Here is a 54,464-nt window from a genome sequence, read left to right on the forward strand (position 1 = left end):
GCTGATGAGCTGTGCGGTCTGAAAATCCCTCACCCCAAAGAAGGTACGTAGCTGCGCCGATCCGATGAACGACTGAAGTGTCGCGGCATCGAAGTTGCGGATGATCTGGCCGACATCTTGGAACAGAGCGATGGTGCGGACCCCCTCTCCGCGCCCGAACGTGAAAGCCTGTAGAAGGGATTCGAAGCGGCCCATCTGCCCGGCTTCATCCACAATCATCGTCAGTCGCGGCGCTTGCGGGGCGCGGCCCTTATAGAGGCGGCTGACGGTAAAGAGCACTCGCAACAGGGGCGAAAGTATCCCGATATATTCCATCGGCACGAGGGCGAAAAAACTGGTGGTCTGCTGCGCGTCGGTGAGATCGCGGAGCGAGAAGTCCACGCCGTCAAGGCTGGCCATGACGGTCGGGTCGTTGAGGAAGTGCAAGTGCGCCTTGATTGTGCCGAGAATCGCTCCGAACTCGCGCGGCGCGTTCTGCTGCTTCTGCCAGATTTCTCCGGCTGCCACGCGAACGTCGGGGTGGATTGAGCGCTCCATCGCGGACAGCTCTGCGTCCCACGCGACCGGATCGCTCTCGATCATGGCGAGTTGCCGGGCGAGTGCCGGAAAGCTGCAATGCCCCTCGCGCTCGACGTGCGATTTCAGGAGGGCATCGACCCACTGGCGTGCTCGAAGTTCAAAATACTGGCCGTTGGCGCTGCCCGACAGCGGAATTAGCGAGGCGGAAATGAAAGCACAGTCGGCATGCAAGCGCGGATCATTGGATTGCAGAATATCGAGCGGGTTGAGGGAGTGGCTCGCGAGACCATGCAGCCCAAAGGGTTTGAAGCTGTAGACGAAGCTGCGCGCCTTGGCGAAGGCGGGCATGGTGGTTGCGAGCAACTCACCGCGCGGATCGAGCACCCATAACGGGCGGTGCGCCATCCGAATGATGGCCTCCATCCCCCAATCTCTGGCCTTGCCCGATCCCGCCCCGCCGAAAATCAGGCCGGGGGAATCGGATTCCAATGCAAGGCGGCGCTTGCCGCTATAACCGACATGGATGCCGTCGGGTGTGAAAAGCCGCGCATGGGCGATTTCCTCGTCCATGCTCCAGCGAGCCGAGCCGTGGCGATAATACTCCTTGTCAGACATGCGATGGTATTCCTTCGAAAACAAAAAAGGGCGACCCGAAGGCCGCCCTAAAAAGGTGATTGGATTTGTGATTATCCGGCGCACTGAGCGACGATCAGCAGCCCGATGAAGATCACAGCAATGCCGCCGAGGATGTCGGACAGGCTCGTCTTGTTCTGCTTCGGGCCGTAGACCGGAATGTGACCTTTGAGTTCGATTTCGGGATTCTTTTTCGCCATAGCGGCCTCCGTGGTTTGAGGCTGCCCCGCCAACCGGAACAGCCCCAATGGGATGGCACGATTCGAAACTGGTCTTGGGGGGTTAGGCCGTGAGCATCCCGCCGATCAGCACGCCCAGCATGAAGCTGAGAAAGCACACGGTCGGCCAGTCGGGACCGTATGGGCCGAACGGGCCGATCTCGCGTTCCGGGATGCAGGTGTATTTTGGTCTCGACATGAAGGGTCTCCAGCGATTGCGACTGGATGGATCTTGCCAGCGGACACAAATGGGCTTGGGGGGATTGCCTGATTGAATGAAAAAGCAGGTTTGCATCCTGCAAACCTCTGGCTCACGCCGAGTGTGGGGGTAGCAAGGGCAAGGAGGCTCCGAACGAGGGTTCGCAGCCAAAGGCTGTGGAGACGTTTGGATGCCTTGCCCGCGCGAGGGGCGAAGCCCCATAGTAATGCATGAGGGATCGTCACCCGTATGGGCCGAGACGCGTAGCGGCTCGGTGGCGAAGCCATAGAGCCCGCCCGGATGCCATTCCCAGAAAATGCACAACTATTTTTGTGTTCTCGTCAAAATGTGAGAGAATTTCGCAACAGATTCATTGATGAGGATACGATGCGAGAACTGCTGACAAAAACCATGGATTACGCCCTTAAGAATTGGGAGCGTTGGCTCTTCGGGATTGTCGGTCTGGCCTGCCTAGGACTTGCTTTTCGCTCGCTTCTGTCAAGCGAGGTTGCAGCAGGTTCGGCATTGTTCGGTATGGCCTTCTTCAGCTTTTTCTATTCGAATCTCGCGCGATTCAAAAGGTTCAAGGGCTTGGGCTTCGAGGCGGAGTTGTGGGAGGACAAGCAAAAGCAGGCAGCTGATTTGATTGATCGGCTCAAGAGCATTGTGTCCGTCTATACCCGTGAAATCGTCATGAACAATGTGATGCGCGGGCGATGGAGCGATGGAGAAAGCTGGACAAAGCGCTGGGCGCTTTATGACGAGCTAACCGGGCAGCATACAGAATTGGGGCAGGAAATCGATTTTTCGGACCTGAAACACGAGATGGACAGCGTGTTTCTGTTCGACATCTGTCGCCCCCTCGCGTCTTCCTTGAAAAAACAAATTACCATGGGAAGAACAGCGGCCAATGAGCACATACGGCAGAAATACGGATCACCCGTAACCGACTTGGAAGGCCATAATGCCGATCATGCAAAGCTGCGTGAGGTGCAATGCGAATTTGACGATCTTTTTGAGCGCGCAAAAACCGAAAATATCGCGCAAGAAATTTTGAAGGAAGCGTTGTCGGCGAAAGCTCTACTCGCAGCTCATTTCGAGATTGAAGTTGAATTCGATCAGGAAGTTGTCGAGCGCCTTGAGGCGATGACTGGGATCATCGACAAGCGTCCTGTTACCGTAACTCCTAAGCTCATCGAATGGGCGCATTGGCGCGAGGAAGCGAGCTGATCCGCAAATGACCAGTCAGAGCGAGAAAAATGTCGAAGATGTGCGGGCCATATTGGAAGACTGCGTTCGTATGCAGCAACTCGCGCAAACCGACTTCGAAGCCCTAAAAGAAGAAATGGATCCGTGGCTTATGCTGCCCCATCCGTCGGGGAACGGGTCGATGTTCACCAGCAAAGTTTCGTCCGAATGCCTTTGGCGACTGGCTGAAAGGGCGCGTGCATCAAAAGGACTGGAACGGCGCGTAACCCTCGGCAACGTCAAAGACCCTCTCCAAGCTGAGTTGGTCAAGCGTTTCATCAGCCAGGGTCGTGAAATCGATAAGCGAGAGGTAAGCAAGCTCCTGTCGTGGGCTGCAAAAACGGCGCAGCGTGGCTGCAAATCTCGAACCTATTATCTGCCAGTGAGATTTACATTCAACACTGAGCCGGAATTTGTCCGGCTCGGACCTGTGGCCTTAATGACGCGTGAGTATGCAGGAGGGAAGCTCGCCCCGGCCATGCGCGAATATTTGAGGGTTGATCGGTCAAAAATGAGCCAGAAATGGAGCCGGAAACATCTTCGTGAGGGGCTATCCTACTACCAACATTTCAAATGGATCGCCGAGGTCACAATCATTGGGTGCGACGCCGATACTGGTGAGAAGGAGGCGAAAAAGGCTGTCTCGTCAGCCATTGATTTGCTCCACGTCATACTGTCCCGGCGGAACACAGATATGCTGCGCGTCGGCGGGCCAGGACTGAGTTCTGACAAGCAATCGCGATTTGTAGTGGATGGCGAAGGAAATCTATCGGTCTCAACATCTCATGGCGGCTTCGATCAGGTTGGGTTTGCCGATGGTTGGTCGAAGGAATTGGAGCGCGAAGATATTGCTGAGATGTTTCGTCTCGCAGGTATCGCGCTTCAGTGTCGATCGGACATTACGATCAGTCGCCCCATGAGTGAACGCTACCTCGATGCGGCAATGTGGTTCGGCGAAGCAGTGAGGGATGAAACACTCTCATCGCAGGCAGTGAAATATGTGACGGCAATCGAGCGAATTGTTACCGCTGGAAAAACTGAGTCTATCGAACAGACCGTGGCCATTCGGACGGCCGATCTTCTGTTTAATCCAGACGACCCAGAAGGTTGGGAAGAAAATCGCCAAAAGGTCATGCAGGCCTATCAGTTGCGTTCTCAATTGGTTCACGGGTCGATCTCACCGTATGACGAAGGTGTAGCCAGCGGTGTGAGCCTGTGCGGCGATTTGGCGGAAGAACTACTGATAGCTACGCTGCATCGGTTCGGCGACGAAACGCTGGAATTCGATAGAATTTCAAACCGCCAATATGCCGCGTGGTTTGAAAGCGTGCGCGAGTACGTGGGCACCGCATTGCGCCAGTTGCTGCAAGAAGGTGGGGGCTGACCATGCGCTATTGGAACAGCAAGGACGAAGTGACCAACGTCAATCTACGGTATCTGGAGAGCATGTCTCGTTCGTGGTCGGGAATCAACGTCGAGCAATTTATGGATCGCATTCGCGGCGTGATCGGCGTTGAGAGAATGCTGCCCGAAGCCGTTCGGAAGCATTTCGATCTTCCAAATCTCTTTGTTGGCAGCGCCCCCTATGATTGGTCACACGAACGGCTTGAGGAAGAGCACAAAAAACTCTGCGCGGCATTATCTGACGGATTGGCGAACGTCGAAAGCGACCCCAGTCTGAAAAAAGATGGGTCCGCAAGCTTAGATGATCGCCCTGCCTCAAGGGGCGAAGAAGTTTTGGAGGCTGTCGAGGCCTACTCTGATTATCGCGGGTATAATGAACTTACAGCCTTGCGCTATTCAGTAGCGGGAACCCATTTGCAGGCGAAGATGGACAGACTGGATAAGTGGCTTCAGCGCAAGCGGCCATCACCCGGAGGGCAGTCGATCGAATACGAGATCGTCAGTGTGATTGGGGATATTCGACGCCATGCTGACGAGCTTCATCATCAGCCTGCTAGCTATGATTATCAAACCAAGCGTGACAGAAGCCCGAATTGAATATGGTGGCTGTGAAGGACGGAACTTGCTGCATTTATTGTGACGAGCCGCTCGAAGGGGGCGGGTCACTCGAACACATCTGGCCGCAAGGCTTGGGCGGCGCGGCTTGCCCTGATCCGTGGCGCTCAAACGATGTTTGCCGGAAGTGTAACAGCAAGGCAGGCTTGTGGGTGGATGGACCGTTTCTAAAAGGCTCATTCACGTTCCATGAGAAGCGGATATCCAACGAGGCCTTCATAGGAAACTCGGTGATCGATCGCGCCGGATACACTTACATGGGTCAAGAGCGGTCTTTTCCATGTTCGCCCGAAGAGCTTAGTGAGTTCTGGCTCGGCCCGTCCGGCGAAACCTGCCGCTTCGTTCACGCCGATGATGGCGAACGCTGGGCAACCTACGCGGGCGGAAATCCGATGGATCGCAAAAAGCGCGACCCTGGGCGCGTGTATCTGAGCCTTGTCGATAGAGGGCAAGTGCGAGCCCTGATGGCTCTTGCGAGTGTATGTCGCACCTTTCCAAAAGCGAGGGTTCATTGCCTGACACAATTGACGGGCCTCCCGCCGAAACTAGCAGACAGGTTGATTAGGGGTGTCGAGCGTTCCAAGATTGAGGACAGAGAGATTGAGTGGATCAGAAACGACGCACCTCAAGAGGTACAAGTCCGTGCGACCATAAGCACAAATTTTGAGCAACGCTTTCTCGGGAAGCTTGCTCTTGGCGTGGGCGCTAACCTACTTGGCAGGGCTCATCTCTCCACATCATATGCAGCATCACTGCGTGATCTCTTTCATACCGGTAAAGGAAATGAGGTACGCGGAGCCGGGTATTGGCAGGAAGGTCTAGCGGTTCCGTTAGGATTGGAGGGGGCGTGGACACTCTCTCTTTGGGCGATTGGCGATCTTGCGTTGTTCGTTACCAGTCCCAGCGGCAAAAACATGATGATCGTAGTGGCCCCTGCTGACAGCATTACCGATGATCTCCGCAACCGTTTTGGAGACGGACAGTCATGGGTGATTGTGCCAATCCGTAGATTTTGCTCTGAGCCGATCGCACTTCCTGATCTGATCGCGCATAGTCTAAACGGCCTTCCAGTACCGCAACTCGGCAGGCTATCGGAATGGCGTTCCGAAGCAGAGCAATTATGGGCTGCTGAGGAAACGGAACGCGAAAACGCTGGGTAATTACGGCGGACGTTACCATGGTTCGGTGCAGGTGGGGAGGGAAGTCTCCAAGCCCTGCTCGATGGGTCAAGGGTAGCGCAGAATGCTCCCTTGCCGCGCTGGAGGCGGCTGGGTTCCGAGGGGCAGGCACGTCCTTTGGTCGATGGGGGAGAGCCGTGAGGCTCGGTTGGGGAGAGCGAAGTCTCCCCGATGGCACTGACCCGCCCCTGACCCGAAGGTTGGTCATGGGATCGGCGAAGTGCCATTAGGCCGGGAGGGATGGAACGGGAGGCGCGCAGCGGGCCTCCCTTCCCAAGATGTATGGTAATACCATACACATCTTGCCATCAGCACAACATGCACATCTCGCCATCAGCACAACGTGCACATCTCGCATTCATTCAATTGAAGAAACTGTATCGGAATGGTTAGAGAGCTATTCTATAATGAACATGGAGCACATACGCCTTTTCTCGTCCTCTAAAAGTTTGCGAATTTCGCTAGCTGATGCCGGAGGCCTACGTTTCCATTTTTCGTAGCTTTTTGAGATTGCTTGACCTGTCGCGTTACCAATATCATCGATTTCATCTTCATTGGGCTCGCGCCACCTCAGATAATCGCCTGTTGCGGTTTCTTTTAATAATTCCATAATTAATTCGCGCATCAATGCCATACCCATCAAGGGGCAATATTATCTTCAAGCAGCTCAAAGGCCCGTTTTGATCTAAATCGGATAATGAAAATGATATGAGAGATTGTTTCTAAATCTAATGCCGATAGCAATTCTCTTTCTTCTGAAATGTTGTCCATCATTTCACGTATTTCATTAATCTCATTGTCATTGAGTAATAGAAACCTTTCGATTTTCCTTGTAATAATCTCCCAACGCCCCTGCATCCCGGAGATTGTGAAACTTTCTGGGGTTGGCGGTGCGAGTGGCTTTTTATGGTGATCGGATAATTCGTCTAAGTTCTCCAAATAATGATCTTTATATTCAGTCCCATGAATAGGAATGTCATTATCCAAACAGGCGCCCGGAATTGCTCCGATTGCATCTTCAAACGAATGGCCAAAAACAGCCTGATCTACTCTTTGGGCAATTGGCTTCCCTGCATTGGTTAAATGCAAGTAGTAGTATGTAGCCAGCAGCATTCTCTTGCTGCCACCTTGGCGCTTTGCGAGCTTCGGCCAGCTGTTGGTTACTAGATTTGTAAGATATTCATCGCCGGAAGATTCTTTTTTGGTAAATTGCCCTGTGTGATGGCCGACCTTCTTAAATAAGAAGTCAAGGTGGTCTTCAAGGTGCTTGTTAGGATCACCGCACATCGCTTCTGCAAACGCCGGAATTTCGTCCGATAGGATTGCTGCAATCTGCGGTAGCGCCTCTTCGGGAATCCGCGCTTTGAACAGAACGAAATTTTCTGAGTTCACCGCAGACCGCCCCCTTCCCAGCGAGAATGCGGAATAAGAGGCTAGGGTTCAAGCATATCGTGTGCTGGTGGGATATTGGCAGCCAAATCGTCGTCATCGTCGTAGTCGGCGGCGCTCCATACGACCTCGCCAGTTTTTCGGTCACGCGTGATGAGAGCTGGACCATCAAGGCGATGAGGCTTTCCCTTCTCGTGATATTCTTCGCGAAAAATCACTCCTGTTTCCGGGTCTATTTCCTGAAGTGCGGGCTTGCCGTCTTCGCGGTGAAGTCGCCCGTGATGAATCCAAGATTTGGAAGTGACTTTGCCGCTTTCAGGGTCTCTTCTGATAAAGGCCGGACCGTTATCCCGATGCCGTCGTCCGAACTGCCAATAGCCTTCCCTTATGACCACACCGGAGTCTGCGTCCCAATCTAGCTCCGCCGGGCCGTGGTCTCGATGGAACCCATCAACGCCGTGAGGGCAAAGCCAACATTCTTGTAGCGGTTTGCCCGTTTGGCGATCCGTTATGACCCTTACCCGATACTCAAGTTCCTGCTCATCACTCATCCTCAATCATAGCATATTCGGAAAATAATATGCAAACTTATCAGTTATTTATAGAAAACTACCGGACGTCTACCTGACGGCTACCGGACGCGTACTTTGCGGTCGAAAATACGGCGCGGCATGAAACTGGTGCTTGGCGACGGCTGAGTGCGGGAGACCCCCGCGATGACCATTGGGAAGACCGCGCGGCTCTTTCTCCAGACAGGAGCAAGAGTGATGACTAAGGGGATTATAATTACCAGAGCAGCGCTGCTGTTAAATCCCGCCTACAAGCACGCACTGGCTGTGCGTTTGGTCGAGGACGAGATGACGCGCGAGGGGAGTTTCCACTTCCTCATGCCCACCATCCTCGATTTTCATGATGACGGCGGATTGCTGATCGACGAGGAACTCAAGACTATCGTTGTGGACGAGAACATCGTTGAGCGGGCTTATGGTTATGAGCTCACATACTCATGGACGACGGACATCAAGAAGTTCGCGACGCGAATGCCAAAGCGGCGCAGCCCGGCTAGGCTTCTGCTAAGATTTCAAGTTTGGGACGCTGCCTACCGCATAATCGATAGGCCCATAACGATATAAACCAAATTTAGCGGGGCCGCTCTTGCGGCTCCGCTTTCATGCTCGCCGGATCATCGACTTGCCAGAAGTCTGTCGATGTATCCGGCGCTTCCGGCTCCTTCGCCAACCTCCAGCCGGAGGCCTTCCTAATGTAACGCCGCGCTTGCGGGCAGCCTCTAGCCCTAGCTTGGTTCGCTCGGATGCTAGCTGGCGCTCGAACTCAGCCAATGCCGCGAGCAGGTGGAAGATCAGCCTGCCGGACGCGGATGAGGTGTCGATGCGATCGGACAGCGATTCAAAATGGCAGCCGCGCTTCTCCAACCCCTCAACGATGTCGATCAGGTCGCGTAGCGAGCGCCCAAGGCGGTCGAGCCTCCAGACAAGCAGGGTGTCGCCAGCTCTAAGAGTGGACAGTGCTTTATCCAGCGCCGGGCGCGAGCGCTTGGAACCCGAAATGCCGTGGTCAGAAAATATGAAATCAAAGCCTGCGGCCTTAAGCGCATCGAGCTGGCCATCCATCACCTGATCGACGGTTGAGACGCGAGCGTAGGCTATACGGCGCGGGTTAGGGGTATTGGCGGTCATGGGTCATTCCTCCTTTGGGGTTGAAAGAGGAATGACGGTGCGCGCTCATCTGCGGCTCACCGATGCGGAAAACGGTCCTTTTCGAAACGGCCAATTTCGAGCCGATCTTGGGAGGAGCGTATTGGCGCTAAAGCCTTGGAAATCCTCTCATTCCAAATTTACGCTCGCATAATACACCGTTGCGTATCATAAGGCAAGAAAAAGGACCGTTTTCAATAGGTTAAGCGCTTGAAGCCAATGGCTGATTTTCTCTCGTTTCTCGCGAAACGAAGGAGGCCAACATGGCTGCACCAAAACTCAAGACTGCGTTATCAGCCGTTGCCGGAGCAACACTGGCTTTGACGCCCTTGACGGCGGCCAACAGCCAGCAGGTTCAGGATGTCTCCGTCACAAACATAGATCAGATCAATCTGCCCATGCGCGATGCGCGCGGTATTCAGATCAGAGGCGTTCAGATGGCGGCTGCAATGGATTCTGAGGGGGGCCAGATCATGGTCTTTTTCGGCGATGATCCACGCGCCTTTGAAGCTGCCAAGCAGGGCGCACGTATGGCAATCGCGGATGGCGTGCCCTTGCGCGGCATGATGGTTGCCGATCCTGTGACGCCGGAAAGCGCTGGAGGCTCCCAGATTTCGGGAAGCGATCAGGTTACTTTTTATGCTGACGGGATTCTCACAGGAACGATCGATAACGCGGATCGCAATCCTGAGCGTCTGGCCCTGATGGTTCGTAGCGAGCTAAAGCGCGGTCAGGGCGTGCTGGAAAATGGCCGCCAGCTTGCCGCCAACACAGCCACTCTCAACTAGACATTCATGCCATTGCTCGTTGTGATCGACTGAGTAGGGACTTGATCCGCCTCTGGCTCGATCTCCTGCTGCGTGGCTGGCAAAGCATCATCGGCCGCAAAGGCGAATGTTGTGCTTAGTTCGCCGCTGGTCTGGGAGCCCATCGTGATCGTATCGGAATAAAGGCCAGCTCCGCCGTTTGCTAGGGCTGAGGTCGAAGCAAAGCTCGTCGTATCTTGGTCGAGGTCTTGTCCTTCCACAGCGGCGATCTGCACATCATCGTCAAGCTTGGTGGTCACGGCATCGGCGCTGAATGTGCCTTTCTCGGCCTCGATCTTTTGCAATTCTAAGACTGCCTGATCCTCAGGCATGTTCTCGATCCGAGCGACTTCTGCATCCCTCTCGATCTCCGCCTTCTCTATATCGCGCTTATGTTCGGCAATATCGCCATCCATCCGCTGTAGAAGGCCGCGGATTGCGTCCGGATCATCACGGTCCACCGTGATGCCGTATTTCTTCTCATAAGCGCTGATTGTGGCCTCAAGCTCTTGGTCTTTCAGGCTGCCATCCTCATTCAGCTCTGGTTTCTCGCCGCTTTCCAGCTTGTCGAGGTGATCCTGCACAAGCTCCTTGTCCTGCTCGATCTTGGCGATCTCTCCTTTGTGCCAGTCGATGCGCTCCTGATAGCGATGCAGAGTGAGCAAGAGGAGTTGATCGCGATAGCTACGCTGCGCCTTCTCACGATTGGCTTTTTGCTGCGCCTGCAATTTGGAGGGGCCGAGTATCTCCGCATTGACGGAGCGATCCTCGCCCGCCTCGATCTGGCGGGCGGCGTTGATTATGCCGCGCTGAGCGCTGGCATCGGTAATAACGCCTGCGCTTGCATCGCGTGTGTTCTCATCGATTTCAGGTTCAAATTCGATCGCCATGTGAGCATGGCCGAATGATTGACGCAGACTGCCTTTCAGGCCGTCCGCCGCGTCACGATAACGCTGTGCATCCCCCACAACACTCATAATCTCCCCATTCTGCCCGTTGGCCGGACTATCTTGTTCAAGTCACGGGTTTTCCCGCGTACCTAAAAAAGTATAGTCGATGCGGGTTAGTATTATGTTAAGTATAGATAAAATTTTGCTAAAATTTGAAATACTTAGGTCCGGCGGTGGTCTAGCTTTCGCCCGGATAGCTTTCAAGGAAATCCATCATCGCCTTCCATTCATCCGGGCAGGCCGTTTTGCGTCGTCCGGTGCGCCAGTTTGAGATTTTGACAGCCGTAAGATTGGGGGCGATGCCCGCCATTCGCTTGGCGATCTCGGTAGGACCGTATGCAGTGCGCTCGATCTGCCTTTCCAGCTCGGCTTTCATCTCTTCTGTAAGAGTGACACGCTTGCGATGTTCGCGCGTGCCGGGGGCTTTGTCTGGTAAGCTCGCGAGGGTTGCGATCAGCGCGTTCCATGCCTCTTTGAGGAGCTGGGCCTTCTTGCCCGCCGCAAGCTGACGGATCAGCAGCGCGTCGATCTCAATTCCAGTCCGTTCAAGCACGCGATACCGCACCCCCATGGATGACAGGCCTGTGCGCTCCAGCTCCTGACTGAGCTGGCCGATCTCCGCTTCGCTGATTGTATGGATCATCTGAGGGGGCGTTTCGCCCGGCATTTTCGGCATTGAGCAGCGCGGTTGTTGTTATCGTTCTGGCTGCTCCATTTTACGGGATTCGGCCTTCGTCATCAATCAGCCTATCCCCCCCTTCGTGCTGGGCCATGAGATTAGGGTCGCCCCGAAAGCGGATCATTGGGGTCCGCTCATCGGGAGACTCTCTCATGATCGGCAAAACCCAAGATAAGGAAGCCGCCCGCAACATCTTTATGAGTTCGGCCAAAGGGCTGGCGAATGTAGCGGCATTTGCCGCCGCGTTTCTGCTGACACCGAAATTCCACGAGTGGTCCATTCCGTGGGTCATGGAATTCACCGTACAGAACTACGGCGAGGGTTGGGCTGGGTTATTCTGGTATCTCTGGTGGGGCATCTGTGCCGCTGGCATTGTCTTCCTGACGCGCGCTACGCTTGCAACGGCAATCCTGTTCGGCGCGCTGGCGATTGCGACGCGCATTTTCTAGCGATCTGCGCCAACATGATCCCGGCTAATAGAGCGTTTTGAACGAAGCCGGGATCGTGAAACGCTGAAAGTATGGCGGTCGCCTAGAGCGGTTCATCGCATCCCAATACATAGCAAAGGCGATCGGATCGGTGACCTCGGCTGGAACGTGATATCCATAGAGTGGGAGGAAGTCGGTCGCGCGTGGATCTCGGTGATATGAGCGCTGAAACTCCGGCTGCAAATAGTCATAGATCGCCCAGCGGATGTTGTTCAGGAACTCCGCTATCAGGCTCGAATGATAGATGAACATGCCATCGAAGAACCAATCGAAGAATGTTTCCAGACCTAGATAGCTCTGCTGTTCATCAATGGTTACTCCCGCATTTTCCAAGATCACCCGGAGCCGTCTGGCGTTAGCTTCAAGGCGGGCGAGACTGTGCTTGGAGATATCACCGCACATTTTTAGGTAGAGCAGCCGTTCGATCTCGATGTCTGCGACCACGTCGATAGGGTGAAGATTTACGCCTTCGGTGCGAAAAGCCCCCTCCAACCAGCTTGCGAAGGCCTCGACCGCTTCGTGGAGCTGGCTGGTATTTCCGCCAAAATGGGGCTTCGTGCACACTTGCCGGAGGTGGAAGAGAAACGTTTTGTCGGACGGGCGAACGTTGTCGGGAACGGGCAGCAATCCGAGCGGTACTTTTTTGGATTTGTAAGGGCTGACCTGTGACAGAAAGTCGCCAAGCAAAACGAGGAAGAGCCGTGCATGGGCATTCGTTTCGAACATCAAGTTCGAAAGCTCTCGTTTCTCTGTTTTGCAGAACATGGCCCAATTGACCATGTTGTCGATCATCTCCCAAGCCGAGTTGAGAATAATGATCTCGCGTTCCTGATCGTTCATTGAAAGATCATATCATCATGGGCGAGAGCTAATCCAGTTCGTGCCCAATATCCGGATCAATCTGCGATCCATTATCGCGCGGGATACCTGAACGACCCCGTTGCTGGGCTTCTAGCCACGCGAGGCGGTCAGAGCTTACAGATCGGCGGCTTTCTGAGCTCCTTTCCCTATTCGTTGATTGCCTGTCCTGTCGCTGCTCGCTCGGGCTGTTCGCTTTAAGCCATTCGATGCGAGCAGAGCTGCGATCCGGCACGGCTTCTAGCTGTTGCGAGAGATCGCGATAAATCTCATCAATCCGCGCTTCGTGGCGCGCTCGGACCTCCAGGATTTGGCTTTGCAGAGTACGGCGCTCGGCTAGTTGCGCCTCAATCATTGCCTGCCGCTGCCTCTGATCGCGCTTCAGGGCCTCATAGGCTTCAAGCTCGTTGTGGCGGCGAAGCTCGGCCTTGCGGCCTGTCAGCTTATCCCAAAGCCCAGCCACGCCAATGCGGAAGCGTTCCGCTCGCGCACGCTGCTCGTTCTCGTGCCGGGCGGATTGGCCCATATCCATCCGCTGACGTTCGAGCCTTTGGTCTGCCGTGAGTTCTTGCCGCTGCTCGTTTAGCGGTTGCAGGGCGTTGTCCCGTTCGGTTTCTGCTTGCGGAATAAGCTTCGCGAGGACTGGACCGACGGTCTTGGCGATGTGGACCCGAGTTTGTTCAAGGCTGCGCAGCTCTCGGTCTTCGCCAAGCCGCTCGCGCACCTCCTTGGTCTTCCGGCTGAGGAGCCGCGGCAGCGCCATGATCTCACCTCGCCATGTGGACACGACGAAGCGGCCTCTGTCGCCGCGCGCGAGGTAAAGTCCGCGCTGCTCCAAGGCCTGTTGCAAAGTCTTGCTATTGTCAGAGACCGCCCAAGCTTCCTGTGCGAGCATCTTGATGTGTTTCGGGTCACGGCCCTCCCGCTTCGCTTGCTGGTAGAGGGCAAGATCAAAGTTTCGTGGGTCACGGCTCTCACGGTCCACGTAGCCATCGGGTAGTCGCCATCCGTTCTCCAAATACGCTGCCTTCGATATCTCTTTCAGCTTCATTTTGAAAAACGGCAGCGGGATAACCGTCATGCGCTCGGAATCGATCCGGCTGACCACGAGATGGGCGTGCCTCCGGTTCTCCTTCTCATGGAAGATGAGCGCGTGCGGCTGACCTTTCAGGCCATTTGCCTCCATGATCTGATCTGCCGTCCGTTCGAATAATTCGACATCGGCTGTTGCCTCTTCCGGTGGTGAAAGCGAGACGCTGAAAAGCGGCTTCTGGGAGCGCAGACCTGCGCTCATCGCCTGCACCTCGCGCATGGCTTCGCTCAAGTCGGAAGACATGAAGCCCTCGACCCGATGCGTCTCGATTTGGTCGTTGTCCCGCTCATTCAGCAGGTGTTTTGCCAAGGCCATCGGCGTGCCACGCGCTGACGCTTTCAGGATCATGATGGACTGCGTTTGCCGAGGGCGCGCATCAGCAGGTCTCGGATTGTTCGAAGGTAACTGACTGCTTCTTCGATCATCGCCTTGGTCGTATCATCGGCCACGAGCGAACCGGAATTTGCTGCCTTGGCGAGTTGATTGAGATTGTTCGCGATGCGCGAGATGCCGAGCAAAGCAAGAATCCGACCGAGTGCTTCATGGTCGCGCACCGGAAATTTGCCACGGCTTCTCGGCGGTGGACTATCAGGATCAAAGACGCGCCATTTGATGTACGCGCCAAGCGGCATGCCTGCGGCATCGTGCTCCAGTCGCGCACGCTCTTCACCTGTCAGACGCAGGCAAAAAGGAGGGGGGCGTTTGGGTCTGTCGTTCGGCATCGGCTGCAAAGAAAAAGCGCACCACACCAGCATCGGTGAGATGCGGGCATGATGCGCACGATTGTGGTTGGAATTGGGGGCTTAGGAGAAACTGCGAGCTTTAAGGCTCAGGTGGGTCTGTACCGTCAAAAAAGCCTTCTGGAAGCTCCGCAAGCGCGTTACTCCAGTCAGCCAGCGTCTCGAAGAGGGTGTTCAAACTCTCTCCGTCCGGGCGCGCCACAGCAACAATCCGGGGGGAACGAACGATGAGTCACAAGTGGACAAGGGGACTGTCATGGCTCGCGCTGGTGCTGGCGCTGGGCGGTACGATTGCCGCATTTACCGGGATGACGCTGGCGCGGTTCGATACCATCGGCAAGCTGGAAGGCTTTAAGTACCTGACCCTGGCTGCTCCCGTCGTGGCGGGGGCGCTGGTAATCGCCATCATCGCGCTGCTGCTCAACTGGCGCACCGGATGGCCTGCGCGCCGGGCGGCGCTCATCGGTTTCCTGTTCGCGGCCGGATTCATCGGTTCGCTGGCGGTTCGCGTGGCCATGGGGGCCGACGCACCGATGATCCACGACGTCACCACCGACCTTGCCGATGTCCCGCAGTTCGAGACGATTACCCTGCCGGACGACAATATGCGCGGGCTAAGCGAACCTTCGGAATGGGTGGGCCTGCACGAGATCGGCTACCCCGAACTGCGCAGCGTGGTGCTCGATAGGCCGGTTGCGCAGACCATCAGCGATGCGGAGATGCTGGCGAAGGAACGCGGCTGGACGATCCGTGCGGTCGATCCTGAAGCGGGGCGGCTGGAAGCGACTGCCTATGCCTCATACATCCGGTTCGAGGATGAGGTGGTGCTCCGCGTGCGCCCCGACGGTGCCGGGCGCAGCCTGGTCGACATGCGCTCGGTCAGCCGGGTCGGGGTCGGCGATCTGGGCGTGAATGCGCAGCGGATTCGCGACTTTCTCGAAGATCTCGCCGCGGTGAGGTGAGGGGCTAGCCCGCCGCGCTTTCGTTCGGCTCGCGGCCCAGCGGGACGCGTTCCTTGAAAGTGTGGGTTATGTAGGGGAAGGGGATCTCGATCCCGGCCTCGTCCAGCCCGCGCTTGATCGCGCGCACGACCTTGTCCCTCGATTCCCAGCCGTCGCGCGGGGTCGAGCCTGCGTGCCAGCGCACCAGGAAATCGACCGAGCTGGAGTTGAAGGTGGTCGCGAAAATGTCGACACCCTTGTCTTTCTCAATCCCCTCGACCGCTTCCACTGCCTTACGGATCACCTGGGCGGCATGGTCCAGATCGGTGTCGTAGGAGACCCCGGCGACCACTTCGTGGCGGCGCACCTGCTCGTCGGTCAGGATTTCGACCGGGTTCTTGAAGATCATCGAGTTGGGCACGATCGTCAGCTCGCCCGACAGCTTGCGCACATGGGTTTCGCGTAAGGTGATATGCTCCACCTTACCCTTGATCCCTTCGCATTCGATCACATCGCCGATGCGCATCTTCTCGCGCAGCATGATGAGCACGCCGGCGAGGAAGTTTTCGAAGATATCCTGAAACGCGAAACCGATCGCGACCGCGCCGATCCCGAGCCCGGCGATCAGGCTGGCGGGCGTCATCCCCGGCATAACCACGATCAGCGCGATCATCAGGCCGATGATCCAGATGCCCAGCTTGACCACGGTATCGATCAGGTTCTGCAGTGAGGGGCGCATATCGGTCTTGCCGATGGCGCGGCCCACCCCGCGCACCGCGATGCGCGCGACGATCCAGGTGATCAGGATGATCACGAGGGCGATCGCCATATTGGGCAGGGCGCGGACGAACCCCTCCGCCATGTCCACCAGCTGGTCCTGCAAGGTGGCCAGCGTATTGACAGTCTGGTCGTAGGTTTCGCCCGAGGGCGTCTTCGTCGGTATGCTCATGGAATTCCCCGTTTTGCGGCTCCAACGGCGGCAAAACGGGGACGGTTCCGAAAATCAGGGCAAGTCGGGTTCTTCGGCAGGCTTGACCTTGGCATGTTCTTCGCGAGCGATCTCATGCAGCCATGCCGCGTGCTGCGGAGCTTTCTTGGTCTCGCTCCATTCGTCCAGCATCGGCATCGCGACCCGCTTGAGCTCGGCATATTGTTCGTCTGTGCCGATGTCGGCAGCCAGCTCGACCCGGTGGCCGTTGGGATCGAAGAAGTAGATCGACTTGAAGATGCCGTGGTGCGTGGGGCCGAGTACATCGATGCCGAGGCCTTCGATGTGGCTCTTCGCCGCGATCAGCGCGTCTTCATCCGCGACCTTGAAGGCAAGGTGCTGGACCCAGATTGGGGTATTCTCGTCACGGCCCATATCCTTCTGGTTGGGCAGTTCGAAGAAGGCGAGGATGTTGCCGTTCCCCGCGTCGAGGAAGACGTGCATGTACGGGTCGTACTCGCCCGTGGAGGGCACGTGATCCTCCGAAAAGGCGCTGGTATATTCCATACCCAGCACCTTCTCGTACCACTCGACGGTCTCTTTCGCGTCCTTGCAGCGGTAGGCGGCGTGGTGGACGCCGCCCAGTTTCACAGGGTGGCTCGCTTCGTTCATTCTGCCGGCTCGGACACGGTCTTCGCGTCTTCGACGTTCAGCACGCCGCGGCGGACCTGGTCGCGCTCCATGCTTTCGAACAGCGCCTTGAAGTTGCCTTCGCCGAAGCCTTCGTCACCCTTGCGCTGGATGAATTCGAAGAACACCGGGCCGACCTGCGCTTCCGCGAAGATCTGGAGCAGCAGGCGGGGCTGGCCGCCTTCGGTCGTCCCGTCGAGCAGGATGCCGCGCGCTTTCAGCTCGTCGACCGGCTGGCCGTGATCGGGCAGGCGCTCTGGCAGCATTTCGTAATAGGTTTCCGGCGGTGCGGTCATGAAGGGCACGCCGAACTGCTTGAGCCTGTCCCACGCGGCGATCAGGTCGTCGCAGATCAGGGCGATATGCTGGATGCCTTCGCCGTTGAATTCGCGCAGGAACTCCTCGATCTGGCCGCCGCCACCCTTGGCTTCCTCGTTGAGCGGAATGCGGATCTTGCCGTCGGGCGCGGTGAGCGCCTTGGAGGTCAGGCCGGTATATTCGCCCTTGATGTCGAAGAAGCGGATTTCCTGGAAGTTGAACAGCTTCTCGTACCAGTCGGCCCAATAGGCCATGCGCCCGCCGTAGACATTGTGCGTCAGGTGGTCGATCCGCTGGAAGCCCGCGCCTTCGGGATACTTCTCGACGCCGTCGAGATGTTCGAAGTCGATGTCGTAGATCGACAGGGCTTCGTCGCCATCATCTGCATAGCGATCGATGATGTAGATCAGCGCGCCGCCGATGCCCTTGATCGCGGGGATCGAGAGTTCCATCGGCCCGGTCTGGGTGTCGACCGGCTCGGCACCCGCGTCCATCAGCTTCGCCCATGCTTCGGCCGCGTCCTTCACGCGGAAGCCCATGCCGCACGCACTCGGCCCGTGTTCGCGGGCGAAATACCACGCCGCGCTCATCGGTTCGTAATTTGTGATCAGGTTGATATTGCCCTGCCGCCACAGCTGCACATCCTTGGAGCGGTGGTTGGCGACGTGGGTAAAGCCCATCGCTTCGAACACCGGCTCAAGCGTGCCTTTTTCCGGCGCGCAGAACTCGACGAATTCGAAGCCGTTGAGGCCCACGGGATTCTCGAAAAGGTCGGCCATATCGGCATCCTCCGTAGCAGTGACTGTGTCTTGGCGGGCGGCAGCAGCGTATCCGGGGGAGGGCGCGCGCCGTTTCCCGCTCGAGCTAGGTCTGACCAGCCTGCCTGTCAATCGGTGTAACGGGTGCGGGACATGCCCGGTTCCTGCGCTGAGACGGGATGAGTGCGGGCGGATTTCCCTTGCGCCAAAGGGGCTTGCCTCCGCCCGGCGCATGTGATTCAAGGGCGTCCATGAACCTCGCCAGGAAAACCATTGCCAAGCAGAACCGTGCGGCCCGGCGTGAGCGCCTGACCCAGGGCCTCGCTCTCGCGGCGCTGCTGCTGATGGGCGGCATGGCGATCGCCGGGCCGAGCGGGATTTTCGCGTGGAGCGATGCCTCCAAGGCGCTGGCCGAGCGTGAGGCGCGGATTGCCAAGCTGCAGGATCAGCGGGCGGACCTGCGCCAGCGGGTCGACGCGCTCGACCCCGACAATGCCGATCCGGACATGGTCGTGGAAATGATGCGCCGCAATCTCAACGTGGTTCATCCCGACGAGGTGATCCTGCCCAAGCCGGACGCTCCGGCACGCTGATCGCCGCCTTCATCCGGGCGCGGTTCACAAAGCTCAAGATTTTTCGCAACCATTGCAAGCCGCGCGACGTTACGTCATGGGGCTACGCCACGCCCCTGAGGAACACGTGCCGGGCCGCCGTGCGGCCTGCGTGAAGGAGTTACCATTGGCCAAGAAACCCGCTGCGAAGAAGTCCCCCGCCAAGGCCGAGAATCTGGCCGCCGTGGATGATCCGGACTTCGTACTCCATTCGCTGCAAGAGGAGTTCGACAAGAACAAGCTCTACGACGCGAGCGAAGAGCAGATGCTGCACTTTTACGAGCAGATGCTGCTGATCCGCCGGTTCGAAGAACGCGCGGGCCAGCTGTACGGTCTCGGCCTGATCGGCGGGTTCTGCCACCTGTATATCGGGCAGGAAGCGGTCGCGATCGGGCTCCAGTCGGCGCTCGATAACGACAAGGACTCGGTCATCACCGGCTATCGCGACCATGGCCACATGCTTGCCTACGGGATCGATCCCAAAGTCATCATGTCCGAGCTGACCGGTCGCCAGGCCGGGATTTCCAAGGGCAAGGGCGGCTCGATGCACATGTTCAGCACCGAGCATAAGTTTTACGGCGGGCATGGCATCGTCGGCGCGCAGGTGCCGCTGGGCGCGGGCCTCGCCTTTGCGCACAAGTATAATGACGATGGCGGCATCACGTTGGCATATTTCGGCGATGGTGCGGCCAACCAGGGTCAGGTCTACGAAGCGTTCAACATGGCGGCACTCTGGAACCTGCCGATCTGCTTCGTGGTCGAGGACAACCAGTACGCGATGGGCACCGCGACCAAGCGCTCCAGCGCGGAAACGCGGTTCTACCGCCGCGGCACGAGCTTCCGCATCCCGGGAATGGAAGTCGACGGGATGAACGTGCTCGAAGTGCGGCAGGCGGCCGAAGTTGCGTTCAAGCATATTCGCGAGGGCAACGGCCCGGTGCTGATGGAGTGCAACACCTATCGCTATCGCGGGCACTCGATGTCCGACCCGGCGAAATACCGCACCCGTGAAGAGGTGCAGGACCAGAAAGAACACCACGACCCGATCGAGCGGATCAAGAAGACGCTGATCGAGAAGGGCAAGAGCGAGGACGAGTTGAAGGAGATCGACAAGGGAATCCGCTCTCAGGTTTCCGAAGCCGCGGACTTTGCCGAGAATTCGCCCGAGCCGGAGGCTGCCGAACTCTACACCGACGTTCTGGTGGAGGGGTACTGAGCAATGGCGACCGAACTGAAGATGCCCGCGCTCTCTCCGACGATGGAGGAGGGCACGCTCGCCAAGTGGCTCAAGTCCGAAGGTGACAAGATCGAGATCGGCGACATCATCGCCGAGATCGAGACCGACAAGGCGACGATGGAATTCGAAGCGGTCGACGAGGGCACGCTGGCGAAGATCCTCGTCGAGGAAGGCACCGAAGGCGTTTCCGTCGGCGCGGTCATCGCGATGATGGCCGATGAAGGCGAGGATGTCGGCGATGTCGAAGCGCCCGCCGCGAAGTCCGATAACTCGTCCGACGAGAAGGAAGACGTCGAAGGTGAGGGCAAGGATGTCGGGCGCGAACCGTCCGAGGCCGAAGTGACTCAGACGGCGGAAAAACCGACCCGCTCCCCCGCCAGCGATCCCGCGATCCCCGAAGGCACGAACATGATTTCGACCAGCGTGCGCGAAGCACTGCGCGATGCGATGGCCGAGGAAATGCGCCGCGACGACCGCGTGTTCGTGATGGGTGAGGAAGTCGCCCAGTATCAGGGCGCGTACAAGGTGACGCAGGGGCTGCTCGATGAATTCGGCGACAAGCGCGTGGTCGATACGCCGATCACCGAATATGGCTTCGCCGGGCTCGGCACCGGCGCGGCGATGGGTGGTCTGCGCCCGATCGTCGAGTTCATGACCTTCAACTTCGCGATGCAGGCGATCGACCACATCGTGAACTCGGCTGCGAAGACGAACTACATGTCGGGTGGCCAGATGCGCTGCCCGGTGGTGTTCCGCGGGCCGAATGGCGCGGCCAGCCGCGTCGGGGCCCAGCACAGTCAGAACTATGGCCCATGGTATGCAAGCGTCCCCGGCCTGATCGTGATCGCGCCCTATGATGCGGCCGATGCGAAGGGCCTGATGAAGGCCGCGATCCGCAGCGAAGACCCGGTCGTCTTCCTTGAGAACGAGCTGGTCTACGGTCGCAGCTTCGACGTGCCCGAACTGGACGATTACGTGCTGCCGATCGGCAAGGCGCGGATCGTGCGCGAGGGCAGCGATGTGACTATCGTCAGCTATTCCATCGCGGTCGGGCTGGCGCTCGAAGCGGCGGAGAAGCTGGCCGAAGACGGGATCGATGCCGAAGTGATTGACCTGCGCACGCTGCGTCCGCTGGACAAGCAAACCGTGCTCGAAAGCCTCAAGAAGACCAATCGTATGGTGGTCGCCGAAGAGGGTTGGCCGACCTGCTCCATCGCCAGCGAGATCGTGGCGATCTGCATGGAAGAAGGCTTCGATTATCTCGATGCACCGGTGACGCGGGTGAACAACGAGGACGTGCCGCTGCCCTACGCTGCCAATCTGGAGGCGATGGCGCTGATCGATACGGACCGGATCGTGAAGGCGGTGAAGAAGGTCTGCTACGTCGAGGAGTAGGGGCGCCGGCAAGGTGCCCCACCACGCCGCCCATCAGCGCACGGTTCCTGCCACTTCTCGTCAGTGACAGTGATAGCCGTCGAAATGGGTCGTATGACAAACTCCAGGAGCAGCGTGATCCCGGTACGGCCCCGGTGTAGGCGTCGGTGTCGGCACGGGTACCGGCACAGGGCTGCAAACTGGATCGGGCGCGCCATCATCTGCGACACCGGGCAGAAGGTCTCGGTCGTCACGGATCGGAAAGGCGGCTTCGTGCCTGATCACGCGGTTGCCGAGGAACATGTCGCCGAACAGCCCCTGATATTCGTAGAACACCTCGACATACATCACCGCATCGCCGACCGGCGCGCGGATCTCGCGGCCCGTTGGGCCCATTCCGGTGAAACTGGGATCGGTGACCTCGCTAGTAAGCTCCGGCCCATAGCGTGACGCGTAGGCAGCCGAACCCGTGCAGCGCTGCCAACGGATCAGCTGCTTGTCGAGAACGCCAACCGTCTCCAGGCTGGAGAGCACGACCCGGCCATGCTCGGTCAGGTCGATGTTTTCGCCCTGCTTCGCTGCGCCGGCGAAGATCGAATTGACGTCCGACCGGTAGATGGTCTTGGTCGTGCTGCTCGACGAGGTCTGGCCCATCCGCGCGGCGTTATCCGCGATGGTCAGCGAAATCTGGCTGACGTTCATGCTGGTCACCGCGTAATTGGCAAGCTCCACTCCGAACATGCCCAGGCCGAGGAAGATCGGCAGGCTGATCGCGAACTCGATCAGCGCGAGGCCGCGATTGTCGCGGCGCAGGCGTTTGAGGCGGCGGCCGAACTGGCGCAGCCGCGCGGGAACAGGGGGGAGGGAGGTCAGCATGGCTCGGTCTCCGGCACCGCCTTGCCATTCTGCTGGGCGTAGGGCTGGTTCTTGAGCACCGTGCTCATCTCGATCTGCGCTTCCTGCGGCAGGCCGAGCAGACCGTAGAGCGGAAACAGCTTATCGTAGGTCGCGGTGACGGTGTACATCGTGATATCGCGCGCGCCGCCGAAACCGCCACTGCCGACATCGGAATCCCAGCTTCCATTGCCGTTTTCGTCTTCGAAGGTTTCGCCCGCGTCGCATTCGCCATTGGCGTTATCGTCATTGATTGCTTCTGCCCGCTCGATGTCGGTGAAGTCGTAGTAGCTCTTGCGATCGAAAGAGAGTTCTGCGCTGCGCAACACATGCTGGACGCGGGTTTCAACCATCCCGTCGATGGCCGCTTCCGCAGTGGGGCCGCTTTCCAGCGTGGAATCGCGCGCGGCCTCCTGCATCGCGCCATTCATCACCGCGCGCAGGTAGACAGTCTGGCCGAGATCGAACACGCCCATCAGCAGGATCATAAAGGACGGCGCGATGATGGCGAACTCGACGATGGTCGAGCCACGCGTGTCGCGGCGCAGACGGTTGAGAGCGCGCGCCAGCATCAGTCGACCAGCCTCAGGTCGGCGATCTCTTCGGCGATCTTGCCGAATGCGTCGTTGAGCGCGCCCGAATTGTTCGCCGTGTAGCTGCTGTTGGGGCTGGCGCATTCGGTCATGTCGGTGGTCAGCGTAGTGTTGAACGCGACCACCCACAGGCGGATGCCCTTGGCCTTGATCGCCTTGCACAGCTCTTTGTAGCGGCGGGTGAGCCGCGTGCGCTGCTCGGCAACGATAGCGCCGGTGTTATTCGAGGTCTGCATCCCCGTGATCCGCCCATCGTGCTGCTCAACCCCGTAGGCTTGATAATAGTTTGAGCCCGGACCCAGTTCGCCATCCGTCATGAATACGATGTGTCGGCCGACATAGCTGTTGTTGGAAGGGGCGGCGTTCACGGTGCTGGAAAAGATGCCCTGAGGCGAGCTGACCCGAGCGCCCCACAGCAAGCCGATATCGTGATAGGTGCCGCCGAAAGGTGACAGATTATTGGTGTATGTGCGCAAGGCAGCAAGAGAACCGTACTCTGAGTGCAGCCTGGCCTCGTAAGGGCAGCTTGAAGACGATTTTCTACCGCTATCTGCAGTGGTCGTGTTGGGGTCCCGATAATACACAACCTCGGGCCAATAGGGACGCCATTTCGTTGCGTTGTTGGTAGGCGCGCTGTCAATATCCAGATCATAAAGCCCGTTCGGGCTGAAGGTCTTGGTGCCAGCGTTGAACGTGACTGAGTCCGAAGCGACCGTATCACGCTCTTCGATACAACCTTCCCACGTATAGCTATTATTTGTCACACCCGTCGGGTCGGGGGTGGCGGTGAAGGTCTTGTAGCTCGACGTCGGATGTGTGACCTGCCGGTAGACCGTATTGTAGGTATTGGTTCCCTCGTGATAATCGCGCCAGATGCACCCCGAGAAAGTCGTGGCGTATTCGCCCCGGATGTTAGTCCCATGATAGGTATAGTAGCGCGAGGTGCAGTTTTGTCCGGCGTTGGGATTAACCCAGCAATTCCACCAGCCGGAGCAGACAGATTCCGTGCGATGCACAACCCATTCCGCCGGCGTCGTGCCGGTGACTTCGTTTTTGCGCGACTGGTAGGCGTGACTATCGACGATATAGTTCTGCGGCAGCAGTCTGCCTACGTTGACCGTACCGGTGTAAGGCACGAACGAGTACCGGATGCGGCCGCCGCTGCCAGCGGAGGCGGTGGCGAGGGTATTGTAAAAACTGTCTATCGCGTCTTTTAGCGCGCCCATTCGCGAAGTTCTGGACAGGCTGCCATAGCTACGCCCTTCCTGAATACCGTAGTAATCGAGGTAGCTGTCGCACTGGCTCGTATCGGCATCGCTCGGGCATGCCATTGAGCCGGTCGTATCGAGCACGAAGGTCACGTCCGCGTTGCCGACGTCGTAGCGGGCCGCGCAGTCGACCGCGAGGTTTAGCTCGCTGAACGTGAAGAACTGCATGATGACCGTGGGCAGGCGGACCGAGGCGGTCCCCTCGACCGTCGTCGTGCCGGAAGGGTTGGTCGGTACGAAGCTGACGTCCTGCGAACCGAGGTAGTCGCTGGCGTAGTTGACCTCGAAATATTCGGAGGCGACGTTCGCAGCGGCAGTGGTCCAGGTGCTGTTGCCCATTTCCTTGCGACCGGCAAGCACGCCCGCGTCGCACGCCTGCTGGAGACGCGATTCCACCATGTAGGCGCGGCTCATGTCGACGCCGCTGCCGATCAGCGCGACCAGCGGCACCAGCGCGGCTGCAACGATCGCGACGGTATTGCCCGCGATATTACGGCGCAGGCGCGTCAGAAAATTCATGCCTGCCCTTTCCCCCGTCATTCTCGTGATCCCGTCTTTCCGGCTTGCGTGTCGGACGATGGTTAACCGCCATCATCCTTCTGCTTAACCTACCAGTGGTTGTCGGGCTTTGACCGATCAGGGTTGAAGCGAGGTTAAGAGCCGCGCATTGGCGTGCCATGGCGAGCGCAAGAACCGAGGGAGAATCAGGTCCGGCAACGGACCCTTCGCTTGCGCTGGCGCTGGCCTACGCCCCGCGCGATGCGCGGCCGGTGTTCGACGATCTTTTCGCGCTTGACCGGCGGCTGGCCGATGCAGTGCGGCAGGCGAGCGAGCCGATCATTGCACAACTGAAGCTCGCCTGGTGGCGCGATCGCTTTGCGCAGGATCGCAGCGACTGGCCGAAGGGGGAGCCGCTGCTGGCCCGCCTTGCGGCGTGGGACGCGGATGTCTCGCAACTCGCATCGTTGGTCGACGGGTGGGAGGCGCTGCTGGCCGAAGGTCCGCTGACCGAGGAGGCGATCACCGCGTTCGGCGAAGGTCGTGCCCATGCCTGGGCGCTCGCCGCAGCGGCGCTAGGCCACCCCGGGACTCCGTCCCCCGATCACTCCGCGCTGCTGTGGTCCTACGCCGATCTGGCGCAGCATTGCTCCACGCCCGAGGATGCGGAGCGAGTGCGGGCTGTGGCGCGGGGAAAGGGGCTGCTTGGCGAGACGCCGCCCAGGCTGCCGCGTGCCTTGCGGCCCTTCGCCGTGCTCGGCACGCAAGGCTTGCGCAGCCTGCGTTCGGGCAGGCCGATGATGTCGGCAGGCGGAGACTTCCTCGCGGCGGTGCGGGCGGGTATGCTAGGCCGCTGAAGGGCTTCAAGAGGGGGAGGGCTGATGGATCGCGTGGTGCTGGGTGCAGTGCTGGGGCTGATCTTGGCGGGCGTCGGGATTTTCTGGTGGCAGGGCCGCGCGCAGGTGGAAGAGGCCGCTCCGCCGCCGCCTGACATTGCTGCAAGCCCGGTAGAGGACGCGCTGCCCCAGGCCGATCCGGTGGACCTGACCGGCCCTGCTCCTCCCGAAGCGACCGAGCTGACGCGCGAACAGCGGCGCTTCTTCCGCTACGACCGCAATCGCGACCTCAAGATCACCCGCAACGAGATGCTCTCGACCCGCAGCGATGCGTTTCGCAAGCTCGACAAGGACGGCAACAACCTGCTCGATTTCGAGGAATGGGCGGTGACGACGGTCGACAAGTTCGAGGGTGCCGACGCGGATGGCGACCGTGTGCTGACGCAGGCCGAGTTCGCGACCACCGCGCCCAAGCCGAAGAAGAAGCCGCGCTGTAGCTGCTAGGCGGGCACGCGCTCGCGCGCGGCAAGCCATTCGCCCAGATCCGCCTTTGCGCGGCTGGTATAGGCTTCCTTGCGCTGTTTCTTCTTCACCTCGTGCAGAGGCGGGAAGAGGCCGAAATTGACGTTCATCGGCTGGAAGGTCTCTGCCTCGGCATCGCCGGTGACGTGGCTGAGCAGGGCGCCCAGCGCCGTCGTGCGCGGGGGAGGGGACCAGTCCTCGCCGCGATGCTCGGCGGCCACCATCAGTCCAGCGAGCAAGCCGATCGCCGAGCTTTCGACATAGCCCTCGCACCCGGTGATCTGCCCGGCGAAGCGGATATGGGCCGCGTTCTTCAACCGCAATTGCCGATCGAGCACCAGCGGCGAGTTGATGAAGGTGTTGCGGTGCAGCCCGCCCAGCCGCGCGAACTCGGCGTTCTCGAGTCCCGGGATCGTGCGAAACAGCTCCACCTGCGCGCCGTATTTCAGCTTGGTCTGGAAGCCCACCATGTTCCACAGCGTGCCCAGCTTGTTGTCCTGCCGCAGCTGGACCACGGCGTAGGGCCAGCGGCCCTGCGGGTGCTCTTCGGTGGTGTCGTAAGGATTGTCGAGCCCGACACCCTTCATCGGTCCGTAGCGCAACGTTTCGACGCCGCGCGATGCCATCACCTCGATCGGCATGCAGCCATCAAAGTACGGAGTGTCGGCCTCCCATTCCTTGAACTCGGTCTTCTCGCCGTCGATGAGCGCTTGAACGAAGGTCTCGTACTGCTCCTTCGTCATCGGGCAGTTGATGTAGTCGCCATCCTCGTTGCTGGCCTCGGTCCGCTTGTTCCAGCGGCTCTGGATCCAGCACTTGCTCATGTCGATCGAGTCGCGGTGGACGATCGGGGCGATGGCGTCGAAGAACGCCAGCCGATCCTCGCCGGTCGCCTGCACGATGCTCTGCGCCAGATTTTGCGCCGTCAGCGGCCCGGTGGCGACGATGGCGAGCCCTGCGTCGGGCAGCGTATCGACCCGTTCGCGCACCACGGTGACGTTGGGATGCTCGGCCAGCCTGCGTTCGACTTCTGCCGAAAAGACGTCGCGGTCGACCGCCATCGCGCTGCCAGCGGGCACGCGTGCCTTTTCGCCAGCGGACATAACGATCGAATCCAGCCGCCTCATTTCGTCGTGCAGCAAGCCGACCGCGTTCTTGTCGCTGTCGTCGGAGCGGAAGGAGTTGGAGCAGACCAGCTCGGCCAGTCCGTCGGTATGGTGCGCGGGTGTCATCTCGCCGCTGCCGCGCATTTCCGACAGGCGAACCTTCAGCCCCGCCTGCGCCAATTGCCACGCCGCCTCGCTGCCCGCGAGACCGCCGCCGATGATGTGTACGTCATGTGTCATTGCCTGCGCACGTAGGCGTTGACGGAGGAAAGTTCAAAGCAAGGTAGCGGCCGGATCGTGTGCGCGTTACACGATGGGCCCATGCCGCGTCGCGCCCTCGTCCAGTATCGCCCCTGGCTTGCCCTCAGCCTGCTCGCGGCAATCGCCTTGCCCTTGCTCGAACAGACCGCACTGGGCGGGGTCTGGCTGATGGCGATCAAGACCTCCGCGGTCGGCTTTCTCGCGCTTTATGCGGCGCAGCGCACAAAGGGGCTGCGGGCGGGTCTGTTCGTTCTCGCGCTCGCTTTGAGCGCTCTGGGCGACCTCGCGATCGAGCTGTCGTTCATTGCGGGGGGCATGGCGTTCTTTGCTAGCCACGTCGTCGCGATTTTGTTCTACCGCCGCTACCTGCGGCCGGAGCCGAGTGTGGCACGTACCTGGGTGACGACGCTGCTGTTTCTTGGCGTTCCGCTGGTTGCCTGGTGGCTCAGCGGCGACATCCTGATCGGGCTCTACGGCCTCGCGCTGGGCGGGATGGCGATGGCCGCGTGCCTAAGCCTGTTCCCGCAATCGCGGGTGGGGCTGGGCGCGCTGCTGTTCGTCGTGTCCGACTGGCTGATCTTCAGCCGCCTTGGCCCGTACGACCTCGCGCCGCTGCCCGACCTGCTGGTCTGGCCAACATACTACGTCGGACAATTCCTGATCGCGACCGGAGTGGTGCAGACGCTGCGGCGGTTCCGGCGATAATCGCTTTACCTAACCCTGGAAACCCGCTCCCCCTACGACTGCTCGGGGAGAGCGGGGTTTCGAATTGCGCTAACGCTGAGCCCTACACATCCGTCGGCGTAGGATCGTCCCGGTCGAGCGTGGTGTGCGGGGTGGTGGTCTGGTCCTCGCGCGCCATGCGTTCGTCCATGATCGCCTCTTCGGCCTCGTTTTCCGGATCGGCATCCTCGTCGATCCGCGCCGCGCCGACGATCTGTTCGCCCTTGGCGACGTCGAACACCTTCACGCCCGAGGAGCCGCGGCCGTAGATCGACCAGCCCTTGTGGTTTTCGAACCCGTCGGGAATCAGGTGGCGGAAGTCGATCGGCAGGCGGATCAGCTTGGCCTGATCGGTCACCAGCATCAGCTGCATGCCGTGGCGCACGGGGAAGCTGGCGACGACCGGGCCGTTGCGCTTGGAATCGCTAGGCTCGCCGATATTGGTGATGCCCTGACCGCCGCGCCCGATGGTGCGGTATTCGTAGGCCGAGGAGATCTTGCCGTAGCCGTTTGCGGTCAGCGTGAGGATGAACTCCTCGTTCTCCTCCATCGCTGCCGCGATATCCGGGTCGAGCGTATGGGCGGTGTCGTTGTTCTTCCACACCGCGCCGCGCAGATATGCCTCGCGCGTTTCCATGTCGTGGCTGAGCGGGTGGAGCACGGCGAGGCTGACGACCTTGTCGCCTTCCTTCAGCTTCATGCCCCGAACGCCGATGCCGGTGCGGCTCTTGGTTTCGCGCGCGTCGGTGGCGGCGAAGCGGATCGCCTTGCCCGCGTCGGAGGCGAGGAAAATCTCCTGATCCTCGTTCAGCAGGCGCACGCCGATCAGCCGGTCGCCGCTGTCCTCGACGAAGCCCATCGCGTATTTCCCGTTGGACGGGATTCTGGTGAAGGCGTCCATTGAGTTGCGGCGAACCATGCCCTGTTCGGTCGCGAAGACGATGTTGAGCCTGCTCCACTCGGCCTCGTCCTGCGGCAGGGGCAGGACGTTGGTGACGCGCTCTTCCTCGCCCAGCGGCAGCAGGTTGACCATCGGGCGGCCCTTGGTGGTCGGGCTGCCTTCGGGCAGCTTCCATACCTTCAGGCGATAGACGCGGCCCGTATTGGTGAAAAACAGCACCGGGTTGTGGGTACTGGTGACGAACATCTCGACCACCGCATCCTCGTCCTTCGTCGCCATCGAGCTGCGGCCCTTGCCGCCACGCGCCTGTGCGCGGAAGGCGTGGAGCGGGGTGCGCTTGATGTAACCGCCGTGGGTGACGGTGACGACCATGTCTTCCTGTTCGATCAGGTCTTCGTCGTCGACCCCGTCCCACGCGGGCGCGATTTCGGACATGCGCGGCGTTGCGTACTGGTCGCGGATCGCCTGCAGTTCCTCGCGCATGACCTGGTACAGCTTGCGCCGGTCGGCGAGGATCGAGAGGTAGTATTCGATCTTGGTCGCGAGTTCTTTCAGCTCGTCGCCGATCTCGTCGCGGCCGAGCGCGGTCAGGCGGTGCAGACGCAGGTCGAGGATCGCCTTCACCTGCCGTTCGGACAGGCGGTAGGTGCCGCCGTGTTCGTCGGAGCTGGGCTCGATCGCCTCGACTAGCGCGATGTACTGCGCGATATCGCCGATCGGCCATTCCTTGCGCAGCAGCTTGCCGCGCGCCTCGGCGGGGTTTGCGGCGCCACGGATGATCGCGACAACCTCGTCCATGTTGGAAACCGCGACCACCAGGCCAAGCAAGATGTGCGCCCGGTCGCGCGCCTTGTTCAGTTCGAACTTGGTGCGCCGGGTGATGACCTGTTCGCGGAAGCTGATGAACGCCTGAATGATGTCGCGCAGCGCGAGCACTTCGGGCCGCCCGCCACGGATCGCCAGCATGTTCGCCGGGAAGCTCGCCTGCGCGGGGGAATAGCGCCACAGCTGGTTGAGCACGACTTCGGGCGAGGCATCCCGCTTCAGGTCCACGACCACGCGCACGCCTTCGCGGCTGGATTCGTCGCGGATGTCGGAGATGCCTTCGATCCGCTTGTCCTTCGCGGCCTCGGCGATCTTCTCGACCAGCATGTTCTTGCCGACCTGATAGGGGATCGAGGTGAGCACGATCGATTGGCGATCATTGCGCCCGGTTTCGACCTCGTGCCGCGCCCGCATCATGATCGAACCGCGACCGGTCAGGTAAGCCGAGCGTGCGCCCGACTGGCCCAGGATCAGGGGCGCGGTGGGGAAATCGGGGCCGGGGATGTACTCGATCAGCTCTTCGGAGGTGATCGCGGGGTTGGCGATGAAGGCGAGGCAGCCGTCGATCACTTCGCCCAGATTGTGCGGGGGGATGTTGGTCGCCATGCCGACCGCGATGCCGCCTGCACCATTGACCAGCAGGTTGGGAAAGCCCGCCGGCAGAACCGTCGGTTCTTCGCGCGAGCCATCGTAGTTCTCCGCGAAATCGACCGTATCCTTGTCGAGATCGTCGAGCAGCGCGTTGGCGACCTTTTCCAGTCGCGCCTCGGTGTAACGCATCGAGGCGGGCGGATCGGGGTCCATGCTGCCGAAGTTGCCCTGGCCGTCGATCAGCGGAACCCGCATCGACCAGCTTTGCGTCATGCGGGCGAGAGCATCGTAGATCGCGCTGTCGCCGTGAGGGTGGTAGTTACCCATCACGTCGCCGACGATCTTCGCACTCTTGCGATAGGGTCGCCCGGCGACGAAGCCGCCTTCCTGGCTGGCGAAGAGGATCCGGCGATGGACCGGCTTCAGACCGTCGCGCACATCGGGCAGCGCGCGGCTGACGATCACGCTCATCGCGTAATCGAGATAGCTGGTCTTCATCTCATCGACGATGTCGATGCGGTCATATTCGCCCATGGGGCTGGGCGGGGTGAGGGTGTCGGTTTCGTCGCTCAAGGAATGTCCGGTCCGTCTGTTATTCGGATGCGTCTGACGCGCAGTCGGGGAAGGCTAGGGGAAAGCGTCCGGCGGTGCCAGCAATGGCAGCCAGACATAGGAATTGAAGGGCGGTTTTTCCACATTTTCTGCGGAGTTGGGCGTCGATTTGCCTGAAGCACCCATTCAACCTCGGTTCAACCGGTTTCAGCCACTCTCTGGACGTTGGCGTGGCACTATCGCATAGGCCGCGCGTTATTCCGATAAGCAGATGACAAACGCTGCGCGACACTGCGCGGCTTAACAGGAGAGACGATACGTATGGCCAGGTTTGCCTTTTTCCCCGCCAAGAGTTCCGGGTTCGCAATCGCTGCGGCGATGATGGCGGTCGGCACGCTCGGCGCGACCGCGATCGCCACGCCCGCCTACGCGCAGAAGCAGGCCAAGTTTTCCAAGGAATTCCTTGCGGCGTTCCAGCCGATTGACGAGGCGATCAAGGGCGAAAACCCCGATTACGCCGCACTGCGCGCGCAGGCCGAAGCTGCCAAGGACACGGTCAAAACCGATGACGAACGCTTTTTCTACGGCAGCACGATGTACACCATTGGCGGTAAGCTCAACGATGTCCCGCTGCAGCTCGAAGGCATGAACATGATGCTCGACAGCGGCAAGGTGCCCGAGGCCAACGTGCCGCAGTATACCTACGTCGCCGGCCAGCTTGCCTTCAACTCGCAGGACTGGGCATCCGCTCGCGCACGCTTCGAGAAGGCGATCGAGCTTGGTTACGAGGTCGAGCAGGCACGTGCGCTGATCGCGCGAACCTACAGCGAGGAGGGCGATTTCACCGCTGCGCTGCAAACGGTGAATGACCAGATCAACGAACAGATTGCCGCCGGCGGCGCACCGGATGAAACCCTGCTCAAGCGCGGGCTCACCACGGCTTATAACAACGACCTGTTCGAAGACGCGACCAATTACAGCCTGATGCTCGTGAAATACTACCCCAGCGCGACGACGTGGGCCGATGCGGTCGCGATCCAGCGTAATTTCGGCCAGTGGTCTGATGCTGAAATGCTCGACCTGCTGCGTCTTGCGCGCGCCGCAAATGCAATGCGTGAGGCGCGCGATTACACTGACTACATCGATGCGGCCAACTTCCGTCGTCTTCCGGCAGAGGTTGCGGCTGTCACCGCAGAGGGCATCTCTTCCGGCAAGCTCAAATCGAGCGACACCTTCGTCGCAGAAGCACAGCGCGAATCTCAGTCGCGTACCGCCGGTCTCAAGGCCGACCTCGGAGCGCTTGAAAGCGACGCCAAGGCATCCGGCGCGTCGGCCAGCCTCGCGGTCGCTGCAGGTGATGCCTACCTGAACTTCGACAATGGTGCGAAGGCGGCCGAGCTTTACGAGCTCGCGCTGACACGGCCCGATGTCGATCGCAGTCTCGCTCTGACCCGCCTGGGGATCGCACAGGTCAAGGCAGGTGATTATGCCGCAGCGCAGGAGACCCTGGGCAAGGTTCAGGGCCAGCGCGCGTCCATCGCCAAGTTGTGGGCGGCTTACGCCAAGCAGCAGGCAGGCTGATTTCAGCCGCTTTCAAGCTGATAAAAGAACGGCGCGGGAGGGAGACCTTCCGCGCCGTTCTTTGTCTCTTGCGGTGATAAGATCAGCGCAGGCGTTTCACGTACATCCCGCTATTGTCGCGCCGTTCCACCTTGAACTCGTCGATCGCCTCAAACAGGTCGGACAGCCGCTTGTAGCCATAATTGCGCACGTCGAAGCTGGAACGGTTGCCGGCGATCTTGCCGACCTCGCCCATCGGCGCATAACCGTTTTCGTCGCGCTTCGCCGCTTTCCACGCGGTGCCGAGCAGTTCGACCAGTTCGTCGTCGATCTGGCCTTTGCCCTTCGCAGCGCGCGCCTTAGGCGTTTCCTGTTCATCGGAGGCGCCCTTGATCAGCGCGTCGATATCGATGAAGCGCGTGCAAGCGCTCTTGAAGGCGGCGGGCGTCTTGTTCGTGCTGCCGAAGCCGTAGACGACCAGCCCATCCTGGCGCAGCCGTGTGACCAGCGGGGTAAAGTCGCTGTCCGAGCTCATAATCCCGAAGCCATCGACCTTGCCCTGATACAGCAGGTCGATCGCGTCGATGGTCATAGCCATGTCGGTCGCGTTCTTGCCCGCCGTCAGATCGAACTGCTGCTGCGGACGGATGCCGTATTTGTGGGTGATCTTGTCCCAGTTGGCGAGGTTGTTCTTCGCGAAATTGCCGTAGGCGCGCTTGATGTTGACCTGGCCGAGCTCGGCCATGACGGTCAGCACCGGGTCGATGCCCTTGGGGGTGGTGTTGTCCGCATCGATCAGCAGCGCGATATTCTTGAGGGTCTCTTCGGTCATGCCCGCCACATGGGCGAGCGGAGGCCTACTGGCAAGGCGCGGCATTGCCTCTGCCGGGCGAGGCTCCTAGATGGCGGGCATGAACGACCTCTCCTCCGCCCCCGAACCGCAAGACAACCGCGCACCGCGCCCGCGCAAACCCGACTGGATCAGGGTCAAGGCGCCCGTGAGCAAGGGCTATCACGAGACGCGCCGTCTGATGCGCGACCTCAGTCTGAACACGGTGTGCGAGGAAGCGGCCTGCCCGAATATCGGCGAGTGCTGGGAGAAGAAGCACGCCACCGTCATGATCCTCGGCGACGTCTGCACGCGCGCCTGCGCGTTCTGCAACGTAAAGACCGGGATGCCCCGGCTGGTCGATCCGATGGAGCCCGAGAATGTCGCGGTCGCGGCGGGCAAGATGGGTCTGGAACACATCGTCATCACCAGCGTCGACCGCGACGACCTGCCCGATGGCGGGGCGGGGCAGTTCGTGAAGGTGATTCAGGCTCTTCGTCGCGAGACTCCGAACACCACGATCGAAATCCTCACGCCCGACTTCCGCGGCAAGATGCGCCCCGCGATCGAGGCGATCTGCGAAGCCGGGCCGGACGTGTTCAATCACAACCTCGAAACGGTCCCGCGGCTGTACCCGACGATCCGCCCCGGTGCGCGCTATTACGCCTCGCTGCGCCTGCTCGAAGAGGTGAAGTCGCACGACCCGCTGATCTTCACCAAGTCGGGGATCATGCTGGGCCTGGGCGAGCAGCGCCTCGAAGTGCACCAGGTGATGGACGACATGCGCAGTGCCGACGTCGATTTCATCACCATGGGGCAGTACCTGCAGCCGACGCCCAAGCACGCGAAGGTGGAGGATTTCGTCACGCCTAAGGCGTTCGACGCGTTCGGTTCGATCGCGCGGGCCAAGGGCTTCCTGCAGGTCGCGGCGAGCCCGCTTACCCGCTCCAGCTATCACGCGGGCGACGATTTCGCGCAGATGAAGGCAGCGCGTGAAGAGCGTCTTCAGCGCGACGCGGCGCGCAAGGCCGGAAACGCCGGAGCCCGCTGATGCCTGGCATCCACCAGCAGCGCGTGCTGCCGTTCACGCCCGAACAGATGTTCGATCTGGTCGCCGACGTGAAGCGTTACCCCGAGTTCCTGCCATGGGTGATCGCGACCCGGATTCAGTCCGACAGCGAAACGGAGATGGTTGCGGACATGGTCGTCGGGTTCAAGGCGATCCGCGAGAAGTTCACCTCGCGGGTCGAGAAGCATCGGCCCGAGAGTATCCGGGTCCACTATATCGACGGGCCGCTGAGCGATCTTCAGAACGACTGGCGCTTCAACGCGGTGGAAGGCGGGTGCGAAATCGATTTCTGCGTCGATTTCACGTTCAAGAACAAGATTTTCGAACGGCTGGCCGGAGCCTATTTCGACCGTGCCTTTCGCCGGATGATGGCCGCGTTCGAGGAACGCGCCCACGAACTCTACGGCAATAGCAGCTCCAGCGCACACAGCGTCGCCTGACGGCGGATTTCGCCGCGGCCCAGGTCGCCGAAGGACTTCAGCTCGCCCTCCGGCTCGCCATCGTGCCCGCGCACGGCCCGCGCGAACACGACCGTGCCGACCGGCTTGGTCGCACTTCCGCCGCCGGGGCCGGCCACTCCGCTGATCGCAACCGCGACATCGGCATTGCTGTTGGCAAGCGCGCCCTGCGCCATCGCCCACACGCAGGCGATCGACACCGCACCGAAGGTTTCAATGATGTCCTGCGGAACGCCCAGCATCTCCATCTTCGATTCGTTGGAATAGGTGACGAAGCCGCGATCGAGCACGGAGGATGACCCCGGAATTTCGGTGATCGCCGCGCTCACCAGCCCGCCGGTGCAGCTTTCGGCCAGCACGAGCGTGCGGTTCGCATCCCGGTTCGCATCGACCACCTTGGTGGCCAGTTCGACGACATTGGTGGGGAGCAGGATGTCGGTCATGCGCTAGAAATCCTCCCTGATCAGCGTGGCGACCGCTTGCGCGGCAATGCCTTCGCCGCGGCCGGTGAAGCCCAGCTTTTCGGTAGTGGTCGCTTTTACGCTGATCGCATCGGCCTGAACACCGGCGATTTCCGCGATTGTTTCACGCATCGCCTCCTTGTGCGGGCCGATCTTGGGGGCTTCGCAGATGATCGTCAGGTCGAGATTGCCGATGCGGTAGCCTGCCTCACTCACCAGGCTGACCGCGTGGGCCAGAAACTGGCTCGATCGCGCGCCTTTCCAGCGTTCGTCGCTGGGCGGGAAGTGGGTGCCGATGTCACCATTGCCGATCGCGCCGAGCACCGCATCGACCAGCGCGTGGAGTGCGACGTCGGCATCGCTATGGCCCGCAAGGCCCTGATCGTGATCGATTTTCAGCCCGCCGAGCCACAGATCCTCGCCATCGGCGAGGCGGTGAACGTCGAAGCCGGTGCCGGTGCGCACGGGTGGTGCCTGCATCGCGAAATCCTCTGCGAAAGTGAGTTTGGCAAGGCGCTGCGAGCCTTCGACGATGGCGACTTCACCGCCCGAATGGCGGAGCACCTGCGCGTCATCGGTCGGTTCCGTTTCGCTGTCCCAGGCGCGGTGTGCCGCGAGAATCTCTGCAAAGCGGAACCCTTGTGGTGTCTGCACGCGGGCGAGGGTGGAGCGGTCTTCCTGACCCGTCATCACCCCGTTCTGCATACGCGCGATGGTGTCGACCAGGGGCAGAGCGGGGGTTGCGCCAGCATGGTGCTCAAGCGCATTCAACACGCGTTCAACGACAGTTTGCGGGACAGAGGGGCGCGCGGCGTCGTGGATCAGCACGGCTTCCGGCGGATCGAGTGCGAGTGCTTCCAGCCCGGAGGCGACCGAGGCCCGGCGGGTGTCGCCACCCTCGACGAACAGAATGTTTTCCAGCCCGGCGGTCGCCTCGCGGGCGAGGTCTTTCGCATCGGGGGCGATCGCGATCACGATGCGGTCTGCGCCTGCTTCGAGCAGGTGCTCCACCGAGTGGCGCAGCACCGGCTTGCCGCGCCAGCGGACATATTGCTTGGGGATCGCCTGCCCGGCACGTGTGCCGGAGCCTGCGGCTACGATAATCGCGGCGAAGCGGGGGGCTGGTGCGGGGGATGGCATCGGGGCAAGAGGGCTACGCGCTTGCGGGAAGCGCGGCAATCCACTATTTGGCGCGTTTCCCCATGATGCAAGTACCAACCCCTCCCTCGGCTCCGAAGCCGATCGCCATCGGCGACGTGCGTGTCGAGACGCCCGTGGTCCTCGCGCCCATGACCGGCGTGACGGACATGCCCTTCCGCACGCTGGTGCGCCGTTACGGCTCCGGCCTCAACGTGACCGAGATGATCGCGAGCGAGGCGGCGATCCGCGAGACGCGCCAGAGCGTGCAGAAGGCCGCGTGGGACCGGATTGAGGAGCCGGTCAGCATGCAGCTGGTCGGCTGCGATCCGGCGAGCATGGCCGAGGCTGCGAAACTGCAGGAAGGCAACGGCGCGGCGATCATCGACATCAATTTCGGCTGCCCGGTGCGCAAGGTCGTCGGCCAGCTGGCGGGCAGCGCGCTGATGCGCGAGGTGCCGCTGGCGACCAGGCTCATGGAAGCGACGGTCAAGGCGGTCGATGTGCCGGTGACCGTGAAGATGCGGATGGGCTGGGACCACGACAGCCTCAACGCGCCCGAACTCGCGCGGATTGCCGAGGATCTGGGCGTGAAGATGATCACCGTCCACGGCCGCACGCGCAACCAGATGTATAAAGGTAGCGCCGACTGGTCCTTCATCCGCAAGGTGAAGGACGCGGTCAGCATTCCCGTGATCGTCAACGGCGACATCTGCGGTGTCGACGATGCCGCGAAGGCGCTGGAGCAATCGGGCGCGGACGGGCTGATGATCGGGCGCGGCGCCTATGGCCGCCCGTGGCTGCTCGGCCAGGTGATGCACTGGTGGCAGACAGGCGAGAAGCGCGCCGATCCGCCGCTCAACGAGCAATATGCCGTGGTGGTGGAGCATTTCCGCCGGATGCTGGACCATTACACGCCCGAAGTCGGCGTGAAGATCGCCCGCAAGCATCTGGGCTGGTATGTGAAGGGCCTCTACGGTTCGTCCGAGTTCCGCAAGGCGGTCAACTTCATCGACGATCCCGCACAGGTGCTGGGCGAGATCGAGCGCTTCTACGAACCCTTCCTGGTCCGCAACGCTGCCTGAGCCCACCGTCCCGCAAACATGCAGGCTACGAAGCGTTGCCAAAATGCGACGCGAAGTGGGACGTATCGGCGTTTGTAACTTGTATTATGGCAACAGCGATGTTGTAAACTGGCAACGATGAGCGCTTCGGACGGCACAACTCCACGAGGATCGCGCCTCGCCAGGCGCATGGTCGTGGCATCGCGTCGGGCGAACCTGTTCCGCTGGCTGGAGATCGGCGCCGGGGTTGCGCTGGCAATCATGATCGTCGCGACCTGGACCGCGTTTGCCAAGACTCCCGACGAGACCCAGCTCTTGCCCACCCGGCAGACCTCTATGCTCCTCGTCGGTACGCTGATCCCGGCGATGGCGCTGCTCGTGCTGCTGGGCCGCAGGCTGGCGCTTCGCCGGGCGGCGGGCAGTACCGCGCGGATGCACGTGCGGCTGGTGTTCGTGTTCTCCATCATCGCGGCGGTGCCCACTTTGCTGGTGGCGACGTTTGCGGCGATCCTGTTCCAGTCGGGCGTGGACTTCTGGTTTTCGGATTCCTCGCGCGGATTGATGGATAGCGCCAATAATCTGGCACGCGGGTACTACGAACAGAACCAAGTCGATGTGTCGCAGGAGACCCGCGCGATGGCGGGCGACATGCTGTACCTACTGCGTGAACGCGCGGCCGACGATCTCGCCAATCGCGATTTCCTGGAAGACTACAACTACCAGATGCAGCGGCGCGAGATAAACGAAAGCGCCATTCTGCAGGCTTTCCCGGACGGCACGGTCAACACCGCTGTCGCGATCGGTCTGGTCGAGGGCAACCAGCCGGCGCTGGCAGGCGAAAAGGCCCTCAAGAAGTTCGCCGATGGAGCGATCGAGGTCGTGCAGGCAAACTCGATGCGGGTGGAGGCCATCATCCCGATCGATCGCGAGGCGGGCATTTACCTATACAATGCACGCAACAATGAATCCCTGTCCTTCAGCCAGTGGGAGAAGGCGACCGACGTGGTCGCCCGCTATCAACAACTGACAGAGCGCGCGCGCGCCTTGCAGCTGCGTTTCAATCTGGCGCTGTTCTTCGTCTCACTGGCGCTGGTCGGCTTTGCGGTGTGGTTCGCGCTGCGCTTCGCGGACCGGCAGGTCGAGCCTCTGACCAATCTGGTGCTCGCCGCGGGCAAGGTGGGGGCGGGCAATTTCGCGCTGCGGATCGAAGGGCGCACCGGGGCGGACGAGATCGGCCTGCTCAACCGGGCGTTCAACCGGATGACCGCGCAGCTGGAAGCGCAGACCGACGATCTGATGCGCGCCAACCGCGAGCTGGACGAACGGCGCGCCTTCATCGAGGCGGTGCTGGAATCGATGACCGCCGGGATCGTCTCGATCGACGAGGATGGGACGATCCAGCTGATGAACACCTCGGCCCGGGCGCTGCTTTTCGACGATGCCTCGCAGGATGGGCGGGGCAGGGGCTTCGCCCAAATCTCCCCGCAGATCGCCGGGGTGATGGAGCAGGGCGGGGATCGCGGCATCGTGACCCTGAACAGGGGCGCAGACCTGCTGACGCTAGCGGTGCGGATCGCGCCCGCAACCGGCGGCAAGGTGATCACCTTCGAGGATATCACCCGCCAGCTGCTCGACCAGCGACGTGCCGCATGGTCCGATGTGGCGCGACGCATCGCGCACGAGATCAAGAACCCGCTGACGCCGATCCAGCTCGCGACCGAGCGGCTCAAGCGCCGCTATCGCACCAAGGTGGGCGATGACGCCGCGCTGTTCGACGAGCTGACCAGCACGATCGTGCGGCAGGTAGGCGCGCTCCGCAAAATGGTCGACGAGTTTTCCTCCTTCGCGCGGCTGCCCAAGCCCGTTTTCCGCGACGAGAATGCTCTCGACCTGGTGCGTCAGGCGGTCTTCCTGCAAGAGGTCGCGCATCAGGACATCGCCTTCACCTTCGACACTCCAGAAGGCGAGGTGCCGCTGAGCTGCGATCGACATCAGTTCGGCCAGGCGATGACCAACGTGCTCAAGAACGCGGTCGAAGCGGTCGAGGCGCGCGCTGCCGAGGAGGGCAAGGGCTTTACCGGAAAGATCGCGGTGTCGATCGCGCCGGGCGATGACGTGGTCGATATCTGCGTGACCGATAATGGCGTGGGGCTGCCCGCCGATCGCGACCGGATCGCGGAACCTTACGTGACCACGCGCGAGAAGGGAACCGGCCTCGGCCTCGCCATCGTGACCAAGATTGTGGAGGAGCACGGGGGCGAGATGAGCTTCGCACCGGCCCCCGATGGCGGCACGCAGGTGATCCTGCGCTTCGCCCGCACCCCCGAAGAACCTGCGTCCGAAGAGACGCCGGCATGATGCCGAACACCCTTGGAAGGAGGCGCTGATGGCGCTCGATATTCTGGTCGTCGACGACGAACGCGACATTCGCGATCTGGTCTCCGGCGTGCTCAGCGACGAGGGCTACGAATGCCGCGTCGCGGGCGACAGCGGGACCGCGCTGCGACTGGTCGACGAACGGCGGCCCAGTCTCGTGCTGCTCGACGTGTGGCTCCACGGCAGCCCGATGGACGGGCTCGAGGTGCTCGACGCGATCAAGGCGCGCGAGCCGGAACTGCCGGTGATCATCTTCTCGGGCCACGGCAATATCGACACGGCCGTTTCCGCGGTCAGCCGCGGTGCGATGGATTTCATCGAGAAGCCGTTCGAGACCGAGCGGCTGCTGCTGCTGGTCGAGCGCGCGACCGAGACCGAGCGGCTGCGGCGCGAGAACACCCGGCTGCGGCAGGACAATGGCGGTGCGGGCGAGGAATTCACCGGCAATTCCGCCGCCGTGAACCAGGTCCGCGCGACGCTCAAGCGGGTCGCCAGCACGGGCAGCCGTGTGCTCATCAGCGGCCCGGCGGGATCGGGCAAGGAAGTCGCCGCGCGGCTGCTGCACAGCTGGAGCCCGCGCAGCGAAGGCGGCTTCGTGATCGTCAATTCGGCGCGGATCACGCCCGAGCGGTTCGAACAGGAGCTATTCGGCGAAGAGGCGGAGGGCAAGCTGGTCCGGCCCGGGCTGCTGGAGATGGCTGACGGCGGCACGCTCTATCTCGACGAGGTAGCGGATATGCCGCTCTCCACCCAGGCCCGTATCCTGCGCGTGTTGACCGAACAGAGCTTCGTGAGGGTGGGTGGCAACCGCCAGATCGGGGTCGACATGCGGGTGGTCTCCTCCACCTCGCGCGATCTGCAGAAGGAAATCGAGGAGAAGCGTTTTCGCGAGGATCTGTTCTACCGGCTCAACGTGGTCCCGGTGGAAATCCCCTCGCTCGCCGATCGGCGCGACGATATTCCCTCGCTGGCGACCCATTTCTTCGCCCGCTATGCGGCCGAACAGGGCCTTCCGCCGCCCGAGGTGAGCGAGGAGGCGCTGGCGACGCTGCAGGCCTACGACTGGCCGGGCAACGTGCGCGAACTGCGTAATGTGGTGGAGCGCACGGTGATCCTCTCTCCGCGCGACCAGATGAGCGTTATCGAGCCGGACATGCTGCCGGGCGAGATTACCGAGGGCGGGGTGAAGGGCGGTATCGGCCTGTCCAGCTTGATGGGCGTGCCGCTGCGCGAAGCGCGCGAGGAGTTCGAACGTGAATACCTCACCGTGCAGATCCGGCGCTTTTCGGGCAATATTTCCAAGACGGCGAGCTTCATCGGAATGGAACGCTCGGCCTTGCACCGAAAGCTGAAGATTCTCGGCATGACCGATCGCAAGGACGACGGCTGAACGCGCATCTTCCCGGCCTTGCGGGAGTTAACGAACTCCGCTTACCGGAACGCAAGGCCGCGGCGCGCATTTTTCGGTTGAGTAGCGGTTGTCGCCTTCCCCCGTGCGCGACATCCGCAGATATATGAGCGCCCGCTAGCCGTGCCCAATGCGCGGATGGCCAAGAACAATAGGAACAGGGTCATGCCCGAAGGAAAAACGCTCTCCATTCGCACCAAGCCCAAGGCCGCCGCCGACGAAGTCGCCAGCGTGGCCGAGTCCACTGCGGCTGCGCCCGCACCGGCGCGGAAGCCCGCGCGGCCAGCACCTGCGCGCCCGCGAGGAGCCCGTGCGTCGGACGACAAGCAGCCGGGCCTGCAGGATTCCTTCCTCAACCTGCTGCGGCGTGAAAAGGCGCCGGTCACGGTGTTTCTGGTCAAGGGCGTGAAGCTGCAGGGCATCATCACCTGGTTCGACAATTTCAGCCTGCTGCTGCGCCGCGACGGCCAGTCGCAGCTGGTTTACAAGCACGCGATCAGCACGATCATGCCCGCTTCCGCGATGGATGCGGAGCAGTTTTCCAGCCAGGACGGCAGCCGCAAGCAGCGCCAGCTTCAGGACGTGTTCCTGAGCCGGGTGAGCGAGGCGGAGGTTCAGGTGACCATGTTCCTCGTCAACGGGGTCATGCTCCAGGGCCGGATCGCCGCCTACGACCTGTTCTGCACCCTGCTGGAGCGCGATGGCTACGTGCAGCTCGCCTACAAGCACGCGGTATCGACCATCCAGCCCGCCGAACCCGTCGACCTGAGCGACTGGGAAGAGGACGAGCCGGATCACGACGACGACGATTGACAGGAACGACCTAGATTTTCGAAGATGACCTGCAAGGCGAGGTGACGCGCGGTGCGCGCGCGCTCGTCATCTGCCCCGACATTCGCGGCCAGATCCACGACCTGCCGGCCGAGGAGCGCCTCGCCGAGGCGGTCGGCCTCGCGCACGCGATCGGGATCGAGGTGGCGGAAAGCTATATCCAGCCGATCCGCGACGTGCGGCCCGCCACGCTGTTCGGGGCGGGGCAGGTCGAACAGATCGGCACCCAGGCCGAATTGGCCGAGGCCGAGCTGATCATCGTCGACGGCGCGCTCACCGCGATTCAGCAGCGCACGCTGGAGGAAAAGCTCGCGCGCAAGGTGATCGACCGGACCGGGCTGATCCTCGAGATCTTCGGCGAACGCGCGGCGACCGCCGAAGGGCGGTTGCAGGTGGAGCTTGCCCATCTCGACTATCAGGCCAGCCGCCTGGTGCGCAGCTGGACCCACCTCGAACGCCAGCGCGGCGGTTACGGCTTCCTCGGCGGGCCGGGCGAGACCCAGATCGAGGCCGACCGGCGGATGATCCGCACGCGCATGGCGCGGCTGCGGCGCGACCTCGAACAGGTCAAAAAGACCCGCGCATTGCACCGCGAGCGGCGAACCCGCGCGCCCTGGCCGGTGATCGCGCTGGTCGGCTACACCAACGCGGGCAAGTCGACGATCTTCAACCGACTGACCGGCGCGGATGTGATGGCCGAAGACCTGCTGTTCGCCACGCTCGACCCTACGATGCGCGCCATCAGCCTGCCTGCGGTCGAGAAGGCGATTCTGTCGGACACGGTGGGCTTCATTTCCGATCTGCCGACACAGCTGGTCGCCGCGTTTCGTGCGACGCTGGAAGAAGTCACCAATGCGGACCTGATCCTGCACGTGCGCGACATCGCCAATCCGGCGAGCGCGGCGCAGAAGACGCAGGTACTGGAGGTGCTGCGCGGGCTCGGCGTGGTCTCCGGGGGCGAGGAGGGGGAGGAGCCGGTCAGCTCGATCCCCATGCTCGAAGTGTGGAACAAGTGGGATCTGCTGGCCGAAGATGCCCGCGAAGACCTCGCCGCGCGCGCTGCGGAGGATGATAGCGTGGTGCCGCTATCCGCCGAAACCGGGTTCAATATGGACGCGCTCGAGACGCGGATCGGCGATGCGCTGACCCGCGAGGCGAGCGTGTGCGAATTCGTGCTGCCGACATCGGCCGGGCGCGAGATCGCGTGGCTGCACGCACACGGCGACGTGCTGGAGGAAGAGGAGCTTCCTGCCGGGGAGGGCGGTACACCCCGGCACCGGCTGCTGGTCCGCCTCGGCCCCAAGGAACGCGGCCAATTCGAGAGTTTCGGGGTGAGTTCGTCGTAGTGACGTCATGCTGAACTCGTTTCAGCATCCAGATCTCAATCCGAATGAGTCGGACACGAGGAAGGCTGGACCCTGAAACAAGTTCAGGATGACGGCCTATCTTTGGCGCTCAACCCTTCTCCGCGCGCTTCACCGCCTGCCACAGCGCCTCCTGCGCATCCAGGTCGAGCGTGGCGAACTCCCCCTCGGCCAGCGCCTCCATCCCGCGATAGCGCCGTTCGAACTTGTCGTTCGCGGAGCGCAGTGCGGCCTCAGGCTGGATTCCGTATGCGCGGACCAGATTGACCGCGGCGAACAGCAGATCGCCCGCTTCCTCCTCGCGCGTTGCATCATCCGCTTCGGCCAGTTCGCGCGTTTCCTCGGCGATCTTTGCCGCCGCGCCGGAGGGATCGGGCCAGTCGAACCCGTCGCGCGCCGCGCGCTTTTGCAGTTTTTCCGCGCGGAGCAGTGCGGGGAGGGCGCGCGCGACGCCGTCCATCGCGCTCTGCTGGCCCCTCGCCTCGCGCTCCTGCGCCTTCAGAGCTTCCCAGCGGGTTTCGTCCATCGCGCCGTCGCTGCCGCCGAAGATGTGCGGATGGCGCGCCTCCATCTTGTTCGAAATCGCCTGCGCGACATCTTCGAAACCGAACAGGCCGCGCTCCTCAGCCATGCGCGCATGGAACACGACCTGCAACAACAGGTCGCCCAGTTCCTCGCGCAGTTCCGCCATGGCGTCACGCTCGATCGCGTCGGCGACCTCGTAGGCTTCCTCGATCGTGTACGGCGCGATGCTGGCGAAATCCTGCGCCAGATCCCATTCGCAGCCGTGTTCGGGATCGCGCAGCCGCGCCATGATGGCGAGCAGGCGATCGATCTGGGGTTTCGGTGTGTGCGTCATGACGCACGAGTAGGGCCAAGAGCGCGCCGCGTCAGCAGCGGATTGGCGAGCACATCAGATGGATAATATATATTATGTTAAATAAAATTGGTTGGTGGCAGATTGCGTAGGTCCCGCTAACAGACCGGACTTGACGCCGTGCCGCCGCACCCAATGTAGCACGCTCTCTTCTCGCCCCTCGGAATGACAAGCACAATGACCGCAAACTCGCAGCCGCTTTCAGCGGGCCGCATCGCTTTCGTCATCCTCGCGCTCGCCCTCGGCGGATTCGCCATCGGCACGACGGAGTTTGCCGCGATGAGCCTGCTGCCGTTCTACGCGGCGGACTTTGCAATTACCGAACCCGTCGCCGCGCATGCGGTCAGCGCCTATGCACTGGGCGTGGTCGTAGGAGCGCCAATCCTCGGATTGTTCGGCGCAAACTGGCCCCGGCGGCGCCTGCTGGTCGTACTCATGGTCCTGATCGCTCTCGGCAATGCAGCGACCGTGATGGCGCCCGGTTATTACGCGCTCCTGGCTTTTCGCTTCCTGAGCGGCTTGCCGCATGGCGCCTATTTCGGCGTAGCAGCGCTGCTTGCCGCCTCGCTCATGCCGGAAAGACGAGCGGCGGCAGCTTCTTACGTGATGGCCGGCCTCGCCGTCGCCACCGTCATCGGCGCGCCGCTGGCCAACTGGCTGGGCCTTGCGGTGGGCTGGCGGATCGTGTTTGGCGGCGTATCGGGGATTGCGCTGGCGACTGCGGCCGCGCTTCAGCTACTGGCGCCGCTGCAACCCGCTGAATCCGGTCGAAGCGTGCGCAGGGAACTGAGCGCGCTGGCGCATCCGCAGGTGCTGTTGACGCTCGGTGCTGGCGCGGTCGGGTTTGGCGGGCTTTTCGCGGTCTACAGCTTCCTTGCGCCCGTCCTGACCGAATATACCGGCGTTGCGCCGGCATCGGTCCCGTGGGTGTTCGTCGTGTTCGGCTTCGGCATGCTGGCGGGAAACCTGTTGGGAGGCTGGGCGGCGGACATCTCGCTGAAAACTGCGGCGGTCGGCCTGCTCGCATGGAGCGCGGTCTTTCTGGCCGCGTTCACCTTTGCTGCCAGCAATATCTGGCTGATTTCGCTGGTCTGCTTCGCCATCGGCATGGGTGGCGGGCTCGGGCCGATCCTTCAGGTGCGCCTCATGGATGTAGCAGGGGAAGCGCAGACGATGGCCGCGGCGCTGCATCATGCCGCCTTCAACCTCGCCAATGCGCTGGGCCCATGGCTGGCGGGTCTGGCGATCACCGCCGGACTGGGCTGGACAGCCCCTGGCTGGGTCGGTTTCGGCCTGGCGCTGGGAGGTATCGCGATACTGTTGGTGGCGTTTTCGCTTGAGCGCCGCGGGTCGCGCCGCGCCTCGGGTCGGGATGCTATCGCACCATCGTAACCAGCAGCATCAGCCCGGTTATGATCACCGCCCAGATCAACGCATGGCGCAGCGACGTCTTCCAGTTGAGCCCGCGCGCTGCGAACGCGCTGACCGCCAGGATCAGCCAGCCGACCAGCGCGATGACCTGGACGACTTCGAACTGGTTCACGCGGCGACCACCATTCCGTCGTATCCGACCTGGACACCCGCTGGAACTTCGCCCGATAAAGTCTTGTAATCCATGCTTTTATCAAGATGCGTCAGGACGATCTTGCCGACCTTGCAGCGCTTGCCAAGCTCCAGCGCCATGGCGAGGTTCGCATGGGTCGGGTGTTCTTCCCGGCGGAGGCAATCGCACACGAGCAGGTCCACGCCCTTGAACAGCGTCACCATCTCGCTGGTTATTTCACTGAAATCAGTGGCATATCCGATGGACTTATCATCGCATCCGAAGCGATAGCCGGTGCTTTTCGCCGGGCCATGTGGCATCACGCACCAGTTGACGGTGAAGCCCGCAAACAGCCGCAGCCGGTCGAGCACCTCAAGCTTCACGATCGTCGGATAGCCGTGCTCGCCCGCGAAAACGTAGGAAAAACGCGCCTTCAGCCGCCGCACGGTTTCTTCGACGCCGTAGCCCGGGATCGGTCCGCTGCGACCATATCGCAGCGCGCGCAGATCGTCGATTCCGTGGCAATGGTCGGCATGGTCGTGGGTCCAGAAAACGCCGTCCACGCTGGTGATCCTGTTGCGCAGGAACTGGTCGCGCAGATCCGGCGGGGTGTCGACCAGCAGGCGCGCGCCCGCGTCGTTCTCGATCAGGATCGAGACCCGAGTACGGCGGTTGCGCGGCTCTGACGGGTCGCACGCACCCCAGTCGCCATTGATGCGCGGAACGCCGGTCGACGTGCCCGAGCCGAGCAGCGTGACCTTCACGCCTGTTCCTTCGTCTTGGCGAACAGGGCGTGGAAATTCTGCGTCGTCTGCGCGCCAAGTGCCTCGACACTGGTGTCGCGCAAATCGGCCACGAATTGCGCGGTGTTGGCGACGAAGGCCGGCTCGCAGGTCTTTCCGCGATGCGGCACGGGGGCGAGGAACGGGCTGTCGGTCTCGATCAGCAGGCGGTCTGCCGGGATGACCTTGGCGACCTCCTGCAGATCCTTGGCGTTCTTGAAGGTGACGATGCCCGACAGCGAGATCGACAGGCCGAGATCGAGCACCTTGCGCCCGAAGCTTTCCGAGGCGGTGAAGCAATGGATCAGCGCGGGGTAGGCCCCCTTCCCCATCTCTTCCTCAAGGATCGCGGCAGTATCCTCCTCGGCATCGCGGGTGTGGATGATCAGCGGCAGCCCGGTCTCGCGCGCGACGTCGATATGCATGCGGAAAAGCGCCTGCTGCGTCGCCCGGTCGGACTTGTCGTAGAAGTAATCCAGCCCGGTCTCGCCGATCCCGACCACTTTGGGGTGCTGCGTCGCTTCGAACAGGGTCTCGCGCGCCAGATCGGCGTGGCCATCGGCATTGTGCGGATGGATGCCGACGCTCGCCCAGACATCCGGCTCGCGTGCGGCGGTGGCGACGACCTGGTCCCACTCGTCCTGCTTGGTGGAGATGTTCAGGAAGCCCCGAACCCCGGCGTCACGTGCGCGGGCGAGCACGGCATCCTGATCCTCGACCAGGCCTTCGTATTCGAGATGGCAGTGGCTATCGATCAGCATCAGGCCGGCTCTTCCGCCTCGGGCAGTTCGAGCCGCGGGAACAGCGGGCTCGGCGGTGCGACGCGGTATCCGGTGCGCACCAGCGCGCCGTACCAGCCCTCATCGGCCAGATCCTCGAAAGTTCGCGCGTCTTCGGCAATTCCCAGCATGGTCAGCAGGTGGTCCGCTTTCTCCGGAATCACAGGCTGGATCGCGATGGCGAGGTCTCGCAGCGCGATGAACAGCGTCTGCAGCACGGTGCGCATCCGCTCCGGATCGGTCTTCTTGAGCGCCCACGGGGCCTGTTCGTCGACATACTGGTTGCAGGCGTAGACCGCCTTCATCCACGCCTCGATCCCGATCGAGAAGGCGAGCTTTTCGAACTGCTTGGGCAGGCCTTCGCGGCAGGCGTCCTGCACCGTGGTCAGCAGCGCCTTGTCATCGCCTGCGGGCGCATAGGCACCCAGTTCGCCGTCGAGGTTCTTGGCGATCATCGAGAGCGTGCGCTGCGCGAGGTTGCCAAAGCTGTTGGCCAGCTCCGCATTGGCGCGGGTGACGATCGCTTCGGAGGAATAGCTGCCATCCTGCCCGAAGGCGATTTCGCGCATCAGGAAGTACCGCAGCGCGTCCACGCCGAACTGCTCGGCCAGCACATTGGGATCGGTCACATTGCCGAGCGACTTGCTCTCCTTCTGCCCGCGGTTGAGCAGGAAGCCGTGGCCATAGACCTGCTTGGGCAGATCCACGCCCGCGCTCATCAGGAAGGCGGGCCAGTAGACCGTGTGGAAGCGGATGATGTCCTTGCCGATCAGGTGCAGGTCGGCGGGCCAGTATTTCCAGTCCGCGCCCTCTTCCGGGTAGCCGAGGCCGCTGATGTAGTTGGTCAGCGCGTCGACCCACACGTACATCACGTGGTCTTCGGCACCGGGCACCTGCACGCCCCAGTCGAAGCTGGTGCGGCTGACCGAAAGATCGCGCAGGCCGCCTTCGACGAAGCGCATCACCTCGTTGCGGCGGCTGTCGGGCTGGATGAAATCCGGCTGCGAGGCATAGAGGTCGAGCAGCTTGTCCTGGTATTTCGACAGGCGGAAGAACCAGCTTTCCTCGACGGTCCATTCGACCGGAGTGCCCTGCGGGGAAAGCTTCTCTCTCCCTTCTCCTTCGACCAGCTCCTTCTCGTCGTAGAAGGCTTCGTCGCGGACCGAGTACCAGCCTTCGTAGCGGTCGAGATAGAGGTCGCCATTGGCCTCCATCCTGCGCCACAGCGCTTGGCTGGCGGTGTGGTGCCCCGCTTCGGTGGTGCGGATGAAGCGGTCGTAAGAAATGTTCAGCCGGTCGAACAGGTCGCGGAAATAGCCGCTCATTTCGTCGGCGAGTTCGCGCGGGGTCTTGCCCTGCTCCTCTGCCTTGCGGGCCATCTTCAGCCCGTGCTCGTCCGTGCCCGTCTGGAACCGCACGTCGCGGCCCTTCAGGCGCTGGAATCGCGCGATTACGTCGGCAGCGACCGTCTCGTAGGCGTGGCCGATATGCGGCTTGCCGTTGGGGTAATGGATCGCGGTGGTAATGTAGTAGGGTTCAGCCATCGGAAGCGGCTCTATTCGGCGCAGCCGAAGCGAGCAAGGTGCCGATTTCCATCGCGAGGAAACCGGGGTCGAAATTATAACTTCGCGCCTGGCCCGAGAGCGTCACCAAACGCGCATGCGCGTCGACCAGAGCGGGAATGTCGATCGAGTCGGGCGATTCCAGCTTTTGCGCCAGCACGGTGCGGGCGAGGTCGAGCGTGGCGGACAGCCGCGCCCGGTCGGGCCGCGCGCCGATCTCTTCGCCCAGCTTGCCGCGCAGGAGGAAAGCCGGGTCGCCCTCGCTCGCGATCTGGCGCATCAGCGCTTCGGCAGGGGCCAGATCCTGCGCGATGAACGACAGCGCGGCTCCCGGTGCTCCGCCGCTGGCGCGCGCCGCCAGCGCGATCTCCGCCGGGTCGGCATGGTCGCCGGCGGCGCGCAGGGCATCCTCTACCGCGCCCATGGATAGCGGATTGAACCGCAGAATCCGGGCGCGCGAGCGGATCGTGGGCAGCAGCAGGCCGGGGCGATGGGTCACCAGCAGGAAGAACGTGCCCGCAGGCGGTTCCTCAAGGCTTTTGAGTAGTGCGTTGGCGGCGCTCCGCTCCAGATCGTCCGCCGGTTCGATGATGATCGCGCGAAATGCGCCCAGCGTCGGCCGCGTGGTCAGCCGTGCCTGCATCGCGCGAATCTGGTCGATCGAGATGTTGCGCTTGGTTTCGAAAGCCTCGCCCTTCTCCGCCTTCTTCGCTTCCTTGTCGTCCTTGGGCAGGTGCGTCAGCAGCTGGATGTCGGGGTCGTTCTCCGCCACCGGCGCATCGCGCCCGATCGCAACCAGCTCGCGTCCGGCGGCAAAGGCGAAGTCGTGCTTGCCCAGCCCCTTCTTCCCCGCGAGAATCCACGCGTGGTGCATGCGCGGACTGGCCAGCGCGGCGCGCCATTCGCGCCATTGGGGGGCGTGATGATCGGTCACGCTTCGCCGGCAAGCAGTGGAGCAAGCTCCCTCATTACCGTCTCATGGACCGCGTCGGCGCTGCCCGAAGCGTCGATCTGGATGATGGTGTCGTCATCCTGCGCCAGCCCGGCGAACCCGCGCGCGACATCCGCGTGATAGCGCGCATCGCGCCCGCCGATGGCGTCCACCTCGTCCCCGTCGCGCTTGCGCAGCCGCTCGGCCACGTCGTCACCCGGCGCTTCGAGCAGGAAAGTCCGACACGGCAGCAAGCCGCCGCTGCCGATCTGGTGGAGCGTGCGAACCTCTTCATCGCCGAGGCCACCGGCGAGGCCCTGATAGGCGCGGCTCGACAATACGAAGCGGTCGCACACCACCCAGCGGCCTGCCATCAGCGCGGGCTTGATCGCCTTGGCCACATGGTCGGACCGGGCGGCGGCGAACAGCAGCGCTTCGGCCTGCACGCGCCAGCCGGTGCCCGGCGGCTCGAGCAGCAGCTTGCGGATCATCTCCGCCCCGGTGGTGCCGCCCGGCTCACGCGTCAGCAGCGCGTTGATCCCGCGACTCGCAAGCGCTTCGACCAGCCGTTTCGCCTGAGTCGACTTGCCGACGCCCTCGCCGCCCTCGAACGCGATGAAGCGCGCCTTGATGTCGTGATGCGTCACCGGAACAGCCCGGCAAACCCGTTGCCGATCCGCTGGAACAGCCCTGCCTCGGGCACGTCGCGCGCGGCGTAGAGCGGCAGGGTGGAAGGCTCCATCCCCGGCACCGCGATCTCCAGCGTGGCGACCGCTTCGCCCTTCGCGATCGGCGCACGCAGCGGCCCATCGTAGCGGACGGTGAGTTCGGGCCGTGCCCCATCGCCGCGCGGGGTCGCGACGCGGATATCCTGCGCCGCGACCAGCGGCAGCTGGTCGACCGCGCCGTTCTGAACCTGCGCGGTGGCGGCAGGCTTGCCTCTCCTGACCAGCAACGTGCTGTCGAACGCGTCGAAACCCCATTCGATGAAGTCGCGCGCGGCACGGTTGCGGACCTGGCCGCGATCGGCCCCCGCAACCACCATCACCAGCCGCCGTCCGTCGCGCTCCGCCGTGCCGAGGAAGCCATAGCCGGCCTGATCGGTATAGCCGGTCTTCAGCCCGTCCGCGCCGTCCACCCGACCGGTGATCGGATCGTGATTGTCCTGCGCGATGCCATAGGCCTTCAGGCCGGTGCGGCCGTAGTAATAGTCGAAAAAGTCCGGATGGCCGCGAATGATCCGCTTTGCCAGCAGCCCCAGATCGCGTGCGCTGGTGAAGGTGTGCCCCTCGTCCGGCCAGCCATTGGGCGTTCCGAAATAGCTGTCGTGCATGCCGATCGAACGGGCGGTGGCGTTCATTCGAGCGGTCCACTTGTCCACGCTTCCCGACGCGCCTTCGGCCAGCACGACCGCTGCGTCATTGGCAGAGACCGTGGTGATCCCGATCAGCAGTTCGTTCACCGAGGGCCGCGCACGGCGCGGGAGGAACAGGGTCGACCCCTTGCGGTGCCATTCGTCGAAGCTCGCGTCTCGATAGGGCATGCGCTGGTCGCGCCGCAGCTTGCCATCTGCGAGCATGTCGAACGCCACCAGCGTGGTCATCACCTTGGTGATCGAGGCGGGGACGAAGCGGCGGTCGATATCGCGCGCATAGAGCGTCTGTCCGCTCGACAGATCGATCATGTAGGCGATCGGAGCCTGTTCGGGGGTCGGGGGCGAAGGCTGGGCGCTGAGCCCGGTTGGCAACGCGAGCGACAGGGCGGCGAGAAAACCCACCACCCGGGCCCGGTTCACCAGAGATGAAGACAATGCGGTTGCTCCTGCTACGGCGAGTTTGCGCCGTCGGGGGATCGGCGCAGCCGCTATTCGCTCGTGTCTATGAACGCATCCCTATAGCCGACCCTGCGCGCGCTGGCGAGGGCGGCATCGGCTTCTCCACGGGTCGCGAACGGCCCCGTGCGCACGCGGTAGAAGCGGCCCGACTGGACCACGAAGCCGCCCAGTTTGTCGGCCGCCTCGATCGCATTGTTCTTGCTGGAGAAAGACGCGATCTGGATGACGTAACGTCCACGCCTGGCCGCCGATTGCGTCGTTCGCGCAGGTACGGAGCGCGTGACGGGCGGCGCAGGCGTCGCTCGTGCGGGCGGCGGCGTGGCGCGCGGCGCAGGGGCCGGGCGCGGCGTTTCCATCCGCGCGACCTCGACCGGCGCGGGACGCCCTGCCCCGGTCGGCGTTTCCCCAATCGGGGCGAGCGCGTAGCGGGTTTGCGCGGCGGGCGCGGGAGCGGGCGGAAGCGTCTCATATTCCTCAAAAGCGTCGGCGACCGCACTGGACGGTCCCGGGTCGACTTCGGCGAAGGTCGTGTCGAATTCCCGCTCCACCGTGCGGTAATCGGTGTCTGTAGCGCTGCCGGTTCTTGCCGAGGTGCTGCGCGCGTCGGCTCGCGCGAGGCTGACCGATCCGGTGGCAGGCAATTGCTTGCGCAGCACGGCGAGCAGCGTGTCGGGCGTATCGAGCCGCGATCCGGCTGGCTGGCCGGAGCGCAGGGCCGCGCGTTCGTATTCGGGCGGATTGACCCGGCGAACCCGAATCTGGGCGCCCTCGCCCGCGCCCAGTTCCTGCGCGGCACCCGGCGACAGGCCGAGAATCCGGCTCGACGTCATCGGCCCGCGCCGTTCCGCCCGCGCCAGGATGGTGCGCCCGGTGTCGAGCGAGGTCAGCTCGACATAGCTCGGCAGCGGCAGGGTCTTGTGCGAAATGGTGATGCCCGGCCCGGCAGCGTCATCGATCGTCGCGTAGCCGACCGCATCGTAGCTGAGCACGTCTGCCGGGGTGTAGGTCTGCCCATCGACCACATAGGGCTCGCCCAGCACCTGCGGGTAATCCGCCTGCGGCCCATTGATCGCACCGACAGGCGTCGGCGCGGCGCGATCGACCGCGTAGTAATCTGCATTGGGTGCCAGATCGCCGCCCCCTCCCCCGCCCGAACAGGCGGAAAGGCCGGCGATCAGGCCAAACGCAATTCCCAAAATCCGGATATTACCGGGCAATCTCATCGGCCAGAAGCCCCACACTCATCGCGTAATAGTTGGAGCAGTTATATTCGAGGATAACGCGATAATTTGAGGTTAACAGCCACGCAGGAGTTCCCGGCCCATCTGGCTGGAACAGGCTGGCGAGCGTGTCCGGCGGTAGGCTGCGATGCGGCGCAACGCCCAGCGCGCGCCATTCCTCCACCGTCTTCCACTGGCTGTGGCGTTCGTGCACGCGCGGGCAGACCGGGGCGACCAGTTCGGTGCGGTGGGCATCCACATTAAAGCCCGAGGGCACGCTTGCGCCCACGCCCCACGGAATTCCGGGCCGCCAGCCCGCGTCCTGGAAATAGCGCGCGATCGAGGCCATCGTGTCGGCCTGATTGGTGAAGATATTCGCCATCCCGTCACCATCGCCATCGGTGGCGAGGCGCAGATAGACGCTCGGCAGGAATTGCGGATTACCGAAGGCCCCGGCCCAGCTGCCGACCAGCCGGTCACGCGAATAGCCCTTGTCAGCCACCTTCAGCAGCGCGATGAATTCGCTCTCGAACAGCTCGCGCCGACGCCCTTCCCAGGCCAGCGTGGCGAGCGAGCGGGCGAGGTCGAAATTGCCGCGATAGCCGCCGTAATTGGTCTCGTGCCCCCAGATCGCGATGATGATCTCGGGCGGAACGCCATATTGCTGGCGGATGCGATCGTGGAGATAGGTGGTCTCGTTGTAGACCGAGCGCCCGCCGCCGATCCGCGCATTGTCGACGTGACGGTCCAGATAGGGCCTCAGTGGCGGATAACCGGGCGACGAGGACGAGCCGGGCTGCGACTGGTCGAGTTCGATCACGCGCGGGTTGGGCGTGAGGTTCGAGGTCATCCGCCGGATCGTATCCTCGCTCACACCCTGGGCACGCGCCTTGGCGATGACCAGCTGCATGTAGGCATCGAACGGCATGTCCTGCGCGGCGGCAGGGGTTGCGGCAAGCGCGGCGAAGCACGCGGCGAGGGGGAGGAGGGAGCGGCGCAAACTCATGCCGGTATCTGTGTCACACCCCACATGACTCGCCAATGACTTAGATGGTGTGGAATTACCCGGCGTGCCGGAGAGTGACAAACGCGCGATGAAGCGTTAGCCGACGTTCCCAGTGCGGACAGGTGGCCGAGTGGTTTAAGGCAGCGGTCTTGAAAACCGCCGTGGGTTTACGCTCACCGTGGGTTCGAATCCCACCCTGTCCGCCATTTCCCCG

Annotated in this window: 56 protein-coding genes and 1 tRNA gene; 24 read left to right on the plus strand and 33 right to left on the minus strand. The window is 62.0% G+C overall.

Annotated features, from left to right (window positions below; all coding sequences use genetic code 11):
- The 3 genes from K7H93_RS14120 to K7H93_RS16010 form a co-directional block, all read right to left on the minus strand.
- Window positions 1-1,134, minus strand: a 1,134-nt coding sequence (locus K7H93_RS14120; RefSeq protein ID WP_230784160.1) for a type IV secretory system conjugative DNA transfer family protein, incomplete at its 3' end; no start/stop codon positions are given.
- A gap of 71 nt (window positions 1,135-1,205) precedes the next feature.
- Entirely contained in the window at window positions 1,206-1,352 is a 147-nt protein-coding gene (locus K7H93_RS14125; RefSeq protein WP_230784161.1) for a hypothetical protein, read from the minus strand.
- Window positions 1,353-1,434: 82 nt separating this feature from the next.
- Complete coding sequence (locus tag K7H93_RS16010) at window positions 1,435-1,569, minus strand: hypothetical protein (protein ID WP_269060302.1); 135 nt, start codon at window positions 1,567-1,569, stop codon at window positions 1,435-1,437.
- Window positions 1,570-1,956: 387 nt separating this feature from the next.
- Between K7H93_RS16010 and K7H93_RS14130 the strand changes: the two genes are divergently transcribed.
- Genes K7H93_RS14130 through K7H93_RS14145 form a run of 4 tightly spaced genes read left to right on the plus strand, consistent with a single transcriptional unit; the run spans window position 1,957 to window position 5,996 of the window.
- Complete coding sequence (locus tag K7H93_RS14130) at window positions 1,957-2,799, plus strand: hypothetical protein (protein ID WP_230784162.1); 843 nt, start codon at window positions 1,957-1,959, stop codon at window positions 2,797-2,799.
- A 7-nt stretch (window positions 2,800-2,806) separates the two neighbouring features.
- Window positions 2,807-4,201, plus strand: a complete 1,395-nt coding sequence (locus K7H93_RS14135) for a HEPN domain-containing protein (RefSeq protein ID WP_230784163.1) — start codon at window positions 2,807-2,809, stop codon at window positions 4,199-4,201.
- A 2-nt stretch (window positions 4,202-4,203) separates the two neighbouring features.
- Window positions 4,204-4,818, plus strand: coding sequence for a hypothetical protein (locus K7H93_RS14140; RefSeq protein WP_230784164.1), 615 nt, complete (start codon window positions 4,204-4,206; stop codon window positions 4,816-4,818).
- Window positions 4,819-4,820: 2 nt separating this feature from the next.
- Window positions 4,821-5,996 carry an HNH endonuclease gene (locus K7H93_RS14145; protein WP_269060316.1) on the plus strand — a complete coding sequence of 392 codons (1,176 nt, stop codon included), beginning with the start codon at window positions 4,821-4,823 and terminating at the stop codon, window positions 5,994-5,996.
- 415 nt (window positions 5,997-6,411) lie between these two features.
- Here K7H93_RS14145 and K7H93_RS14150 read toward each other — a convergent pair whose 3' ends face one another.
- The 3 genes from K7H93_RS14150 to K7H93_RS14160 are packed head-to-tail and all read right to left on the minus strand — an operon-like array spanning window position 6,412 to window position 7,954.
- Window positions 6,412-6,648: a hypothetical protein gene (locus tag K7H93_RS14150; protein WP_230784166.1), complete on the minus strand. Its 237-nt coding sequence runs from the start codon at window positions 6,646-6,648 to the stop codon at window positions 6,412-6,414.
- Window positions 6,649-6,653: 5 nt separating this feature from the next.
- Entirely contained in the window at window positions 6,654-7,406 is a 753-nt protein-coding gene (locus tag K7H93_RS14155) for a hypothetical protein (RefSeq protein ID WP_230784167.1), read from the minus strand.
- Window positions 7,407-7,447: 41 nt separating this feature from the next.
- Window positions 7,448-7,954: a hypothetical protein gene (locus K7H93_RS14160; RefSeq protein ID WP_230784168.1), complete on the minus strand. Its 507-nt coding sequence runs from the start codon at window positions 7,952-7,954 to the stop codon at window positions 7,448-7,450.
- Window positions 7,955-8,119: 165 nt separating this feature from the next.
- Here K7H93_RS14160 and K7H93_RS14165 point away from each other — a divergent pair, with 165 nt between their 5' ends.
- Complete coding sequence (locus tag K7H93_RS14165) at window positions 8,120-8,536, plus strand: hypothetical protein (RefSeq protein WP_230784169.1); 417 nt, start codon at window positions 8,120-8,122, stop codon at window positions 8,534-8,536.
- Between the two features lie 36 nt (window positions 8,537-8,572).
- Here K7H93_RS14165 and K7H93_RS14170 read toward each other — a convergent pair whose 3' ends face one another.
- Window positions 8,573-9,100, minus strand: a complete 528-nt coding sequence (locus tag K7H93_RS14170) for a recombinase family protein (protein ID WP_230784170.1) — start codon at window positions 9,098-9,100, stop codon at window positions 8,573-8,575.
- Window positions 9,101-9,381: 281 nt separating this feature from the next.
- On the opposite strand from K7H93_RS14170, the gene K7H93_RS14175 reads away from it, so the two are divergent.
- A complete protein-coding gene (locus tag K7H93_RS14175) occupies window positions 9,382-9,906 on the plus strand; it encodes a hypothetical protein (RefSeq protein WP_230784171.1) in 525 nt (174 codons plus the stop codon).
- Here the strand turns inward: K7H93_RS14175 and K7H93_RS14180 are convergent.
- On the minus strand, window positions 9,903-10,901 hold the full coding sequence (locus K7H93_RS14180) for a hypothetical protein (protein ID WP_230784172.1): 999 nt from the start codon (window positions 10,899-10,901) through the stop codon (window positions 9,903-9,905). The two genes, K7H93_RS14175 and K7H93_RS14180, sit on opposite strands and share 4 nt — an antisense overlap.
- Before the next feature lie 151 nt (window positions 10,902-11,052).
- Complete coding sequence (locus tag K7H93_RS14185) at window positions 11,053-11,517, minus strand: hypothetical protein (protein WP_230784173.1); 465 nt, start codon at window positions 11,515-11,517, stop codon at window positions 11,053-11,055.
- Between the two features lie 188 nt (window positions 11,518-11,705).
- Between K7H93_RS14185 and K7H93_RS14190 the strand changes: the two genes are divergently transcribed.
- A complete protein-coding gene (locus tag K7H93_RS14190; protein WP_230784174.1) occupies window positions 11,706-12,002 on the plus strand; it encodes a hypothetical protein in 297 nt (98 codons plus the stop codon).
- A gap of 24 nt (window positions 12,003-12,026) precedes the next feature.
- On the opposite strand, the gene K7H93_RS14195 is transcribed toward K7H93_RS14190, so the two are convergent.
- Genes K7H93_RS14195 through K7H93_RS14205 form a run of 3 tightly spaced genes read right to left on the minus strand, consistent with a single transcriptional unit; the run spans window position 12,027 to window position 14,747 of the window.
- Window positions 12,027-12,881, minus strand: a complete 855-nt coding sequence (locus K7H93_RS14195; protein ID WP_230784175.1) for a hypothetical protein — start codon at window positions 12,879-12,881, stop codon at window positions 12,027-12,029.
- A gap of 28 nt (window positions 12,882-12,909) precedes the next feature.
- Window positions 12,910-14,340, minus strand: coding sequence for a relaxase/mobilization nuclease domain-containing protein (locus K7H93_RS14200; protein WP_230784176.1), 1,431 nt, complete (start codon window positions 14,338-14,340; stop codon window positions 12,910-12,912).
- Entirely contained in the window at window positions 14,337-14,747 is a 411-nt protein-coding gene (locus K7H93_RS14205) for a MobC family plasmid mobilization relaxosome protein (RefSeq protein WP_230784177.1), read from the minus strand. Before K7H93_RS14205 ends, K7H93_RS14200 begins: the two co-directional genes overlap by 4 nt.
- Window positions 14,748-14,959: 212 nt before the next feature.
- Here K7H93_RS14205 and K7H93_RS14210 point away from each other — a divergent pair, with 212 nt between their 5' ends.
- On the plus strand, window positions 14,960-15,694 hold the full coding sequence (locus K7H93_RS14210) for a DUF1499 domain-containing protein (RefSeq protein WP_230784178.1): 735 nt from the start codon (window positions 14,960-14,962) through the stop codon (window positions 15,692-15,694).
- Between the two features lie 4 nt (window positions 15,695-15,698).
- Here the strand turns inward: K7H93_RS14210 and K7H93_RS14215 are convergent, their stop codons facing one another.
- From K7H93_RS14215 to hppD, 3 genes are read right to left on the minus strand one after another with little or no spacing between them, the layout of a single operon-like run.
- On the minus strand, window positions 15,699-16,622 hold the full coding sequence (locus tag K7H93_RS14215; protein ID WP_230784179.1) for a mechanosensitive ion channel family protein: 924 nt from the start codon (window positions 16,620-16,622) through the stop codon (window positions 15,699-15,701).
- 54 nt (window positions 16,623-16,676) lie between these two features.
- Window positions 16,677-17,273 carry a VOC family protein gene (locus K7H93_RS14220; protein WP_010238183.1) on the minus strand — a complete coding sequence of 199 codons (597 nt, stop codon included), beginning with the start codon at window positions 17,271-17,273 and terminating at the stop codon, window positions 16,677-16,679.
- Window positions 17,270-18,388 (minus strand): 4-hydroxyphenylpyruvate dioxygenase, encoded by a 1,119-nt coding sequence (gene hppD / locus K7H93_RS14225; protein ID WP_230784180.1) that lies wholly within the window; start codon window positions 18,386-18,388, stop codon window positions 17,270-17,272. The genes K7H93_RS14220 and hppD overlap by 4 nt, the downstream gene beginning before the upstream one ends.
- Window positions 18,389-18,618: 230 nt before the next feature.
- Between hppD and K7H93_RS14230 the strand changes: the two genes are divergently transcribed.
- From K7H93_RS14230 to K7H93_RS14240, 3 genes are all read left to right on the plus strand, one after another.
- Window positions 18,619-18,960: an FtsB family cell division protein gene (locus K7H93_RS14230; protein WP_010238177.1), complete on the plus strand. Its 342-nt coding sequence runs from the start codon at window positions 18,619-18,621 to the stop codon at window positions 18,958-18,960.
- 145 nt (window positions 18,961-19,105) lie between these two features.
- A complete protein-coding gene (gene pdhA, locus K7H93_RS14235) occupies window positions 19,106-20,194 on the plus strand; it encodes a pyruvate dehydrogenase (acetyl-transferring) E1 component subunit alpha (RefSeq protein WP_230784181.1) in 1,089 nt (362 codons plus the stop codon).
- Window positions 20,195-20,197: 3 nt separating this feature from the next.
- Window positions 20,198-21,610 (plus strand): pyruvate dehydrogenase complex E1 component subunit beta, encoded by a 1,413-nt coding sequence (locus tag K7H93_RS14240; protein WP_230784182.1) that lies wholly within the window; start codon window positions 20,198-20,200, stop codon window positions 21,608-21,610.
- A gap of 60 nt (window positions 21,611-21,670) precedes the next feature.
- Here the strand turns inward: K7H93_RS14240 and K7H93_RS14245 are convergent, their stop codons facing one another.
- Genes K7H93_RS14245 through K7H93_RS14255 form a run of 3 tightly spaced genes read right to left on the minus strand, consistent with a single transcriptional unit; the run spans window position 21,671 to window position 24,863 of the window.
- Entirely contained in the window at window positions 21,671-22,465 is a 795-nt protein-coding gene (locus K7H93_RS14245) for a TadE/TadG family type IV pilus assembly protein (protein ID WP_230784183.1), read from the minus strand.
- Window positions 22,459-23,055, minus strand: a complete 597-nt coding sequence (locus tag K7H93_RS14250; RefSeq protein ID WP_230784184.1) for a TadE/TadG family type IV pilus assembly protein — start codon at window positions 23,053-23,055, stop codon at window positions 22,459-22,461. The genes K7H93_RS14245 and K7H93_RS14250 overlap by 7 nt, the downstream gene beginning before the upstream one ends.
- Complete coding sequence (locus K7H93_RS14255) at window positions 23,055-24,863, minus strand: TadE/TadG family type IV pilus assembly protein (RefSeq protein WP_230784185.1); 1,809 nt, start codon at window positions 24,861-24,863, stop codon at window positions 23,055-23,057. Before K7H93_RS14255 ends, K7H93_RS14250 begins: the two co-directional genes overlap by 1 nt.
- Before the next feature lie 158 nt (window positions 24,864-25,021).
- Between K7H93_RS14255 and K7H93_RS14260 the strand changes: the two genes are divergently transcribed.
- Together K7H93_RS14260 and K7H93_RS14265 are read left to right on the plus strand one after the other, a co-directional pair.
- Window positions 25,022-25,699: a squalene/phytoene synthase family protein gene (locus K7H93_RS14260; protein ID WP_230784186.1), complete on the plus strand. Its 678-nt coding sequence runs from the start codon at window positions 25,022-25,024 to the stop codon at window positions 25,697-25,699.
- A 24-nt stretch (window positions 25,700-25,723) separates the two neighbouring features.
- The gene (locus K7H93_RS14265; protein ID WP_230784187.1) at window positions 25,724-26,182 is read left to right on the plus strand and encodes an EF-hand domain-containing protein; all 459 of its coding nucleotides are present in this window, start codon (window positions 25,724-25,726) and stop codon (window positions 26,180-26,182) included.
- On the opposite strand, the gene trmFO is transcribed toward K7H93_RS14265, so the two are convergent.
- Complete coding sequence (trmFO, locus tag K7H93_RS14270) at window positions 26,179-27,546, minus strand: methylenetetrahydrofolate--tRNA-(uracil(54)-C(5))-methyltransferase (FADH(2)-oxidizing) TrmFO (protein WP_230784188.1); 1,368 nt, start codon at window positions 27,544-27,546, stop codon at window positions 26,179-26,181. The two genes, K7H93_RS14265 and trmFO, sit on opposite strands and share 4 nt — an antisense overlap.
- Before the next feature lie 81 nt (window positions 27,547-27,627).
- On the opposite strand from trmFO, the gene K7H93_RS14275 reads away from it, so the two are divergent.
- On the plus strand, window positions 27,628-28,272 hold the full coding sequence (locus tag K7H93_RS14275) for a lysoplasmalogenase family protein (protein WP_230784189.1): 645 nt from the start codon (window positions 27,628-27,630) through the stop codon (window positions 28,270-28,272).
- Between the two features lie 82 nt (window positions 28,273-28,354).
- On the opposite strand, the gene gyrA is transcribed toward K7H93_RS14275, so the two are convergent.
- Window positions 28,355-31,180 (minus strand): DNA gyrase subunit A, encoded by a 2,826-nt coding sequence (gene gyrA / locus K7H93_RS14280; RefSeq protein WP_230784190.1) that lies wholly within the window; start codon window positions 31,178-31,180, stop codon window positions 28,355-28,357.
- Window positions 31,181-31,480: 300 nt separating this feature from the next.
- Between gyrA and K7H93_RS14285 the strand changes: the two genes are divergently transcribed.
- The gene (locus K7H93_RS14285; protein ID WP_054524391.1) at window positions 31,481-32,740 is read left to right on the plus strand and encodes a hypothetical protein; all 1,260 of its coding nucleotides are present in this window, start codon (window positions 31,481-31,483) and stop codon (window positions 32,738-32,740) included.
- An 82-nt stretch (window positions 32,741-32,822) separates the two neighbouring features.
- Here the strand turns inward: K7H93_RS14285 and K7H93_RS14290 are convergent, their stop codons facing one another.
- Entirely contained in the window at window positions 32,823-33,551 is a 729-nt protein-coding gene (locus K7H93_RS14290; protein ID WP_029140489.1) for an NYN domain-containing protein, read from the minus strand.
- 79 nt (window positions 33,552-33,630) lie between these two features.
- Here K7H93_RS14290 and lipA point away from each other — a divergent pair, with 79 nt between their 5' ends.
- Together lipA and K7H93_RS14300 are read left to right on the plus strand one after the other, a co-directional pair.
- Window positions 33,631-34,599, plus strand: a complete 969-nt coding sequence (gene lipA, locus K7H93_RS14295; RefSeq protein ID WP_226663757.1) for a lipoyl synthase — start codon at window positions 33,631-33,633, stop codon at window positions 34,597-34,599.
- Window positions 34,599-35,057, plus strand: coding sequence for a type II toxin-antitoxin system RatA family toxin (locus K7H93_RS14300; RefSeq protein ID WP_230784191.1), 459 nt, complete (start codon window positions 34,599-34,601; stop codon window positions 35,055-35,057). The genes lipA and K7H93_RS14300 overlap by 1 nt, the downstream gene beginning before the upstream one ends.
- On the opposite strand, the gene K7H93_RS14305 is transcribed toward K7H93_RS14300, so the two are convergent.
- Window positions 35,018-35,518, minus strand: a complete 501-nt coding sequence (locus tag K7H93_RS14305) for a CinA family protein (RefSeq protein ID WP_010238157.1) — start codon at window positions 35,516-35,518, stop codon at window positions 35,018-35,020. The genes K7H93_RS14300 and K7H93_RS14305 overlap by 40 nt on opposite strands.
- A gap of 3 nt (window positions 35,519-35,521) precedes the next feature.
- Complete coding sequence (locus K7H93_RS14310; protein ID WP_230784192.1) at window positions 35,522-36,676, minus strand: bifunctional 2-C-methyl-D-erythritol 4-phosphate cytidylyltransferase/2-C-methyl-D-erythritol 2,4-cyclodiphosphate synthase; 1,155 nt, start codon at window positions 36,674-36,676, stop codon at window positions 35,522-35,524.
- 62 nt (window positions 36,677-36,738) lie between these two features.
- Between K7H93_RS14310 and dusB the strand changes: the two genes are divergently transcribed.
- From dusB to hflX, 5 genes are all read left to right on the plus strand, one after another.
- Window positions 36,739-37,758: a tRNA dihydrouridine synthase DusB gene (dusB, locus tag K7H93_RS14315; protein ID WP_230784193.1), complete on the plus strand. Its 1,020-nt coding sequence runs from the start codon at window positions 36,739-36,741 to the stop codon at window positions 37,756-37,758.
- A 168-nt stretch (window positions 37,759-37,926) separates the two neighbouring features.
- A complete protein-coding gene (locus tag K7H93_RS14320; protein ID WP_230784194.1) occupies window positions 37,927-40,095 on the plus strand; it encodes a sensor histidine kinase in 2,169 nt (722 codons plus the stop codon).
- 28 nt (window positions 40,096-40,123) lie between these two features.
- Window positions 40,124-41,503 carry a nitrogen assimilation response regulator NtrX gene (ntrX, locus tag K7H93_RS14325; protein WP_230784195.1) on the plus strand — a complete coding sequence of 460 codons (1,380 nt, stop codon included), beginning with the start codon at window positions 40,124-40,126 and terminating at the stop codon, window positions 41,501-41,503.
- A 183-nt stretch (window positions 41,504-41,686) separates the two neighbouring features.
- Window positions 41,687-42,334: an RNA chaperone Hfq gene (gene hfq / locus K7H93_RS14330; protein WP_230784196.1), complete on the plus strand. Its 648-nt coding sequence runs from the start codon at window positions 41,687-41,689 to the stop codon at window positions 42,332-42,334.
- Window positions 42,335-42,375: 41 nt separating this feature from the next.
- On the plus strand, window positions 42,376-43,698 hold the full coding sequence (gene hflX / locus K7H93_RS14335) for a GTPase HflX (RefSeq protein ID WP_230784197.1): 1,323 nt from the start codon (window positions 42,376-42,378) through the stop codon (window positions 43,696-43,698).
- Between the two features lie 109 nt (window positions 43,699-43,807).
- Here hflX and mazG read toward each other — a convergent pair whose 3' ends face one another.
- Window positions 43,808-44,575, minus strand: a complete 768-nt coding sequence (gene mazG / locus K7H93_RS14340; protein ID WP_230784198.1) for a nucleoside triphosphate pyrophosphohydrolase — start codon at window positions 44,573-44,575, stop codon at window positions 43,808-43,810.
- A 195-nt stretch (window positions 44,576-44,770) separates the two neighbouring features.
- Here mazG and K7H93_RS14345 point away from each other — a divergent pair, with 195 nt between their 5' ends.
- On the plus strand, window positions 44,771-45,985 hold the full coding sequence (locus K7H93_RS14345; protein WP_230784199.1) for an MFS transporter: 1,215 nt from the start codon (window positions 44,771-44,773) through the stop codon (window positions 45,983-45,985).
- Here the strand turns inward: K7H93_RS14345 and K7H93_RS14350 are convergent.
- The 9 genes from K7H93_RS14350 to K7H93_RS14390 are packed head-to-tail and all read right to left on the minus strand — an operon-like array spanning window position 45,969 to window position 54,250.
- On the minus strand, window positions 45,969-46,136 hold the full coding sequence (locus K7H93_RS14350; protein WP_230784200.1) for a hypothetical protein: 168 nt from the start codon (window positions 46,134-46,136) through the stop codon (window positions 45,969-45,971). The genes K7H93_RS14345 and K7H93_RS14350 overlap by 17 nt on opposite strands.
- The gene (locus tag K7H93_RS14355) at window positions 46,133-46,900 is read right to left on the minus strand and encodes an MBL fold metallo-hydrolase (protein ID WP_230784201.1); all 768 of its coding nucleotides are present in this window, start codon (window positions 46,898-46,900) and stop codon (window positions 46,133-46,135) included. The genes K7H93_RS14350 and K7H93_RS14355 overlap by 4 nt, the downstream gene beginning before the upstream one ends.
- Window positions 46,897-47,679 (minus strand): TatD family hydrolase, encoded by a 783-nt coding sequence (locus K7H93_RS14360; RefSeq protein ID WP_230784202.1) that lies wholly within the window; start codon window positions 47,677-47,679, stop codon window positions 46,897-46,899. Before K7H93_RS14360 ends, K7H93_RS14355 begins: the two co-directional genes overlap by 4 nt.
- Window positions 47,679-49,241: a methionine--tRNA ligase gene (gene metG / locus K7H93_RS14365; protein WP_230784203.1), complete on the minus strand. Its 1,563-nt coding sequence runs from the start codon at window positions 49,239-49,241 to the stop codon at window positions 47,679-47,681. Before metG ends, K7H93_RS14360 begins: the two co-directional genes overlap by 1 nt.
- On the minus strand, window positions 49,234-50,193 hold the full coding sequence (locus K7H93_RS14370; protein ID WP_230784204.1) for a DNA polymerase III subunit delta': 960 nt from the start codon (window positions 50,191-50,193) through the stop codon (window positions 49,234-49,236). Before K7H93_RS14370 ends, metG begins: the two co-directional genes overlap by 8 nt.
- The gene (gene tmk / locus K7H93_RS14375; protein WP_230784205.1) at window positions 50,190-50,837 is read right to left on the minus strand and encodes a dTMP kinase; all 648 of its coding nucleotides are present in this window, start codon (window positions 50,835-50,837) and stop codon (window positions 50,190-50,192) included. The genes K7H93_RS14370 and tmk overlap by 4 nt, the downstream gene beginning before the upstream one ends.
- Complete coding sequence (locus K7H93_RS14380; protein ID WP_230784206.1) at window positions 50,834-52,000, minus strand: D-alanyl-D-alanine carboxypeptidase family protein; 1,167 nt, start codon at window positions 51,998-52,000, stop codon at window positions 50,834-50,836. Before K7H93_RS14380 ends, tmk begins: the two co-directional genes overlap by 4 nt.
- Before the next feature lie 53 nt (window positions 52,001-52,053).
- Window positions 52,054-53,220 carry an SPOR domain-containing protein gene (locus K7H93_RS14385; RefSeq protein ID WP_230784207.1) on the minus strand — a complete coding sequence of 389 codons (1,167 nt, stop codon included), beginning with the start codon at window positions 53,218-53,220 and terminating at the stop codon, window positions 52,054-52,056.
- Window positions 53,221-53,230: 10 nt separating this feature from the next.
- Window positions 53,231-54,250, minus strand: coding sequence for a lytic murein transglycosylase (locus tag K7H93_RS14390; RefSeq protein WP_230784208.1), 1,020 nt, complete (start codon window positions 54,248-54,250; stop codon window positions 53,231-53,233).
- A 116-nt stretch (window positions 54,251-54,366) separates the two neighbouring features.
- Here K7H93_RS14390 and K7H93_RS14395 point away from each other — a divergent pair.
- Window positions 54,367-54,456, plus strand: a tRNA-Ser gene (locus tag K7H93_RS14395).
- Window positions 54,457-54,464: the final 8 nt, after the last annotated feature.

It is taken from the genome of Citromicrobium bathyomarinum (assembly GCF_021021475.1).
Classification (GTDB): domain Bacteria; phylum Pseudomonadota; class Alphaproteobacteria; order Sphingomonadales; family Sphingomonadaceae; genus Alteriqipengyuania; species Alteriqipengyuania bathyomarina.

Bases quoted from the DNA above. Each gene is read 5' to 3' on its own strand.
- K7H93_RS14125 (WP_230784161.1), bottom strand. From the start codon at position 1,352: ATGGCGAAAAAGAATCCCGAAATCGAACTCAAAGGTCACATTCCGGTC.
- K7H93_RS16010 (WP_269060302.1), bottom strand. From the start codon at position 1,569: ATGTCGAGACCAAAATACACCTGCATCCCGGAACGCGAGATCGGCCCG.
- K7H93_RS14130 (WP_230784162.1), top strand. From the start codon at position 1,957: ATGCGAGAACTGCTGACAAAAACCATGGATTACGCCCTTAAGAATTGG.
- K7H93_RS14135 (WP_230784163.1), top strand. From the start codon at position 2,807: ATGACCAGTCAGAGCGAGAAAAATGTCGAAGATGTGCGGGCCATATTG.
- K7H93_RS14140 (WP_230784164.1), top strand. From the start codon at position 4,204: ATGCGCTATTGGAACAGCAAGGACGAAGTGACCAACGTCAATCTACGG.
- K7H93_RS14145 (WP_269060316.1), top strand. From the start codon at position 4,821: ATGGTGGCTGTGAAGGACGGAACTTGCTGCATTTATTGTGACGAGCCG.
- K7H93_RS14150 (WP_230784166.1), bottom strand. From the start codon at position 6,648: ATGGCATTGATGCGCGAATTAATTATGGAATTATTAAAAGAAACCGCA.
- K7H93_RS14160 (WP_230784168.1), bottom strand. From the start codon at position 7,954: ATGAGTGATGAGCAGGAACTTGAGTATCGGGTAAGGGTCATAACGGAT.
- K7H93_RS14165 (WP_230784169.1), top strand. From the start codon at position 8,120: ATGACCATTGGGAAGACCGCGCGGCTCTTTCTCCAGACAGGAGCAAGA.
- K7H93_RS14170 (WP_230784170.1), bottom strand. From the start codon at position 9,100: ATGACCGCCAATACCCCTAACCCGCGCCGTATAGCCTACGCTCGCGTC.
- K7H93_RS14175 (WP_230784171.1), top strand. From the start codon at position 9,382: ATGGCTGCACCAAAACTCAAGACTGCGTTATCAGCCGTTGCCGGAGCA.
- K7H93_RS14180 (WP_230784172.1), bottom strand. From the start codon at position 10,901: ATGAGTGTTGTGGGGGATGCACAGCGTTATCGTGACGCGGCGGACGGC.
- K7H93_RS14185 (WP_230784173.1), bottom strand. From the start codon at position 11,517: ATGATCCATACAATCAGCGAAGCGGAGATCGGCCAGCTCAGTCAGGAG.
- K7H93_RS14190 (WP_230784174.1), top strand. From the start codon at position 11,706: ATGATCGGCAAAACCCAAGATAAGGAAGCCGCCCGCAACATCTTTATG.
- K7H93_RS14195 (WP_230784175.1), bottom strand. From the start codon at position 12,881: ATGAACGATCAGGAACGCGAGATCATTATTCTCAACTCGGCTTGGGAG.
- K7H93_RS14200 (WP_230784176.1), bottom strand. From the start codon at position 14,340: ATGATCCTGAAAGCGTCAGCGCGTGGCACGCCGATGGCCTTGGCAAAA.
- K7H93_RS14205 (WP_230784177.1), bottom strand. From the start codon at position 14,747: ATGCTGGTGTGGTGCGCTTTTTCTTTGCAGCCGATGCCGAACGACAGA.
- K7H93_RS14210 (WP_230784178.1), top strand. From the start codon at position 14,960: ATGAGTCACAAGTGGACAAGGGGACTGTCATGGCTCGCGCTGGTGCTG.
- K7H93_RS14215 (WP_230784179.1), bottom strand. From the start codon at position 16,622: ATGAGCATACCGACGAAGACGCCCTCGGGCGAAACCTACGACCAGACT.
- K7H93_RS14220 (WP_010238183.1), bottom strand. From the start codon at position 17,273: ATGAACGAAGCGAGCCACCCTGTGAAACTGGGCGGCGTCCACCACGCC.
- hppD (WP_230784180.1), bottom strand. From the start codon at position 18,388: ATGGCCGACCTTTTCGAGAATCCCGTGGGCCTCAACGGCTTCGAATTC.
- K7H93_RS14230 (WP_010238177.1), top strand. From the start codon at position 18,619: ATGAACCTCGCCAGGAAAACCATTGCCAAGCAGAACCGTGCGGCCCGG.
- K7H93_RS14240 (WP_230784182.1), top strand. From the start codon at position 20,198: ATGGCGACCGAACTGAAGATGCCCGCGCTCTCTCCGACGATGGAGGAG.
- K7H93_RS14245 (WP_230784183.1), bottom strand. From the start codon at position 22,465: ATGCTGACCTCCCTCCCCCCTGTTCCCGCGCGGCTGCGCCAGTTCGGC.
- K7H93_RS14250 (WP_230784184.1), bottom strand. From the start codon at position 23,055: ATGCTGGCGCGCGCTCTCAACCGTCTGCGCCGCGACACGCGTGGCTCG.
- K7H93_RS14255 (WP_230784185.1), bottom strand. From the start codon at position 24,863: ATGAATTTTCTGACGCGCCTGCGCCGTAATATCGCGGGCAATACCGTC.
- K7H93_RS14260 (WP_230784186.1), top strand. From the start codon at position 25,022: ATGGCGAGCGCAAGAACCGAGGGAGAATCAGGTCCGGCAACGGACCCT.
- K7H93_RS14265 (WP_230784187.1), top strand. From the start codon at position 25,724: ATGGATCGCGTGGTGCTGGGTGCAGTGCTGGGGCTGATCTTGGCGGGC.
- trmFO (WP_230784188.1), bottom strand. From the start codon at position 27,546: ATGACACATGACGTACACATCATCGGCGGCGGTCTCGCGGGCAGCGAG.
- K7H93_RS14275 (WP_230784189.1), top strand. From the start codon at position 27,628: ATGCCGCGTCGCGCCCTCGTCCAGTATCGCCCCTGGCTTGCCCTCAGC.
- K7H93_RS14285 (WP_054524391.1), top strand. From the start codon at position 31,481: ATGGCCAGGTTTGCCTTTTTCCCCGCCAAGAGTTCCGGGTTCGCAATC.
- K7H93_RS14290 (WP_029140489.1), bottom strand. From the start codon at position 33,551: ATGACCGAAGAGACCCTCAAGAATATCGCGCTGCTGATCGATGCGGAC.
- lipA (WP_226663757.1), top strand. From the start codon at position 33,631: ATGAACGACCTCTCCTCCGCCCCCGAACCGCAAGACAACCGCGCACCG.
- K7H93_RS14300 (WP_230784191.1), top strand. From the start codon at position 34,599: ATGCCTGGCATCCACCAGCAGCGCGTGCTGCCGTTCACGCCCGAACAG.
- K7H93_RS14305 (WP_010238157.1), bottom strand. From the start codon at position 35,518: ATGACCGACATCCTGCTCCCCACCAATGTCGTCGAACTGGCCACCAAG.
- K7H93_RS14310 (WP_230784192.1), bottom strand. From the start codon at position 36,676: ATGCCATCCCCCGCACCAGCCCCCCGCTTCGCCGCGATTATCGTAGCC.
- dusB (WP_230784193.1), top strand. From the start codon at position 36,739: ATGATGCAAGTACCAACCCCTCCCTCGGCTCCGAAGCCGATCGCCATC.
- K7H93_RS14320 (WP_230784194.1), top strand. From the start codon at position 37,927: ATGGTCGTGGCATCGCGTCGGGCGAACCTGTTCCGCTGGCTGGAGATC.
- ntrX (WP_230784195.1), top strand. From the start codon at position 40,124: ATGGCGCTCGATATTCTGGTCGTCGACGACGAACGCGACATTCGCGAT.
- hfq (WP_230784196.1), top strand. From the start codon at position 41,687: ATGCCCGAAGGAAAAACGCTCTCCATTCGCACCAAGCCCAAGGCCGCC.
- mazG (WP_230784198.1), bottom strand. From the start codon at position 44,575: ATGACGCACACACCGAAACCCCAGATCGATCGCCTGCTCGCCATCATG.
- K7H93_RS14345 (WP_230784199.1), top strand. From the start codon at position 44,771: ATGACCGCAAACTCGCAGCCGCTTTCAGCGGGCCGCATCGCTTTCGTC.
- K7H93_RS14360 (WP_230784202.1), bottom strand. From the start codon at position 47,679: ATGCTGATCGATAGCCACTGCCATCTCGAATACGAAGGCCTGGTCGAG.
- metG (WP_230784203.1), bottom strand. From the start codon at position 49,241: ATGGCTGAACCCTACTACATTACCACCGCGATCCATTACCCCAACGGC.
- K7H93_RS14390 (WP_230784208.1), bottom strand. From the start codon at position 54,250: ATGAGTTTGCGCCGCTCCCTCCTCCCCCTCGCCGCGTGCTTCGCCGCG.